We start from the raw sequence: 57,671 nt of genomic DNA, 5'->3' as shown, positions 1-57,671 counted from the left end.
CCTGCTGCAGCCGCCAAACGCCACCGTGCGCAGCGAAGACGAAGCCATCCGTGCTGCCGGTGTCATCGGCTATCCGCTGGTGGTGCGCCCGTCCTACGTACTGGGCGGCCGTGCGATGGAGATCGTCTACGAGCTGGACGAGCTCAAGCGCTACCTGCGTGAAGCTGTACAGGTGTCCAACGACAGCCCGGTGCTGCTGGACCACTTCCTCAACTGCGCCATCGAGATGGACGTGGATGCGGTGTGCGACGGTACCGACGTGGTCATCGGCGCAATCATGCAGCACATCGAACAGGCCGGTGTTCACTCCGGTGACTCGGCGTGCTCGCTGCCGCCGTACTCGCTGCCGGCCCATGTTCAGGATGAAGTCCGTGAGCAGGTCAAGAAGATGGCCCTGGAGCTTGGCGTTGTCGGCCTGATGAACGTGCAACTGGCCCTGCAGGGCGACAAGATCTATGTGATCGAAGTCAATCCGCGCGCCTCGCGTACCGTACCGTTCGTCTCCAAGTGCATCGGTACTTCCCTGGCGATGATTGCGGCTCGTGTAATGGCGGGCAAATCGCTGAAGGAAATCGGCTTCACCAAGGAAATCATTCCGAACTTCTACAGCGTCAAGGAAGCGGTATTCCCGTTTGCCAAGTTCCCGGGCGTTGACCCGATCCTCGGCCCTGAGATGAAATCTACCGGTGAAGTCATGGGTGTGGGCGACAGCTTCGGTGAAGCGTTTGCCAAGGCCCAGATGGGTGCCAGCGAAGTGTTGCCGACCGGCGGTACTGCGTTCATCAGCGTTCGTGACGACGATAAGCCGCAAGTGGCTGGCGTTGCCCGTGACCTGATCGCCCTGGGCTTCGAAGTGGTCGCTACCGTCGGTACCGCCAAGGTCATCGAGGCGGCTGGCCTGAAAGTGCGTCGCGTGAACAAGGTGACTGAAGGTCGTCCGCACGTGGTCGACATGATCAAGAACGACGAAGTGTCGCTGATCATCAACACCACCGAAGGTCGTCAGTCGATCGCCGACTCTTACTCGATTCGTCGCAATGCGTTGCAGCACAAGATCTACTGCACCACGACCATTGCGGCTGGTGAAGCCATCTGCGAAGCGCTGAAGTTCGGTCCGGAAAAGACCGTGCGCCGCTTGCAGGATCTGCATGCAGGACTGAATGTATGAGCATTACCAAGTACCCGATGACTGTCCAGGGCGCTCGCGCCCTGGAGGAAGAACACCTTTTTCTGAGCAAGACCGAGCGTCCGCGCCTGAGTCAGGCCATTGGTGAAGCCCGTGAGCTGGGCGATCTCAAGGAAAACGCCGAGTACCACGCTGCCCGTGAAGAGCAGGGTATGGTCGAGGCGCGTATCCGCGATATCGAGGGCCGCCTGCAGAACTCGGTGGTAATCGACGTCACTACCATTGCCCACACCGGCAAGGTGATCTTCGGTACTACCGTGGACCTGGAGAACACCGAAACCGGCGACCAGGTGACCTACCAGATCGTTGGTGAAGACGAGGCAGACGTCAAACAGGGCAAGCTCTCGGTCGGTGCACCGATCGCCCGTGCCATCATCGGCAAGGAAGAGGGCGATACCGTGGTGATCAAGACACCAAGTGGTACGGTCGAGTACGAGATTGTCGAAGTCAAACACATCTGACCGGCGCCGCGGCTTTGCTGCGGCTACGGTGATCTGGCAGCTGACCCAGGTGTTCTGGGTTGGCGGCCTGTGGATGTTGCATTTCGGTTTATTGCCGGCGCTGGGCAAGGTTGGCCTGGCTCCGCTTCTGATCGAAGACATCGGCAGCCTGATGGCATCTTTGCTGGTAGCCTTTGCGGCATTTTGCGCAGGGGTTCAGGTAATGGTGCTGGTTCAGGCTCAGGGCCTGGCCAGTCTGTGGCGGGACATGCGAGGGCAGTTGCTGTTGATGGCGATATTGGCGTGTGTGGCGTATTTCGCCTTGCACGTGGGATTGCCCCAAGAGTTGCGCTGGCAGTTGTTCTGTTACCTGGTATTGGGTTTGACCGGCTTGCTGCTGGTCATGCAGCCGGTGCCGGGCAGGGCGCGCAGGGCGCGCCACTGACCGCAGCGAACATCACTTGTAGCGATGGATGTTCGAGAGTTGCTTGTTCGGCTGTGGGTTGCGGCGATAGATCAACGCCTTTTTCCCGATGGTCTGTACCAGTTCGGCGCGGCCGGCCTTGCACAGTGCGGCGATGGCGGCAGCGCGTTCCTCACGATCTTCCGAGCGAATCTCGACCTTGATCAGTTCATGATCGACCAGGGCGCGTTCGAGTTCGGCGATAACCCCTTCAGTCAGGCCATTGCCTGCCACAATGAGAACTGGTTTCAGATCGTGGCCAATGGATTTGTACTGTTTCTTCTGCTCGTTATTGAGCGGCATAATCTGACCCTTCGTCTGATTCTGTAAAAATGGCGGCCATTTTACCCGAGGGCCCGTGGATCCGCCCAGTTAATCACGACCCTTATGATTCGAGGTGCCCAATGGCGCGTTCCAAGACAAGCCTTGGCTGGCTGAAAGAACATTTCAATGATCCTTACGTCAAAAAGGCGCAAAAGGATGGTTATCGCTCGCGTGCGAGCTACAAATTGCTGGAAATCCAGGAAAAGTATCGGATCATTCGCCCAGGCATGAGCGTAGTTGACCTGGGTGCGGCGCCGGGTGGTTGGTCGCAGGTGACCAGTCGGCTGATCGGTGGCCAGGGCCGGCTTATTGCTTCGGACATCCTGGAGATGGACAGCATTCCGGATGTCACCTTTATCCAGGGCGACTTCACCCAGGATGAAGTGCTGGCGCAAATTCTGGAGGCGGTAGGTAATTCGCACGTGGACCTTGTGATTTCCGATATGGCCCCCAATATGAGTGGTACGCCCGCCGTGGATATCCCCAAGGCCATGTTCCTGTGTGAACTGGCCCTGGATCTTGCGACCCGTGTGCTCAAGCCGGGCGGCGATTTCCTGATCAAGATTTTCCAGGGTGAAGGGTTTGACGTTTACCTGAAGGACGCTCGTCAGAAATTCGACAAGGTCCAGATGCTCAAACCGGATTCTTCGCGGGATCGCTCCCGCGAACAGTACTTGCTGGCGAGAGGTTATCGCGGCGAGTAGGGCGTCAGGCCGGCAGCTTTCAGGGTGTCCGATAGCTTTTTCCAATCGGCTATCCTGCCTGACCTGGATGAACTTCGTGTAGTCTAGGTTTCACAAAGGGTTACAGACGGCGCCTGCAGTTGTGTAGGTTATGTAGTAAGTTAAGCCGGTGAATATCATGCGAGGCACGGTTGCGCCGTCAGCCGGCCTCAGAGGGTAGCTAATTGAACGATATGGCAAAGAACTTGATCCTGTGGTTGATCATCGCAGCTGTCCTGGTGACGGTGATGAACAACTTCTCCAGCCCGAATGAGCCGCAGACCCTCAACTATTCCGACTTCATTCAGCAGGTCAAGGATGGCAAGGTCGAGCGCGTTGCGGTCGATGGCTATGTCATTACCGGCAAGCGTACCGATGGCGACAGCTTCAAGACCATCCGTCCGGCCATTCAGGACAACGGCCTGATCGGCGATCTGGTCGACAACCATGTCGTGGTCGAAGGCAAGCAGCCTGAGCAACAGTCCATCTGGACTCAGCTGCTGGTCGCCAGTTTCCCGATCCTCGTCATCATTGCCGTGTTCATGTTCTTCATGCGCCAGATGCAAGGCGGTGCAGGGGGCAAGGGCGGGCCAATGAGCTTCGGCAAGAGCAAGGCGCGCCTGCTCTCCGAAGATCAGGTCAAGACTACCCTGGCCGACGTTGCAGGTTGTGACGAAGCCAAGGAAGAAGTAGGCGAACTGGTTGAGTTCCTGCGTGATCCGGGCAAATTCCAGCGCCTGGGCGGTCGCATTCCTCGTGGCGTCCTGATGGTCGGTCCACCAGGTACTGGTAAAACCCTGTTGGCCAAGGCCATTGCCGGTGAAGCCAAGGTGCCGTTTTTCACGATTTCCGGTTCCGACTTCGTCGAAATGTTCGTGGGTGTCGGTGCCAGCCGTGTCCGTGACATGTTCGAGCAAGCCAAGAAGCATGCGCCGTGCATCATCTTCATCGACGAAATCGACGCCGTCGGCCGTCATCGTGGCGCGGGCATGGGCGGTGGTCATGACGAGCGCGAGCAGACCCTCAACCAGTTGCTGGTCGAGATGGATGGTTTTGAAATGAACGATGGCATCATTGTTATCGCCGCGACCAACCGTCCTGACGTACTTGACCCTGCTCTGCTGCGTCCAGGTCGTTTCGACCGTCAGGTCGTGGTCGGTCTGCCGGATATTCGGGGTCGTGAACAAATTCTCAAGGTTCACATGCGCAAGGTGCCGATTGGCGAGAACGTCAATCCTGCGGTCATTGCCCGTGGTACCCCTGGTTTCTCCGGTGCAGACCTGGCCAACCTGGTCAACGAAGCCTCGCTGTTCGCTGCCCGCGGTGGCAAGCGTGTAGTCGAGATGAAGGAGTTTGAGCTGGCCAAAGACAAGATCATGATGGGCGCCGAGCGCAAGACCATGGTCATGTCCGAGAAAGAGAAGCAGAACACTGCCTATCATGAAGCAGGTCATGCCATCGTTGGTCGCGTCGTGCCTGAGCACGATCCGGTCTACAAGGTTTCGATCATTCCTCGCGGTCGTGCGCTGGGTGTCACGATGTTCCTTCCTGAGGAGGATCGTTACAGCCTGTCCAAGCGTGCATTGATCAGCCAGATCTGTTCGTTGTATGGCGGTCGTATTGCCGAGGAAATGACCCTGGGCTTCGACGGCGTCACTACTGGTGCTTCCAACGACATCATGCGTGCCAGTCAGATTGCCCGGAACATGGTGACCAAGTGGGGCCTGTCCGAGAAGCTCGGTCCGCTGATGTACGCCGAAGAAGAAGGCGAGGTTTTCCTGGGACGTAGTGCGGGCTCTCAGCATGCCAGCGTCTCTGGTGAGACAGCCAAGCTGATCGACTCCGAGGTGCGCAGCATCATTGATCAGTGCTACGCCACTGCCAAGCAGATTCTCACCGAGCACCGTGACAAGCTCGATGCCATGGCCGATGCATTGATGAAGTACGAAACCATTGATGCTGAGCAGATTGACGACATCATGGCAGGTCGAACCCCGCGCGAGCCGCGTGACTGGGAAGGTGGATCAGGTACTCCAGGTACCACTGCGCAGCAGGGTGACCGTCCAGAGTCGCCGATCGGCGGTCCAGCGGCTCAAGTCTAAGGGCGTATATGACCTCACAGCAGTACCCAACCCGGTTGCCTTGCGGCAACCGGGTTCTTGATTTGTCCCATACCCATGTCATGGGTATTCTCAATATCACTCCCGACTCCTTCTCCGATGGCGGCCGCTTCAATCAGCGTGATGCTGCCTTGCGCCATGCCGAGGCAATGGTCGTGGCTGGTGCAACCTTGATCGATATAGGTGGTGAGTCCACCCGGCCCGGTGCCAAGGCAGTTTCCGCGCTCGAGGAGCTTGAGCGAGTGGCGCCGATGGTTGAAGCGATCGCTCGCGAGCTGGATGTGATCATTTCTGTCGATACCTCGACGCCTGCCGTCATTCGAGAATCAGCCCGGCTTGGTGCCGGCTTGATCAATGATGTCCGCTCGCTCACGCGCGACGGCGCCCTGGATGCGGCGGCTGCGACCGAGTTGCCGGTTTGTCTGATGCATATGCGCGGTGAGCCGGGTGATATGCAGAATAATCCTCATTACGAGGATGTCAGCGTCGAAGTTGCGAGTTATCTTGAGCAGCGGATGGCTGCTTGTGCGGCTGTTGGCATCGAAGCTGGTCGGATCATCCTTGATCCCGGATTCGGCTTCGCCAAGACCCTGGCGCACAACCTGAGCTTGTTCAAGCATATGGAATCCCTACGCCGCCTTGGGCGGCCCTTGTTGGTGGGCGTTTCGCGCAAGAGCATGATCGGACAGACCCTCGACCGCCCGGTCGAGCAACGGCTCTCTGGTGGCCTTGCGCTGGCTGCCCTGGCAATGACGAAAGGCGCAAGCATTTTGCGCGTTCACGATGTTGCCGAAACCGTTGATGTAGTACGGATGATTGCAGCGGTTCAATCCGCCGAATAAAGAGTGATGGAGCATCTATGAGCAGAAAATATTTTGGTACCGACGGTATTCGTGGCCGTGTCGGCGAATATCCGATCACCCCTGACTTCATGCTCAAGCTCGGCTGGGCTGCAGGCATGGCATTTCGCAAGCAGGGTGCCTGCAGGGTTCTGGTGGGCAAGGACACCCGTATTTCCGGGTACATGTTTGAATCGGCGCTGGAAGCCGGACTGTCTGCGGCGGGAGCCGATGTGTTGCTGCTGGGGCCGATGCCAACTCCGGCCATCGCCTACCTGACACGCACCTTCCATGCCGAGGCTGGTATCGTCATCAGTGCCTCGCACAATCCGCATGATGACAACGGCATCAAGTTCTTCTCGGGTCAGGGGACGAAGCTGCCTGACGAAGTCGAGCTGATGATCGAGGAATTGCTCGACCAGCCGATGACAGTAGTCGAGTCCAGCAAACTGGGCAAAGTGTCACGAATCAATGATGCTGCCGGGCGCTATATCGAATTCTGCAAGAGCAGTGTGCCGAGCAGCACCGATTTTGCCGGTCTCAAGCTGGTGGTCGATTGTGCGCATGGCGCCACTTACAAGGTCGCACCGAGTGTGTTTCGCGAGTTGGGTGCTGAAGTCACCGTCCTGTCGGCTCAGCCGGATGGCCTGAATATCAATGAAAATTGCGGCTCGACCCACATAGAGTCACTTCAGGCCGCAGTTTTGGTGGGGCATGCCGATCTCGGGATTGCGTTCGATGGTGACGGTGACCGTGTTCTGATGGTTGATCACACCGGCGCAGTCGTCGACGGTGACGAGTTGCTGTTTATCATTGCCCGCGACCTGCAGGAGCGTAACAAGCTGCAGGGTGGGGTGGTCGGTACGTTGATGAGCAATCTGGGGCTTGAGCTGGCCCTGAAAGATCTCGACATACCTTTTGTGCGGGCCAAAGTTGGTGACCGTTACGTGATGGCAGAGTTGCTGGAGCGCGGCTGGGTGATCGGGGGGGAGAACTCCGGGCATGTGGTGTGCTGCAACCATACCACCACAGGTGACGCCATCATCGCCGCGCTCCAGGTGTTGATGGCGCTCAAGCGCCGTGGCGAGACGCTGGCGCAGGCTCGCCAGGCACTGCGCAAATGCCCGCAGGTATTGATCAACGTGCGCTTTGGCGCAAGCAAGGTCGATCCGCTCGAGCACCCTGCTGTAAAAGAGGCCAGTGCGCGGGTTACCGAGGAAATGGCGGGTCGCGGGCGTGTGTTGTTGCGCAAGTCCGGAACAGAGCCGCTGGTGCGTGTAATGGTGGAAGGCGATGACGAAGGTCAGGTGCGTAGCCATGCCGAAGCCCTGGCAAAACTGGTAAGTGAAGTTTGCGTCTGAAATACGCTTGCCAGCAGTGATCGGGTTGGGTAACATCTGCGCCCACTTTGACCGACGAGGTACAGCATGCGTCGCCCTATGGTAGCTGGTAACTGGAAGATGCACGGTACCCGCGCCAGCGTCGCTGAGCTGATCGATGGCCTGAGTAATCTGGCCTTGCCGAGCGGTGTTGAGGTCGCGGTGTTTCCTCCCTCGTTGTACATCAGCCAAGTGGTTGATGGGTTGCAGGGCAAGTCGATTACCGTTGGCGCTCAGAATTCTGCGGTAGAGCCTGCGCAAGGCGCGCTGACCGGTGAAATTGCACCGAGTCAGCTGGTTGATGCAGGTTGCGGACTGGTGTTGATTGGGCATTCGGAGCGTCGCCAGATCATTGGTGAAAACGACGAAGTCCTGAATCGCAAGTTCGCTGCAGCACAGGCTTGTGGTTTGAAGCCAGTGCTCTGTGTGGGGGAAACCCTCGAAGAGCGCGAAGCAGGTAAAACGCTTGAGATTGTCGGGCGTCAGCTGGGCAGCATCATCGAAGCTTTCGGTGTTGAAGCCTTCACCAGTGCGGTGATTGCCTATGAGCCTGTATGGGCCATCGGTACAGGGCTGACGGCCTCGCCACAGCAAGCGCAGGATGTGCACGCAGCCATCCGCGCCCAGCTGGCGGCAGAGAATGCCGAAGTTGCACAAAATGTGCAGCTTCTATACGGCGGCAGCGTGAAGGCGGCCAATGCGGCTGAGCTGTTCGGCATGCCGGATATCGATGGGGGCCTGATTGGTGGGGCGTCCCTGAACGCAGACGAATTCGGTGCAATTTGTCGCGCCGCAGGAAACTGAAAAATGCTGGAAACAGTCGTAGTAGTTTTTCATCTGTTGGGCGCACTGGGTTTGGTAGTGCTGGTGTTGCTGCAACAGGGTAAAGGTGCGGAAGCGGGTGCATCTTTCGGCGCAGGTGCTTCAAATACTGTGTTCGGAAGCCAAGGTTCTGCTACCTTTCTAAGTAAGTTTACTGCTATACTAGCTGCCTCTTTCTTCTTAACTGCTCTTGGGTTAGGATACTTTGCTAAAGAGAAAGCTCACGAGCTGACTCAAGTAGGGTTGCCAGATCCAGCAGTGTTGGAAGTGAAGCAGCAAAAACCGGCAACAGATGATGTACCGGTGCTCCAGGAGCAGAAGAGCGAAGCCACTAATGCTGGCGATGTTCCTCCCGCTCAAGAGCAGAAGTAACGGGTTTCAAAGTAGTATTGCCGAGGTGGTGGAATTGGTAGACACGCAACCTTGAGGTGGTTGTGCCCATAGGGTGTAGGGGTTCGAGTCCCCTTCTCGGTACCAATTGAAACAAGACAGCCCGCTACAGCGGGCTTTCTTGTAGGTGGAGGTTAGATTGACCCTGTCGGGGTTCGGTCGTATACTTTCGCCCCAGCTTTGTCGCGGGGTGGAGCAGTCTGGTAGCTCGTCGGGCTCATAACCCGAAGGTCGTTGGTTCAAATCCAGCCCCCGCAACCAGTTTCAGCGGAGCCCCTTTTGCAGGGGCTTTTTCTTGGCTGAACAGTCATAACGTCGGTATTCAACGACGTATCAGGGATGGGCGCTTTGCCCATTTTTTATTTGCACAGCATGCACGAGGGGGTTCAGGTGTCGAGCAAGCTAGAACAGTTGCAGGCCTTGTTGGCCCCGGTGGTCGAGGCTCTTGGCTATCAATGCTGGGGGATCGAATTCATCTCTCAGGGCAAGCATTCGGTACTGCGTATTTATATCGACAAAGCGGACGGCATTCTGGTCGAAGACTGTGAAGTTGTCAGTCGCCAGGTCAGCGGTATCCTGGATGTCGAAGATCCGATCAGTTCCGAATACACCCTTGAAGTGTCCTCTCCTGGCATGGATCGCCCACTGTTCACATTGGAACAGTTTGCTTCGCATGCCGGCGAACAAGTGAAGATCAAGCTGCGTACGCCCTTTGAAGGTCGTCGTAACTTTCAGGGCCTTCTCCGTGGTGTGGAGGAGCAGGATGTTGTTGTCCAGGTAGACAACAATGAGTTCCTGTTGCCGATCGATTCGATCGACAAGGCCAACATTATTCCCAGTTTTGACTGAGACGTGCCGGGTCCGGCGGACCGCGCGGATCCAATGGCTTGCGAAAGGCGAGGCGTACGATGAGCAAAGAAGTACTGCTGGTTGTTGAGTCGGTATCCAACGAAAAAGGCGTACCGGCTGGCGTAATTTTTGAAGCACTGGAAGTGGCACTGGCCACTGCAACCAAAAAACGTTTTGACGACGAAGTGGACCTGCGTGTGGAAATCAACCGCCACACCGGTAGCTACGAGACTTTCCGTCGCTGGACGGTCGTCGAAGAAGCGGATCTGGATGATCCAGCAATCGAAGTCTGGCCGGCCAAGATTCAGGAAACCCATCCTGAAGCCAAGGTTGGCGATGTAATCGAAGAAAAGATCGAGTCGATCGAATTCGGTCGTATCGCTGCCCAGACCGCCAAGCAAGTCATCGTACAGAAGGTCCGTGAAGCCGAGCGCGCCCAAGTGGTAGATGCCTACCGTGAGCGTCTGGGCGAAATCATCTCCGGTACCGTCAAGAAAGTCACCCGTGACAACGTCATCGTTGACTTGGGCAACAACGCCGAAGCGTTGCTGGCCCGTGAAGACATCATCTCCCGCGAGACTTTCCGTGTTGGTGTGCGCCTGCGTGCCCTGCTCAAGGAAATCCGCACCGAGAACCGTGGCCCGCAGCTGATCCTGTCGCGTACCGCGCCACAGATGCTGATCGAATTGTTCCGCATCGAAGTGCCGGAAATCGCCGAGGGCCTGATCGAAGTCATGGCCGCGTCCCGTGATCCGGGCTCGCGCGCCAAAATCGCCGTACGCTCCAAAGACAAGCGCATCGACCCGCAAGGCGCCTGTATCGGCATGCGCGGTTCGCGTGTCCAGGCAGTGTCCGGCGAACTGGGCGGCGAACGTGTTGATATCGTCCTGTGGGACGACAATCCGGCACAGTTCGTCATCAACGCAATGTCGCCGGCTGAAGTCGCGGCGATTATCGTCGATGAAGATGCCCACGCCATGGATATCGCTGTAGGTGCCGACAATCTGGCCCAGGCGATCGGCCGTGGTGGCCAGAACGTGCGTCTTGCCAGCCAGTTGACCGGCTGGACCCTGAACGTGATGACCGAATCGGACATCCAGGCCAAGCAGCAAGCTGAAACCGGTGACATCCTGCGCAACTTCATCGACGAGCTGGAAGTCGACGAAGAGCTGGCACAGGTGCTGGTCGATGAAGGCTTCACCAGCCTGGAAGAGATTGCCTACGTACCGTTGGAAGAAATGCTCAACATCGACGGCTTTGACGAAGACATCGTCAACGAGCTTCGCGCTCGTGCCAAGGATCGTTTGTTGACCAAAGCCATCGCTACTGAGGAAAAGCTGGCAGACGCCCATCCGGCCGAAGACCTGCTCTCGCTTGAGGGTATGGACAAGGATTTGGCGATGGAACTGGCGGTGCGCGGCGTAGTTACCCGCGAAGACCTGGCCGAGCAGTCGATTGACGACCTGCTCGACATCGACGGCATCGACCAAGAGCGTGCCGGCAAGTTGATCATGGCCGCCCGAGCCCATTGGTTCGAGTAATTAGGCGCGGCCTGAGGAGAGAAGTGCATGACGCAAGTCACGGTGAAAGAATTGGCCCAAGAGGTCGCTGCACCGGTAGAGCGCCTGCTGCAGCAGATGCGTGAGGCAGGTCTGCCGCACACCGACGCCGGTCAGGTAGTGACCGACAATGAGAAGCAGGCTTTGCTGGCTCATTTGAAGAGCAGCCACAAGGCGAAGGTGGAAGAGCCGCGCAAGATCACCTTGCAGCGCAAGACCACCAGCACCCTGCGTGTTGCCGGTAGCAAGAGCATCAGCGTAGAAGTACGCAAGAAGAAAGTATTCGTTCAGCGCAGCCCGGAAGAAATCCAGGCCGAGCAGAAACGCGAGCAGGAAGAGCGCCGTGTAGCCGAGAACGCTGCGCGTGAAAAAGCCGATGCCGAGGCACGTCAGCGTGCCGAGGAAGACGCTCGTCGCCAGCCAGCCGCTGCGAATGCCGCACCTGCTGCCGCTGCTCCGGTTACCCCGGCTCCGGCCCCGGTGATCGAGGCTGCAGACGCCGCTCCGGCACCTGTCGCCGACCGCAAGAAAGACGACGTGCGTCGCAACGACAAGTCGCGTGACGACGAACGTCGTGGTGGTGAGCGCCGTAACGAAGCACCGCGTGTTTCGGTCAAGGTCAAGGAAAAGGAAAAGGCGCCAACTCCGCGTGCCGCTCCACGTACCACCGACGAAGAAAGCGATGGTTTCCGTCGTGGTGGCCGTGGCAAGGGCAAGCCGAAGAAGCGCAATGCCCACGGTTTCCAGAACCCGACCGGTCCGGTTATCCGCGACGTGCAGATCGGCGAGACCATCACGGTTTCCGACCTGGCCAACCAGATGTCCGTCAAGGGCGCTGAAGTGGTCAAGTTCATGTTCAAGCTGGGCACTCCGGTGACCATCAACCAGGTGCTCGACCAGGAGACCGCTCAGCTGATCGCTGAAGAGTTGGGTCACAAGGTTACCCTGGTCAGCGACACCGCTCTGGAAGATTCCCTGGCAGAGTCGCTGAAGTTCGAAGGTGAGACCTTCTCCCGTGCTCCGGTTGTGACCGTAATGGGCCACGTTGACCACGGTAAGACCTCGCTGCTCGACTACATCCGTCGTGCCAAGGTAGCTGCCGGCGAAGCCGGTGGTATCACCCAGCACATCGGTGCGTACCACGTAGAAACCGACCGCGGCATGGTCACCTTCCTCGATACCCCGGGCCACGCCGCGTTTACCGCCATGCGTGCCCGTGGTGCCAAGGCGACCGACATCGTGATCCTCGTGGTCGCGGCGGACGATGGCGTCATGCCTCAGACCCGCGAAGCAGTCCAGCATGCCAAGGCTGCCGGTGTTCCGCTGGTCGTGGCGGTGAACAAGATCGACAAGCCAGGTGCTGACCTCGATCGCATTCGCAACGAGCTGGCCGTCGAAGGCGTTACCTCCGAGGACTGGGGTGGTGATACTCCGTTCGTCAAGGTTTCGGCGAAGATGGGTACCGGTGTTGACGAACTGCTCGAAGCCGTTCTGCTGCAAGCCGAGATCCTCGAGCTCAAGGCCACTCCATCGGCCCCAGGTCGTGGTGTAGTTGTCGAGTCGCGTCTGGACAAAGGCCGCGGCCCAGTGGCCACCGTGCTGGTTCAGGACGGTACCCTGCGTCAAGGCGACATGGTCCTGTGTGGTTCGAACTACGGCCGCGTACGTGCCATGCTCGACGAAAACGGCAAGCCTGTTAAGGAAGCCGGTCCGTCGATTCCAGTCGAGATTCTCGGCCTGGACGGCACCCCGGACGCTGGCGACGAGCTGAGCGTTGTGGCTGACGAGAAGAAGGCCCGTGAAGTTGCTCTGTTCCGTCAAGGCAAGTTCCGCGAAGTCAAACTGGCTCGCGCACATGCCGGCAAGCTCGAGAACATCTTCGAGAACATGGGCCAGGAAGAGAAGAAAACCCTCAACATCGTGCTCAAGTCCGATGTTCGTGGTTCTCTCGAGGCCCTGCAGGGTTCCCTGAGCGGTCTGGGTAACGACGAAGTACAGGTTCGCGTGATTGGCGGTGGTGTCGGTGGTATCACCGAGAGCGACGCCAACCTGGCCCTGGCTTCCAATGCAGTACTGTTCGGTTTCAACGTGCGTGCCGATGCCGGTGCGCGCAAGATTGTCGAGCAGGAAGGTCTGGATATGCGTTACTACAACGTGATCTACGACATCATTGAAGACGTCAAGAAAGCCCTGACCGGTATGCTCGGCAGCGATGTTCGCGAGAACATCCTGGGTATCGCCGAAGTGCGTGATGTGTTCCGCTCGCCGAAGTTCGGCGCCATCGCTGGCTGTATGGTCATCGAGGGTGTGGTTTACCGCAACCGTCCGATCCGCGTTCTGCGCGAAGACGTGGTGATCTTCGAAGGCGAGCTGGAATCGCTGCGTCGCTTCAAGGACGATGCGTCCGAAGTGCGTGCCGGCATGGAATGCGGTATCGGCGTGAAGAGCTACAACGACGTCAAAGTCGGTGACAAGATCGAAGTCTTCGAGAAAGTCCAAGTGGCTCGTACGCTCTAAGTATCGAGCATGGGAGGCGCGAAATGCCCGTCGCAAGGCGGTCGTCAGCGGCTCTGAACGCAACGCCCGGTCAGGCTCAAGCCTGGCCGGGCGTTTGCCGCTTTAGTTACAGGTAGCAAAAATGGCAAAAGAATATAGCCGTACCCAACGCATTGGCGATCAGATGCAGCGCGAGCTGGCTCAACTGATTCGTCGCGAAGTCAAAGATCCACGCGTCGGCCTGGTGACCATCACCGCCGTAGACGTCAGCCGCGATGTTGGCCATGCCAAGGTGTATATCACCGTCATGGGCCAGGACAGCGCCGAGGACATCAAGCAAAGCCTGAAAGTGCTCAATTCCGCTGCAGGTTTCCTGCGCATGCAGTTGGGCAAGGAAATGAAACTGCGCAGCGTGCCGCAGTTGCACTTCCACTACGACGAAAGCGTGACCCGCGGTGCCCACCTGTCGGCACTGATCGAGCGCGCTGTCGCCGAAGACAGCCAGCACCAGGCCGCCGATACCTCGGACACCAAGGAGTAAGCGGTGGCCCAGGTCAAACGTATCCGTCGCAATGTCAGCGGCATCATCCTGCTCGACAAGCCGTTGGGGTTCACCTCCAATGCTGCCCTGCAGAAAGTCCGCTGGCTGCTCAACGCTGAAAAGGCTGGTCACACGGGTAGCCTCGACCCACTGGCCAGCGGCGTGTTGCCGCTGTGCTTCGGGGAGGCCACCAAGTTTTCCCAGTACCTGCTCGATTCCGACAAGGGATATGAGACGGTCATGCAATTGGGGCAGACCACCACCACGGGCGATGCTGAAGGCGAAGTGCTGAAAACCCGGGATGTGACCGTTGGTCGCGCCGATATTGAAGCGGTTCTGCCACAATTTCGTGGTGAAATCAGTCAGATACCACCGATGTACTCGGCCCTCAAACGTGATGGCCAGCCGTTGTACAAGCTGGCGCGCGCAGGTGAAGTAGTGGAGCGTGAAGCACGTTCTGTTACTATTAACCGCTTGGAGTTACTCGAGTGTGAAGGCACCCGGGTTCGGCTTTCAGTTGGTTGCAGCAAAGGCACGTACATCCGCACGCTGGTCGAAGATATCGGCGAGATCCTTGGTTGTGGCGCCTATGTTGCTGAACTGCGTCGTACTCATGCCGGTCCCTTCGAGCTTGCCCAGACGGTGACCCTCGAAGCGCTCGAGGCGGTTCACGCCGAAGGCGGCAACGAGGCGGTCGACCGTTTCCTGATGCCGTCCGATAGCGGCTTGCAAGACTGGCCACTGTTGCAGTTTTCCGAGCACAGCGCCTTCTACTGGCTGCATGGCCAGCCAGTCAGGGCTCCCGACGCGCCGAAGTTCGGCATGGTTCGGGTACAAGATCAAAACGGTCGTTTCATCGGTATCGGTGAAGTGAGCGAAGACGGGCGCATCGCGCCGCGTCGATTGATTCGGTCAGAATGATCGAAACCTTCAGTGTCGGGCCCAGGCCCGGCACTGGTGGCAAAGAGGATGGCTGTTAATAGGCACGGTTACGCCTCACTTATGAATACAGGGATTTGTCCCTGGCCTATTGGAAACCGTTTGTTCGGTTTCCCTTGATTTGGAGAAGCCAAATGGCACTCAGCGTTGAAGAAAAAGCAAAGATCGTTGGCGAATTCCAGCAAGCAGCTGGTGACACCGGTAGCCCGGAAGTGCAAGTTGCACTGCTGACCGCCAACATCAACAAGCTGCAAGGCCACTTCAAGGCCAACGGTAAAGATCACCACTCCCGTCGTGGTCTGATCCGCATGGTTAACCAGCGTCGTAAGCTGCTGGACTACCTGAAGGGCAAAGACACCACTCGTTACAGCGCCCTGATCGGTCGCCTGGGTCTGCGTCGCTAATAGCGGCCTGGCCAGTGGTGTGCACGGCGTGTTGCATTCTTCGCTTCCGGTGCCTGGCATCGGGAGTGATGAACACGCCGCGCGTATCTATGAGGTTGGCTGTCTGCCTCGCCTGAGCGGTTTACCGCAAGGGCAGGGCAGGCTCCCAACCTCTAGTTTTATCTGGACGGTCAACGGGGCCGATTCCCTGTTCTGCCCAAGAATTCGCAAGAACCAGTTCCCCCAGAGCCACTGAAGAAGGTAGGAAACCGTGAACCCGGTAATCAAGAAATTCCAGTTCGGTCAATCGACCGTTACCCTCGAGACGGGCCGTATTGCTCGTCAAGCGTCCGGCGCCGTATTGGTCACCGTCGACAACGATGTCACCGTACTGGTGACCGTGGTCGGTGCCAAACAGGCCGATCCAGGCAAAGGCTTCTTCCCCCTGTCCGTTCACTATCAGGAAAAGACCTACGCCGCCGGCAAGATCCCTGGTGGTTTCTTCAAGCGTGAAGGCCGTCCTTCCGAGAAAGAAACCCTGACTTCGCGTCTGATCGACCGTCCGATCCGTCCGCTGTTCCCAGAAGGCTTCATGAACGAAGTGCAGGTTGTCTGCACCGTCGTCTCCACCAGCAAAAAGACCGATCCGGACATCGCTGCGATGATCGGTACCTCGGCTGCCCTGGCTATTTCCGGCATTCCGTTCGAAGGCCCGATCGGTGCCGCGCGCGTTGCTTTCCATGAAAGCACCGGTTACCTGCTGAACCCGACCTACGAGCAACTGGCTGCCTCGAGCCTGGACATGGTCGTTGCCGGTACTTCCGACGCCGTACTGATGGTTGAATCGGAAGCCAAAGAGCTGACCGAAGACCAGATGCTGGGTGCCGTCCTGTTCGCCCACGACGAGTTCCAGGCTGTTATCCAGGCTGTCAAAGAGCTGGCTGCCGAAGCTGCCAAGCCGACCTGGGACTGGAAACCCGCTGTTGCCAACACCGAACTGCTGAACGCCATCCGCGCCGAATTCGGCGAAGCCGTTTCCCAGGGCTACACCATCACCGTCAAGGCCGACCGCTACGCGCGCCTGGGCGAGCTGCGTGATCAGGCGATCGCCAAGTTCTCTGGTGAAGAAGGTCAACCTTCGGCTTCCGAAGTGAAGGAAATCTTCGGCGAAATCGAATACCGCACCGTTCGCGAAAACATCGTCAACGGCAAGCCACGTATCGACGGTCGCGACACCAAGACCGTGCGTCCGCTGAACATCGAAGTCGGCGTGCTGCCGAAAACTCACGGTTCGGCCCTGTTCACCCGTGGCGAAACCCAGGCCCTGGTCGTTGCGACCCTGGGTACTGCCCGTGACGCACAGCTGCTCGACACCCTCGAAGGCGAGAAGAAAGACCCCTTCATGCTGCACTACAACTTCCCTCCGTTCTCGGTGGGCGAGTGTGGTCGCATGGGTGGTGCTGGCCGTCGCGAAATCGGTCATGGCCGTCTGGCCCGTCGTTCGGTTCAGGCCATGCTGCCTGCCGCTGACGTGTTCCCTTACACCATCCGCGTCGTATCGGAAATCACCGAGTCCAACGGTTCCAGCTCCATGGCTTCGGTCTGCGGTGCTTCCCTGGCTCTGATGGACGCTGGTGTACCGATGAAGGCGCCAGTTGCCGGTATCGCCATGGGTCTGGTTAAAGAAGGCGAAAAATTCGCTGTTCTGACCGACATCCTGGGTGACGAAGACCACCTCGGTGACATGGACTTCAAAGTAGCGGGTACCGCCAAAGGTGTTACCGCGCTGCAGATGGACATCAAGATCAACGGCATCACCGAAGAGATCATGGAAATCGCCCTGGGCCAGGCCCTGGAAGCGCGCCTGAACATCCTCGGTCAGATGAACCAGATCATCGGTCAGTCCCGCAGCGAACTGTCGGAAAACGCTCCGACCATGATCGCGATGAAGATCGACACCGACAAGATCCGTGACGTCATCGGTAAAGGCGGCGCGACCATTCGTGCCATCTGCGAAGAAACCAAGGCTTCGATCGATATCGAAGACGACGGTTCGATCAAGATCTTCGGTGAGACCAAAGACGCCGCTGAAGCTGCTCGTCAGCGCGTTCTGAGCATCACTGCAGAAGCCGAGATCGGCAAGATCTACGTCGGCAAGGTCGAGCGCATCGTTGATTTCGGTGCCTTCGTCAACATCTTGCCGGGCAAGGACGGTCTGGTTCACATCTCTATGCTGAGTGATGCTCGCGTCGAGAAAGTGACCGACATCCTCAAGGAAGGCCAGGAAGTGGAAGTACTGGTACTGGACGTGGACAACCGCGGCCGTATCAAGCTGTCGATCAAAGACGTTGCAGCAGCAAAGGCATCGGGCGTCTAAGCTTGGTGTGTTGAAAAAGGACCCTCCGGGGTCCTTTTTTTATGCCGGCAGGAAATACCTTGTGGACATGCATCTTGCAAGCAGGATTTTCACCGGCCTTGCAAAATGCACGATCATGGTTTTGAGTTTGATTTTTAAGTATTTGATTTTAAAGGACTTATATTGTTGCGCAAACTGGCACAAGCCCTGCAATGGTATTCATACCCCTGCTGCCAGGACTTACGGCGCAGACTTTTCGAAAAACAGGAGTGTCTCGTATGAAGAAGTTCGCTATTGCTGCCGCTACTGCCACCGCCCTGACCCTGACCATGGCTAACGCGGCATTTGCCCAACAGGCTACTCAGGCACCGCTGACCGTTGCTGCCGGTGAAATGACCGAGGCAAAAGAAGCGACCTCCGACACCTGGATCACTACCAAGGTCAAAGCTGACCTGATGACTGAAAAAGGTATCCCTGGCACAGACATCAAAGTCGAAACCAACAAAGGCGTGGTTTCCCTGTCTTCCGACGTGACACTGTCCGACTCGCAGAAAGATATGGCAGTGGCCATTACCAAGAAAATCCAAGGCGTGAAAGCCGTCTCGGCTGATGGCCTGAAATCCGAATAAGCAGCAAGTTTGTCCCGACTCGCAGAACTCAACGGTTCATGCGAAAGACCAAAAGGACTTGGTCGCTCAAAGCCCCGGCACAGGTTGCCGGGGCTTCTTTATTGGCCGCGCCTACTCGGCATCCAGATGCATAGGCGTGATGACTCGCCCGTCAGGTTCGGACTGGCCCAGGCTGGCATCGATGAAATACACCCGGTCATCTTCCAGCTTGGCCTTGTCGACCAGGTAGTCCTTGATACTGCTGGCCCGCGCCTGGCCGAGCTGGCGCAGTAGCAGCGCGCTTTCAGCCCATGACTTGAGCACCGCATCACGCAACTGCGTCGTGCGCTGTTCACGGTCCAGTTGCTCCCACTCTGCAGGCGGTTGCTTCTTCAAGCGGGTACGGTAGATGCCTTCGAGCATGGCCGGTTTGTCACCATCCGGCACTTTCAGCTCGGAAGCCTGGGCCGGCACCTTGTCGCCGCGGCGCTGGAGGATCTTGTAATAGGTGCTCTGATACTCGCGCTCCAAGCGCTGCTGGGCAATCAGCGGGCCGTCGCTGCTCTGGGCGCTGGTGCCTTCGATCTCGAGGCGCAGGGCCGGGCGTTCCTTGAGGGCGGCAGCCAGTTTGTCCAGAGCGCTCTGGGCATCCGGTGCCAGGTCGCTGGAGCCGGCGGCAAAGGCCACGCTGCCAAGGTCCTGGGCATCGCCGCCACTGATCAAGCCGCCAATGAACTTGAACGGCGCCTGGGCTGCACGCAGCACCAGGTTGCGCAGGGTCTGCCAGACAATTGGCATGACGCTGAACTGCGGATCGTTCAGGTCGCCTGTGACTGGCAGCTCGATGGAGATCTTGCCATCGGTATCCTTGAGCAGCGCCACTGCCAGGCGTATCGGCAGGTCGACGGCATCCGGGCTGTCCACTTTCTCCCCCAGTTGCAATTGCTCGACCACCACCTTGTTCTCGGCCTTTAGCCGACCCTGAGTGATGATGTAGTGCAGGTCGATATTCAGACGGCCCTTGCGGATGCGGAACCCGGCGAACTTGCCTGAGTAGGGCGTCAGGGTGGTCAGCTCGACACGCTTGAAGCTGGTGGCGATATCCAGGCTGGCCATCGGGTCGAAGGGGTTAAGTGCACCTTTGATGGTGACAGGTGCATAGCGATCGACCTTGCCCTTGATGTCAACCTTCGCTGGCTTGGGCTGGCGGTTGTCGATGGTACCGATCTGGCCGTTGAGTTGCTGGATAGCCGTGGCAAAGTTGGGCGTCAGGCTGAAGTCGGCAAAGTTGGCCGAGCCATCGTTGATGTCGATGGCGCCGATGCGAATGCCCAGTGGCTTGGCGCTGCCTGCTGCAGGCTTGTTCGCAGTCTGGGTCTGAGCCGTGGCCGGCTGCGGAATCAGCAGGTCGTCGATGTTGGTCGTGCGGTCCTCGTTGATCATGAAGCGCGCATACGGTTGCTTCAAGGTTACCTTGCCGATGCTCAGGGCATCACCGTGGCGGTAGGACACCGCATCCAGGTTCAATTGCTGCCATTTGACAAAGTCTCGATCCTTGATGGTGTCGAGGGTGTGCAGTTGGTCGACCTGGGCCTTGCCCTCAATCGTGAAGGCCAAGGGCTCGACGCTCTTGAGGTTTACATCGAGATCACTGCCCAGCATGCCGCTGCGCAGCTCCAGGCGTATGAAAGGGCTGATGTAGGCCTGGGCAACGCGCAGGTCGATGTCCTGGGTGTTGACCTTGACCCGTGCCGTGATCGGCGCCAGGTTGACCTCGCCGGCGGCCTGCAGTTTGCCTTGCTTACCCACGCCGGTATCGAGTTTGAGAGTAAAGGGCGACTGATTGAGGCTGTCGAAGTTCTGCAGGTCCAGATTCAGGGGGCCAAGCTCCAGCGCGACGGGCTCTTTTTGCGAACGGTCGGCCAGATGAACCTGATAATTGCGCAACTGCACGTCCTTGAGCAGGACTTGCCAGGGTTTGCCCGGTGCCGCGGCTGCGGTGTCTTCCTTGGCATCCGGTGCGGCTGCTGCAGGCGCAGCCTTTTCTTGCGAGCTGGCCTTGGCGGGCTCGCTGGCGAACAGCTTTTGCCAATCGAGCTGGCCATCCGATTCCAGGGCAGCCCAGGTTTCCAGCTTCTCGCTGCGAATCTTGCCGACAGTGACCAGTTGTTTGGCCAGGTCCACGGACGTTTCACTCACATCCAGGCGCGCCAGGCGGGCCAGCGGGCGTCCATCCGGGGCCTTGATGGCAAACGGCGCGATACTGATCGCGGTGTTGTCGAGCAGCAGTTCGGTTTCCTTTGAGAGGTTCAGCGAGTAGTGGGTGTCGAGGCTGAGCACGCCTTCTTCCAACACCAGCGGGACGGCATCGCGGACATAGGGCCAGAAGGCCTTCATCTTGCCGTCCGTAATCTTCAGGGTGCCTTCAGAGGCGAGGGGGATCAGGCTGAACGTGCCGCTCCAGTCGATACGACCGCCGTGCGGGCCGATGGCCACCAAGGTCATGTCGGTGCTGTCTTCGGGCAGTGTGCTGAGGTTCTTCAGTTCCAGGTTCATCGAGTCGTAGAGAAACTCGATCGGTTCGCTGGGGCGCAGGTCTTCAAAGTGCAGGTAGCCTTCACTCAGTTTGATGCTGCCGATGCGCACCGGAAAGGGATCGCTCGGTGGCTCCTCGGACTTGGGCTCACTGGGCGGCAACCTGAACAGTTGGGTCAGGTTCAGGCTGCCATCCTTGGCAAACAATACTTCGGTGCGGGCCTTGTCCAGTTCGATGCCCTCCAGGTGCAGGGCACCGGACCACAGGCTGTCGATCTGCAGGTTGGCATAGAGGCGCTCGAAGCCGACCTGTTCCTTGCCGGTCTCGCCAATCTGCAGCCCCCACAGCGTCAACTCCAGGCTGAACGGGTTGAGCTCGATACGCTGCAAGTGGGCGGGCACCGTGGCGTAATTGGCCAACTGCTGGTTGACGATACGCAGGGCCACCCCTGGGAGAATCAGAAAGCCTAGCAGGCTGTACAAGGCCACTGCGGCCAGCATGGCGCCGATGGCGCGTTTCAATCCTTTGGGCATGTGCGACGTCGTCTGTCTCGAACGGGAGTGCTTGGAGTATGGCACGTAAAATCGGTTCCGAAATTACTCCAATAATTAGCGAAATTTCGCTTCAGAGCTGAAGAATCAAGGTCTTGAGCGGTGATTGGCCGTCCTGCGACGGAAAGTCGCCGGCGGGTTTGAGGGCTTGCCAATCACGTACCGGACGACCACTTTTTTCGGCACAGCGCAGGACTTGGTCGCGCCATTCGTCGAAGCTGACTTTGGCCAGGTTGTTACAGCAGATCAGTACGCCGTCTTCGGCAGTGCTCAACAGGGCCGGCTTGAGCAGGCTCTGATAGTCACGCAGCAGGTCGACGGTGCCGAAGGCGCTCTTGGCCCAGGCCGGTGGGTCGAGAAACACCAGGTCGAACTGACGCTGCTCCAGGCGCGGGTAAGGCGGCAGCTTGTGCCCGCGCCGCTGGCTGACGGGCAGACCCGCGAGCTGGCGGATGGCAGGGAAGTAGTCGGACTGGACAAATGCCATCGCTGGCAACTGTGGGTTGAGAGCATTGTTTTCCTTGCCCACTGCCAGGTTGCCATCGGCGAAGTCCAGGTTGCACACCTCGCGAGCACCTCCCGCCGCAGCGCTGAGGCCGACACCGCAGGTGTAGGCGAACAGATTGAGCACACGCTTGCCGGCACTGTGCTGCTTGACCCAGCCGCGGGCATTGCGCAGGTCGAGAAACAGCAGCGGGTCCTGGCCGGCATGGCGGCCTCGTACCCGGTAGTTCAGGCCCCACTCGTGGCCGATGTGATCGCCCAGGGCTGCTTCGCTCGCCTGGTAGACCGGGTCGCGGCGGTCTATCCGGCTGTTGCCCTGGGAGCGGTCGTTGTACACCAGCAGCAAGGCAAGGCGCAGTTCTGCTTCGATGGCTGCGTGCAGGGCAAGAAGGGTGTCGGTGTCCAGGGTATGGTGAAAACTCTGCACCAGCAGCTGTGGGCCATAACGATCGATGGTCAAGCCGCCGGCGCCCTCCTGGCTGCCATGGAACAAACGGTAGCAATCGGTGCCTTGGGCATGCAGTTCGCTGAGAAGGCCCTTGCGGGTATCGAGGGCGGCGCGCAGCGCCTGATTCAAGAGGGACATGCACGTGGCCTTGGTTTGCGGACGTGCAGTTTAGCAGCAGAAGGCGGGGGAGGGGCCGTTGCAGCCCCTCCCGGGGTGATTAGCGCTCGATCGCCAGGGCTACGCCCTGACCGCCACCAATGCACAGGGTAGCCAGGCCTTTTTGGGCATCACGCTTGATCATTTCGTGCAGCAGAGTGACCAGTACGCGACAGCCAGAAGCGCCGATCGGATGGCCCAGGGCAATGGCACCGCCATTGACGTTGACCTTGCTGGCATCCCAACCCAGCTCCTTGCCAACCGACAACGCCTGGGCAGCGAACGCTTCGTTAGCTTCGATCAGATCCAGGTCGGCCAACTGCCAGCCGGCCTTGTCCAGGCAGCGACGCGTAGCGCTTACCGGGCCGATGCCCATGATTGCCGGGTCGACACCAGCGTTGGCATAGGCTTTGATCCGAGCCAGGACCGGCAAGCCCAGCTGCTGTGCCTTGGCTGCGCTCATCAGCATCACTGCCGCAGCACCATCATTCAGTGAAGAGGCGTTACCGGCCGTAACCGTACCGTCTTTCTTGAAGGCAGGCTTGAGTTTGCTCAGGGACTCGGCGGTGGTGCCGGCACGGGGTTGCTCGTCGACGGCAAAGGCAATCGGGTCGCCCTTGCGCTGAGGGATCAGGATCGGCGTGATTTCGTCGACAAACCGTCCCGACTCGATGGCCGCTGCGGCTTTTTGTTGCGAGGCCGCGGCGAAGGCATCCTGGTCCTCGCGACTGATGCCGTACTTCGCCACCAGGTTCTCGGCGGTGATGCCCATGTGGTAGTCGTTGAAGGCGTCCCACAGGCCGTCGCTGATCATGCTGTCGATCAGGCTGCTGTGACCCATGCGCAGGCCAGTTCGGGCACCGGGCATCACATAGTTGGCCAGGCTCATGTTTTCCTGGCCACCTGCGATGATGACGTCGGCGTCACCGCAGCGGATGGCCTGAGTGGCCAGGTGCAGGGCTTTTAGCCCCGAGCCGCACACCTTGTTCAGGGTCATGGCGGGGACGGCGTGGGGCAGTCCAGCCTTGATCGCCGCCTGGCGCGCGGGGTTTTGCCCGGCGCCTGCGGTCAATACCTGGCCGAGGATGACTTCATCGACCAGTTCACCGTCGACGCCGGTCTGGGCCAACAACTGGCGAATCACGGCCGCGCCCAGGTCTACGGCTGGAATGGTGGCCAACGCTCCCTGGTAGCTACCGACAGCGGTACGGGTGGCGGCAACGATAACGACATCTTGCATGGCGCAGGTCCTCACTCTTATTCGATTTGGTGTCAGAACAGCACAGGCCCCTCGGGCCTTGATAGACCGTCATGGTGGCATAGATGCCGGGGGGACCGCCAACGGCGAACCGCTCGCTCGTGTTCAACCGAGCCCCATGCGCCGCCGGGCTCGTTGCAGCGAGCCATCGCGCATGGCCCAGCGCAGCACCGGTGCGGTGCAGCTGATGCCCAGGCGGATCAGTCGGCGTTGCAGGGGATGTTGGTGCAGGTCGAGCATGGCGCTGGCCCATGGCGGTAACAGGTCGATGCCCGCGCGCAGCATCAGACTGCCCATCGGCTTGGCCAGGCGGCTGGGCGCCGGGGCATCGAGCAACACCTGTACCACTTCTTGGCTGCGGGCATCGCAGTGCAAGTGCGGGCGCATGGCCTGCAGGTAGTCACTCACTTGCTGATGGGAGCGGGGTACATTGCGGGCCCCCAGGCGTTCGGCGATCAGGGCGATCTGAGCATAGTAAGCGTCCTGCTCGGCCAGCGGCATGTGCGGGTTGCGGTAACGCAGATGGGCAGCGAGAAAGCTGCTGACTTCAGCCACATGCACCCAGGTCAGCAGGTCAGGGTCGCTGGCGGCGTAAGGACGACCATCTGCGGCGCTTCCCACCACCTGAAGGTGAATGGTGCGTACTTTGTCGATGAGCCAGTCGGCATCTCGGGTGGCGCCAAACGTGGTCCCCGAGATGAACTGGCTGGTGCGTCGCAGGCGCCCGAGCAGGTCCTGACGGAAGTTGGAGTGATCCCACACCCCAGCCAGGGCAAGCGGATGCAGCAGTTGCAAGAGCAAGGCACTGATCCCACCGACCAGCATGCTCGGAAAATCCCCATGGACGCGCCAGCTGACGCTGTCTGGGCCGAACAGGCCAGGGTCGCCCTTGGGGTTTTCCAGATCCAGTTGCCCCAGGGACAAGCCCGTGAGGCTCATCACCTGGGTTTCGATGCGGCGGCGAATCGCTTCCATGGCTACCTTATTGCGCGGTAGCCGTGTACAGGCTGCCGCTTACTGGTTGAGGCGCTTGTCGATAAGCCCCTGGACCACGCTGGGGTCGGCCAGGGTCGACGTGTCGCCGAGGTTGTCGAGTTCGTTGCAGGCGATCTTGCGCAGGATGCGGCGCATGATCTTGCCTGAGCGGGTCTTGGGCAGGGCCGGGGCCCACTGGATCAGTTCCGGCTTGGCGAAGCTGCCGATTTCCTTGCTGACCAGGGCCAGTAGCTCCTGCTTGAGGACGTCATCTGCCGCAACGCCGTTCATCGGTGTCACAAAGGCGTAGACCCCTTGCCCCTTCAGATCGTGAGGGTACCCGACTACGGCCGCCTCGGCGATGGCATCGTGCAGCACCAGTGCGCTTTCGACTTCGGCGGTGCCGATCCGGTGTCCGGACACATTGATCACGTCATCGATGCGGCCGGTTATCCACAGGTCGCCATCGGCATCGCGGCGTGCGCCATCACCGGTGAAGTAGTACCCCGGCAGCGGCTTGAAGTAGGTTTCGATCATTCGTTGATGATCGCCGTACACGCTGCGGATCTGAGCAGGCCAACTGGCCTTTATCGCCAGCATCCCGCTTCCGGCGCCTTCGATCAGTTTGCCCTTGTCGTCGAGCAGCACGGGCTGTACGCCGAACATGGGCTGTGTCGCGCAACCGGGCTTGATGCGCCGCGTACCCACCAGCGGGCTGATCATGATGCCGCCGGTCTCGGTCTGCCACCAGGTGTCGACGATGGGGCAGCGTTTCTCGCCCACGGCCTCGAAATACCATTCCCAGGCTTCAGGGTTGATCGGCTCGCCAACGCTGCCAAGCAGGCGCAGGCTTTTGCGCGAGGTGTTCTTCAACGGGCCATCGCCCTCACGCATCAGGGCGCGCAACGCGGTGGGAGCGGTATAGAAGATGTTCACCTTGTGCTTGTCCACCACCTGCCAGAAGCGCGAGGCGTCTGGATAGTTGGGCACGCCTTCGAACATCAGGGTAATCGCACCGTTGGCCAGCGGCCCATAGACGATGTAGCTATGGCCAGTGACCCAACCCACGTCAGCGGTACACCAGAATACTTCGCCGTCGCGGTAGTCGAACACTGTCTCGAAGGTCATGGTGGCTTGCAGCAGGTAGCCGGCGGTGGTGTGCATCACTCCCTTGGGTTTGCCGGTGCTGCCGGAGGTGTAGAGGATAAACAGCGGATCTTCGGCGGCCATCGGCTCGGGTGGGCAGTCAGGGCTGACCTTGGCAATGGCGTCGTGGTAAGCGATATCGCGTCCTTCGCTCCAGTCGATAGCGCCGCCGGTGCGCTTCACCACCACGACGGTGCTCACGTTCGGGCAACTGGCCAGGGCCTTGTCGACATTCTTTTTCAAGGCAATGGTCTTGGCGCCGCGTACCCCTTCGTCAGCGGTAATGACCGTGCGGCAGTCGGCGTCTAGAATCCGGTCACGCAAGGCATCGGGAGAAAAGCCGCCGAACACCACCGAGTGAATGGCGCCGATCCGGCTGCAGGCCAGCATGGCGTACGCCGCTTCGGGAATCATCGGCATGTAGATGCACACCCGGTCACCTTTTTTCACCCCGCGCTGCTTGAGCACGTTGGCCAGGCGGCTGACCTTGTCATGCAATTCGCGGTAGGTGATCTGGCTGGAATCGTTGGGATCGTCGCCTTCGCGGATGATCACGACTTGATCGGCGCGCGTGGCCAGGTGACGATCGATGCAGTTGTAACTGACATTGAGTTGCGCGCCTTCAAACCAGCGTGCCTGGCCGGTCTTCATGTCGCTGTGCTGAACACTGGCGAAGGGTTTTATCCAGTCCAGGCGTTTGGCCTGTTCTGTCCAGAAGGCATCGGGATCTTCTATCGACTGGCGGTACAGGCGCTCGTAATCGGCCTGGCTCAGTCGTGCCGCTTTGCTGACGGCGTCGGCATGGGGATATGCGCTGATATCGAACATGGCGGGGTCCTGTTCTGCTTGTTTTGGTCAGAAGCCTGCCGGGGGCAGGCGCCTGCAACAGTGTCAGAACAGTGTAGCCGCTACCCCTGGCCGTGTTCGTTCGACCCGGGGTAGCGAAGGCGGTTCAACCGCGGTGGCGGCTGCGGAAGAAGTTGATCAGGCCTTGGGTGGATGCGTCCTCGGCGGGCTCTTCGATGCCGCCGGTCAGGCGCTGGTACACACCCTTGCCAAGCTCCTTGCCCAACTCCACGCCCCATTGGTCGAAGGCGTTGATACCCCAGATCACGCTCTGCACGAACACTTTGTGCTCGTACATCGCAACCAGCGCACCCAGGCGACGGGGGCTGATGCGCTCGACCACCAGGGTGTTGCTCGGACGGTTGCCCGGTATCACCTTGTGTGGCGCAAGTTTCTGGATGTCGTCTTCGGCCAGGCCTTTGTCGCGCAGTTCGGCTTCTGCTTCGGCGCGTGTTCTGCCGAGCATCAGGGCCTGGCTTTGCGACAGGCAATTGGCGTATAGCCACTGATGATGATCGGCGACCGGATTGAAACTGACGACCGGAACGATGAAGTCGGCCGGGATCAGCTGGGTGCCCTGGTGCAGCAACTGATGGTAGGCGTGCTGGCCGTTGCAGCCCACGCCACCCCAGATCACCGGACCGGTGTCGTGGTTGACTGGGGTGCCGTCCTGGCGAACGCTCTTGCCGTTCGACTCCATGTCCAACTGCTGCAGGTGCTTGGTGATGTTTCGCAGGTAGTGGTCATAGGGAAGGATTGCATGGCTCTGCGCCCCCCAGAAGTTACCGTACCAGACACCCAAGAGGGCCAGCAGCACTGGCATGTTCTGCTCGAAAGGCGCGTTCTGGAAGTGCTGGTCCATGGTGTAGGCACCCGACAGCAGCTCCTTGAAGTTGGCAGTGCCGATGGCCAATGCGATCGGCAGGCCGATCGCCGACCACAGCGAATAACGACCGCCCACCCAGTCCCACATCGGGAAGATATTTTCTTCGCGTATACCAAAGGCCACGGCGGCGGCCTTGTTGCTGGAAACAGCGATGAAGTGCTTGTACAGCTCGGCTTCAGAACCACCCTGGGCCAGGTACCAGCTGCGCGCCGCTTGGGCGTTCTTCAGGGTTTCCAGGGTGTTGAAGGATTTCGATGAAACGATGAACAGCGTGGTTTCGGCGCGAAGCTTGGCCGACAGCTCGTGGAACTCGCTGCCGTCGATATTGGCCAGGTAGTGGCAGCGTACGCCGCGCTGGGCGTAGGGCAGCAAGGCTTCCGAGACCAGCTCGGGGCCCAGGAACGAGCCGCCGATACCGATGTTCACCACGTCAGTGATCGGCTTTTCGCTGTAACCGCGCCACAGGCCGTCATGGATGCGCCCGACCAGTTCGGTTACCTGGTTCAGGACCTTGTGCACCTCGGGCATCACATTGACGCCGTTGACGTTCAACTTGTCGCCCACCGGACGGCGCAGGGCCGTGTGCAGCGCCGGGCGGCCTTCGGAGGCGTTGAGGATTTCGCCGGCGAACAGCGATTTGATCGCGTCCTGCAAGCCGACTTCGTTGGCCAGGTTGACCAACAGGTCGCGGGTCTGGCCGTTGATTAAATTCTTCGAGTAGTCGAGGAACAGGCCGCAGCAGCTCAGGGACAGTTGGTCGAAACGTTGCGGATCGGCATTGAATGCTTCGCGCATGCTGAATTCCTGCATGGCTTCGCGGTGTTGCTGGAGCGCCTGCCACGCGGGCAAGGTCGTTACATCATGAGGGGTGCGGTAGTACGCCATCGCTGCAGGTTTCCTTATTGCTTGAACTGCCTTGGACACTGGAAAAAGCGACCCGTTTGCAAGCTGATGGCAATTAATGCCACCAGCCTGCCTGACAGGGGGCTGACCTTAGGCCAGCTGTACAGGAATGGCGTTGCTGGTGTGGCTCAGCTCGTTACCTGGGGCCATGTAAAGCATGCGGGGCTTGAAGTTGACCAGCTCGGCTTCGCTGTAGTGAGCATAGGCACAGATGATCACCCGGTCACCGACCTTGGCCTTGTGTGCGGCAGCGCCGTTGACCGAGATCATCCGCGAGCCTTCTTCGCCGCGAATAGCATAGGTGGTGAAGCGCTCGCCATTGTCGATGTTGTAGATCTGGATCTGTTCGTACTCGCGAATACCGGCCAGGTCGAGCCAGAGGCCGTCGATGGCGCAGGAGCCTTCGTAGTCGAGCACCGCGTGGGTTACTTCGGCGCGGTGCAGCTTGGCCTTGAGCATGATGGCGTGCATGGGGTTCCTCTGCGGGATCTTGTTACTGGTCGTCGAGGTTCAGGTGCAGGTTGTCGATCAGGCGCGTCGCCCCCAGGAACGCAGCCACGAGGATCACCAGGTCGCGGTCATCGGCGGTGGCCGGGCGCAGGCTGAGGGCCTGGCGGACTTCCAGGTAGTCGGGGCGAAAGCCGGCAGCGATTAGTTGTTCCTGGCTGCCGGCGATCAGGGCCGGGTAATCACGCGTGCCTTGCTCGATGGCCGCGGCCATGGCGCTCAGCACGCGATACAACGCTGGCGCGGTGGCGCGTTGTTCTTCGTTCAGGTAGCCGTTGCGCGACGACAACGCCAGGCCATCGTCGGCGCGCACGGTAGGCTCGCCAATGATCTGGATCGGCATGTTCAGGTCGCGTACCAGCGCGCGGATCACCGCGAGCTGCTGGAAGTCCTTCTGGCCGAACACGGCCAAGTCCGGTTGGACCATGTTGAACAGCTTGTTGACCACGGTCGCCACGCCTTCGAAGTGCCCCGGGCGGCTGGCACCGCACAGGCCTTCAGACAATTGTGGGACGCTGACCCGGGTCTGGCCGGCCGTGCCGTCGGGGTACATTTCTTCGACAGTGGGCGCGAACAGCAGGTGGCAACCCGCCTGGAGCAGGGTCTCCTGGTCGGCAGCGAGGGTACGAGGGTATTTGTCGAGGTCTTCGCTGGGGCCAAACTGCAACGGATTGACAAAGATGCTGGCGACCACGAAGTCGGCACGCTGCGCGGCCTTGGTCACCAAGGCGGCATGGCCGCTGTGCAGGTTGCCCATGGTCGGTACGAAGCCGATGCGCTTGCCTTCACTACGCGCGCGCGCCACGGCGGCGCGCAGTTCGCGGACGGTCTTGACTGTATTCATGCACTGAACCCGTGTTCGCTGCCTGGGAAGCTGACGTCCTTGACCGCTGTTACGTAGGCCTGGAGCGCACCCTGGATGTCGCTCTGACCGGCCATGAAGTTTTTCACGAACTTGGGCACTCGACCAGTCAACGACAAGCCCAGCATGTCGTGCAGCACCAGGACCTGACCGTCGGTCGCGCTGCCGGCGCCGATGCCAATCACTGGAATACTCACTGCCTGGGTGATTTCAGCCGCCAGTTCGCTCGGTACGCATTCAAGCAGCAGCATGGCGGCGCCGGCCTGCTCGAGGGCAATGGCGTCGGCACGCATCTGGCGCGCCTGGCTTTCCTGGCGACCCTGGACCTTGTAGCCACCCAGAATATTGACCGCCTGAGGGGTCAGGCCCATGTGGGCACATACCGGTACGCCACGTTCGGCGAGCATGCGAATGGTATCGCCCAGCCAGGCGGCACCCTCGATCTTGACCATATGGGCGCCAGCCTGCATCAGGGCGCCACAGTTGGCGAAGGCCTGGTCGGCAGTGGCGTAGGCCATGAAGGGCAAGTCGGCAAGGATCAGCGCGCCTTCGTTTCCGCGCTTCACACAGGCGGTGTGGTAGGCCATGTCGGCGGTGCTGACGGGCAGGGTGCTGTCATGGCCCTGCAGGACCATGCCCAGGGAGTCACCCACCAGCAGGATTTCCACGCCGGCACGGCTGGCAGCCTGAGCAAAGGTCGCGTCATAGCAGGTCAGCATGGTTATTTTCTCACCCTTGGCCTTGAGGCTCTGCAGGGTGGTCAGGGTTACTTCTGGCATGAAAAGGAATCCTCGTTCAGGCGCTGTGAAAAACGACTGCGTACAACGCGTGTATTCATCTTCTGGAACAGCACATCATCGATTGTGGTGTTTTGGTTACGACCTGTTCCAGGCCTATATACGCCTTTTTGCGGCGCGCAGGCGCCACGGGACGCCTATAGTCGTGAGGGTGGGGGCTGAAGTCAATTACCCTGTTACCGCATTGTTACGAATGCGCTGTTACAGGCGTTACCGTGTGGGGGAGTACCCGTCTACAGGCGCTCCAGGCCGACGAACGGGCAATCTGCCAGCAGTTGGGCGAGCGCGCGCCCATCGGCCAGGAGGAAGTCGTTCGGGACCAGTTCGGCAAGGGGGTAAAGGACGAACGGTCGGGCCTGCATGTGGTAATGCGGGACCTTGAGGCGGGGAATGTCGATAACCTGGTCGCCGTACAGCAGGATGTCCAGGTCGAGGGTGCGCGGGCCCCAGCGCTCCTTGCGCTCGCGACCCTGCGCGGCCTCGATGGTCTGCAAGCTATCAAGCAGCACCAGTGGGGCCAGATCGGTTTCCAGGGCGGCAACGGCATTGGTGTAGCGCGGTTGGCCCGGTGACAGTGATTCGCTGCTGTAGAACGCAGAAACCCCCGTCATCGTTGTTTCAGGCAGCTGGCGCAGCGAATCGATTGCACTGCGCAACTGTTGGTTAGGCTCATCCAGATTGCTGCCCAGGCCGATATACACGCGCTCCATGCTTTATTCGCCTGCGGCGTCGGCACGTTTGCGTTTGCTCGGGCTGCGCTTGCGTTTGCGCGGAGCGGCACCGGTACCTTCGTCACGAGAGCCCAGCTCACGAATCATGTCGCGGCGCTCGGTGTCGTTGCAGTCCTGGTAGTCGGTCCACCATTGGCCCAGGCCGTCGGTTTCCTCGCCAGCACTCTCGCGCAGCAACAGGAAATCGTAACCGGCCCGGAAGCGTGGGTTGTCCAGCAACAGGTCGGCACGCTTGCCGCTGCGCCGCGGCAGACGCTCTTGCATGTCCCAGATCTCGCGGATCGGCAGGGTGAACCGTTTGGGGATTGCAATGCGCTGGCACTGTTCGGCGATCAGCTCATGGGCCGCTTCGTTCATGGCCGGAATCGGCGGCATGCCACGGCTTTGCAGGCGCAACGCTCGACCTGGCAAGGCCGGCCAGAGCATGGCGGCAAACAGGAACGCGGGCGTCACAGGCTTGCCTTGCTTGATGCGCAAGTCGGTGTTGATCAGTGCCTGGCTGATCAGGGTATGCGTATAGGTCGGGTGTTCTTCCAGGGCCTCGGCACTGGCCGGGAACAGTGGATCGAACAGTTGCAGGTCGACCAGCATCTCGAACGTATCGGCGGCGTAGCCGGAGAGGAACAGCTTGAGCGTTTCCTCGAACAGGCGGGCGGCTGGAATTTCACGCAGCATGGGCGCCAGGTCGCGAATCGGCTGCACGGTGTGCTTCTCGATGCCGAAATTCAGCTTGGCGGCAAACCGCACGGCACGCAGCATCCGTACCGGGTCTTCCTGGTACCGCTGGGTCGGATCGCCAATCAGGCGGATCAGGCGATTGCGAATATCGTGTACGCCATTGGCGTAGTCGAGGATGCGCTCGCTGACCGGGTCGTAGTACAGGGCGTTGATGGTGAAGTCGCGGCGTTGCGCGTCTTCTTCCAGGGTGCCATAGACGTTGTCGCGCAGAATTCGCCCACTCTCGTTGCGGGACGAGGTGTGGCTGTCTTCAGCTTCGCTTTCCGGGTGGTTGGCGCGGAAGGTGGCGACTTCGATGATTTCACGTCCGAAATGGATGTGAACCAGTTTGAAACGGCGACCAATGATGCGTGCGTTGCGAAACTCGGCGCGAACCTGTTCTGGCGTGGCACTGGTGGCGACGTCGAAGTCCTTGGGGGTAATCCCCAGGAGTTGGTCACGCACGCAGCCACCAACCAGATAGGCCTGGTAGCCAGCATTTTGCAGGCGCTCGACGATGCTCACCGCATGACGACTGAATTGGCCACGTTGCAGCGAGTGTTGACCGCTATTGATCACTTCAGGCGTGGTGCGCTTGTGGTGCGGACCACGTACGGGAGGACGGAACGACTGGAACAGCTTCTTCAGCATGGGATGCACTGTTTGAAGGAATGTTCGGCCAAAAAAGAAGAATGGCCGCATGATGGCCGGGGATTCTAGCATTTACTGGGCAGATGGTGTAGGCGGTAGCAACGTGGGGGTGACGCGGGGGAGAAACTACAAGGGGAGCCGAAGCTCCCCAAGAAGTAGTTGCGTGCTCTTATTGTTTTTTTGCCGGGCTTTTTGTTTTTGTTGAGCGCCCTATCCACAAAACGCAAAGCTTGTGGACGATCTCCCTAACCGGGATTCAAGAGCAAACGGATTGCTTTGGTCGCTGACGTTGCAATGATCTTGCGATCCAACCAGTTCAGGCCCTGCTTGAGTGCAGTTTTTGTTGTTCTCTGCCTGGTTGTGGGGCAAGCCCCAAAAACAACTCCTCTCCAAAAGAATCAGTTAGCTGCGCCTCCGCCGTCTTGTTCTTATTGTGCGTGAGCCGATTCGTCTTATTTTTATTGTCTTTTGCAGTGCTTGTTATTGTTCTTGTACCAAACATATAGCAGGTGCCGTGCCAACTTTTTCAAAGCCCAGTAAAACAAGGGGTTGGAGCGATTCTGCGGGCCTTGGACGGTAAAAAAAAACCGAGGCTTCGTTACCGTAAGCCCCGGTTTTTGTTACGAGATTGTGGCGAGGTAACAGTTTGTCGCAACGTGACAGTGTTACCGCCGCGCGCCCGCGGTGACAGCTGAAAGGTATCAGCTGTCGCTGGTCGCGCCGCTCTTGCGCCGTGGGATGCCCAGACGCTGACGACGTTCCCACAGGCACTTGCGACTGACCCCCAGCTTGCGTGCAAGCTCGGTCTCGGTCATGTGGTCCTGGTGCTCGAGTACGAAGTGCTGGAAATAGTCCTCAAGGGACAGGTCCTCGGTGGGCTCGTGGCTGGTGTTGCTGGCCGTACTGCCACTGCTGGGCAGGTTGGCGAAGGGTTCATCGTCGTCCAGATCACTCAGCTCGATGTCGATACCCAGGAGGTCGGCGGAGATTTCCGGGCTTTCGCAAAGAATGACCGCACGCTCGACCGCATTCTCCAGTTCCCGGACGTTACCGGGCCAGGAGTAGTGACGGATGGCCTGTTCTGCGTCATGGCCAAAGCGCAGGTCGTTACGACCGATGCGCGCACTCTGGCGGGCGAGGAAGGCGTTGGCGATTTCGTTGACGTCGGCGCCGCGCTCGCGCAAGGCGGGTAGCTTGAGGGCGATGACGTGCAAGCGGTAATAAAGGTCTTCACGGAACTGGCCGACCTTGGCCAGGTTCTTCAGGTCACGGTGGGTTGCCGCGATCAGGCGCACATCGACCTTTTGCGACTGCACCGAGCCGACCCGGCGGATCTCGCCTTCCTGCAACACCCTAAGCAGGCGCGCCTGGGCTTCCAGGGGCAGCTCACCAATCTCGTCGAGGAACAGGGTGCCGCCGTCTGCGGCTTCGACCAGGCCGGCGCGGCCGGCGCTGGCACCGGTAAAGGCGCCTTTTTCGTGGCCGAAGAGTTCCGATTCGATCAGGGTTTCAGGAATCGCTGCGCAGTTCACCGAAATCATCGGTGCCTTGGCCCGGCGCGACAGATTGTGCAAGGCACGGGCGACCAGTTCCTTGCCAGTGCCCGACTCCCCCTGGATCAATACATTGGAGTCAGTAGGCGCCACCTTGCGGATCTTGCCGTACAGGTCCTGCATCGGGGGGCATGAGCCTATGATGCCGATCTCGCCATTGGCCGCATTGCTGGTGCCTTTGTCTGCCGGAGCAGACTTGCCATTGCCACGGGGCTCGGTGGGAACCGTCGGAGCGTTCTGGCGATCGCGCAGGATACGCGCTACCGCCTGGAGCATTTCGTCATGATCGAACGGCTTGGCGATATAGTCCACCGCGCCCATCTTCATCGAGTCGACGGCAGAGCGCAGGCTTGCGTAGCTGGTCATGATCAGCACCGGCGTACCCTGGCCGAGCTTGATCAGCTCGGTGCCCGGGGCGCCGGGCAGGCGCAGGTCGCTGACAATCAGGTCGAAGGTGGCAATGCTGAAGCGTTCCTGGGCTTCCTGCACCGAGCCGGCTTCGCTGACCTGGTACTGGTTCCGCTCGAGCAGTCGACGCAGTGCCGAGCGGATGATGGTTTCGTCTTCGACGATCAGAATGTGCGGCATTGATTCAATTCTCTCGACGGTCTCAGTTCACAGCGGACGTCGCTACGACATGACGCGGCAGGGTCACTCGGATCCGGGTGCCGCGCTGGCTTTGAGTATCGGCCGGGCTGTCGATGGTGATTTGTCCATAATGCTCTTCCACGATGGAATAGACCAGAGCAAGCCCCAGTCCGGTACCTTCGCCCGGGTCCTTGGTAGTGAAGAAGGGTTCGAACAGCCGATCCATGATGTTTTTCGGAATACCGCTGCCTTCGTCCTCGACGATCAGGTCGACGGTATGCTCGCTCGCTTCGCTCTTTACCCGCACGGCGCTGCCGGGAGGGGACGCGTCGCGGGCGTTGGAAAGCAGGTTGATCAGTACCTGGGCCAGGCGTTGCGGATCGCCCTCGACCCAGTGCTCGGGGTCGCACAGGTTGAAGAACTGTACTTCGAAATTGCGCCGGTTCAAGGCCAGGAGACCGATGGCATCCTGCGCCACTTCAGCCAGGCACACCGGCTCGTCGCTTTGCTGGTGGCTACCGGCATGGGCAAAGCTCATGAGCGATTGCACGATGCGCGAGATACGTTTGGTCTGTTCCAGAATCTGGCTGCTGAGCTCGGTGATCTCGCCATCGTCTTCACGTTCTTCGCGCAGGTTCTGGGCCAGGCAGGCGATACCAGTGACCGGGTTGCCGATTTCGTGGGCGACGCCTGCAGCCAGGCGGCCGATGCTGGCCAGGCGCTCGGAGTGCACCAGCTTGTCTTCCAGGGCCTGGGTTTCGGTCAAGTCTTCGACCAGTACCACCAGGCCGCTGTTGCCCGGCGCAAGCGGCTCGTCGATGGCGGCCTTGTGCAGGTTCAGCCAGCGAGTCTGGCCATCGAGCCCCAGGCGCTGCTTGTGCAGGTGTTCATCGGGGACATTGATAAAGCCCAGCAACAGCCCGCGCCAGGGTTCGCCGATGGTGGTCAGGCGAGAGCCTACCACGCGCTTGGCCGGGATGCCGGTGAGCTCTTCCATGGCCTTGTTCCACATCAGGATTTCCTGGTCCTTGGCTAGCGAGCAGACGCCCATGGGCAGTTCTTGCAGGGTCTGGCGGTGGTAGCGACGCAGGGCATCGAGTTCGGCGGCAAGGCCGGTCAGACGTGAGTGGTAGTCTTCCAGGCGGCTTTCGATGAAGTGGATGTCTTCGGTGACGTAGTTCTCATTACCGGATTTGTAGGGGAGGAAGGTTTCCACCATGTCCTGGGCAACACTGGGGCCCATCAGGCCTGACAGGTTGGCCTCGATCCGATCGCGCAGGCGGCGCAGTGCATAGGGGCGGCGTTCATCGAACGGCAGGTAAAGGTCGCGCAGGGCCTGCTCGACTTCCTTTTGTGCCGCCTTGGCACCCAGGGGCTTGGCCAGTTGCGTGGCGAACTCCTGGGGGGACGCGGCATGCAGCTCGCGCCGCTGTGGGCGGCGCACGTTGTCGACGGCACAGGCTTCGGCAGCGCTGACTTCTTCGCTGCTGGCGTTGGTGAACAGCGAGATCAGGGTGAACAACAGCACGTTCGCTGCCAGCGAGGCAATGGCTGCCATGTGCCAGCTGGTGTCGTCGAGCACGTAGATCATGTTCAGCAGCGGGATGTAGAAACCCTGCAGGTTGCCCACCAGCGGCAGCAACATGGTCACCATCCACACCAGGATCCCGGCGAGCAGCCCGGCGATGAACCCACGTCGATTGGCGGTCGGCCAGTACAGGACCGAGAGGACGCCGGGCAAGAACTGCAGGGTGGCAACGAAGGCGACGATGCCCAGGTTGGCAAGATCCTGCTGGCTGCCCAGGGTCAGGTAGAAACCGAAACCTGCGGCAATGATGGCGACGATCAAGGCCCGGCGGGTCCACTTCAGCCAACGATAGATATTGCCCTCGGCTGGCGGTTGGTACAGCGGCAGTACCAGATGGTTGAGGGCCATGCCTGAGAGCGCCAGGGTCGTGACAATGATCAGGCCGCTGGAGGCAGACAGACCACCGACATAGGCAAGCAAGGCAAGCGCCTGGTTGTTGGCGGCAATGCCCAGGCCCAGGGTGAAGTACTCGGGGCTGGTAGTGGCGCCCATCTTGAGGCCCGCCCAGAGGATCAGCGGCACCGCCAGGCTCATCAGCAGCAGGAACAGCGGCAGGCCCCAGCTGGCGCTGACCAGCGAGCGGGGATTGAGGTTTTCGGTAAAGGCCATGTGGTACATGTGCGGCATGACGATGGCCGAGGCAAAGAACACCAGCAGCAAGGTGCGCCATGGACCTTCCTGCAAGGGGGTGTGCAGTGCGGCCAGGGCGGTCTGGTTCTGCAGCAGCCAGACTTCCAGCTGGTGCGGGCCGCCGAACACGCCATAGAGGGCATACAGGCCGATGCCCCCCAGCGCCAGAAGCTTGATGACCGACTCGAAGGCAATCGCGAATACCAGGCCTTCGTGCTTTTCCCGTGTGGCGATATGCCGCGAGCCGAAGAAAATGGTGAATAGGGTAATCAGCGCGCAGAACGCCAGGGCCACTCTGGCCTTTACAGGTTCACCGGTGAGGATGCTGATGGAATCGGCCACCGCCTGGATCTGCAACGCCAGCAACGGCAGCACGCCGATCAGCATGAACACCGTGGTCAGCGCACCAGCCCAGGTGCTGCGGAAGCGGAAGGCGATCAGGTCGGCCAGGGACGACAGCTGATAGGTGCGGGTGATCTTCAGAATGGGGTACAGCAACACCGGCGCCAGCAGGAAGGCGCCGGAAACACCGAGGTAGCAGGCGAGGAATCCATAGCCGTACTGGTAGGCCAGGCCGACCGAGCCATAGAAGGCCCAGGCACTCGCGTAGACCCCGAGTGACAGGGTATAGGTCAGCGGGTGGCGAATGATCGAGCGCGGGATCATGCCGCGTTCGCTGACCCAGGCCACGCCGAACAGCACCAGCAGGTAGGCGGCGCTGATCAGGATCATCTGGGTCAGGCTAAAGCTCATCGGCATCACGTTGGCTCTGCAGGATAAAGGTCACGACGATCAGGATCAGCCAGAGCAGGTATGGGCGGTACCAGGCTCCGGTCGGCTCGATCCACCAGTCCATGATGGCCGGGGAGAACAGGTAGATCCCCACGACCAGAAGCAGGACCAAACGATAGATATACATGCTGGCCTCAAAGGTTAGGGCGCTGCTGCTTGGACTTATTATTGGCGCAAATGGCTGCGGCGATGGTAACGGATGGGCGTGCTTTCGCCAAAGTTTTGAATTTATTGAGCTTTGTGTAGGAGCGCGCTTGCCCCGCGAGCGTGTAATCGCTGGGCAGGCCCATTCCTACCGGATTCAGTGCAGGTCTGCTTCGGGCACGTTCAGGCGCCGGGGGACGGCATTGGCGCTCCAGTGCCGCGCGGCATGGGCCAGTACCTCGGCGGGCCGGGCGTGTTGCATGGCGGGATCAGTGGGTTGGCCCAGCGCGCGCAAGGCGCGCAGGATCAGCGGCGTCGCTTGTTCGGCAGGTAATGGAGCGGAGCGGTAACTCTTGCCCAGTTTATGTCCGTCAGGCTGGGTGATCAGCGGAACATGCAGGTAGCGAGGCTGCGACAGGCCCAGCAGTTCCTGCAGGTAGAGCTGGCGTGGAGTGTTGTCGAGCAAGTCGGCGCCACGCACGATATCGGTCACCCCTTGCCAGGCATCATCCAGCACGACGGCCAGTTGATAGGCGTAGAGGCCATCGCGACGGCGGATCACAAAATCGCCCACTTCGCGCCCCAGGTGTTGTTCAAAAATGCCCTGCACCCGGTCCTCGAAGCGGTAGGTCAATTCCGGTACGCGCAGGCGAATGGCGGCATCCTGCTGGGCATGGCCCAGGTTGCGGCACAGGCCCGGGTAGATGCCGTTGTAGGCCTCAAGCTGTTTGCGCGAACAGGTGCATGCGTAGGCAAGCCCCTGGCGGAACAGGCGTTCGACCACTTCGGCATAGGCGTCGTGACGCTGGCTTTGGTAGACGACTTCGCCGTCCCATGTCAGGCCGTAGCTTTCCAAGGTGTGCAGGATGGCCGCCTGGGCACCGGGAGCTTCACGCGGTGGGTCGATGTCTTCCATGCGCAGCAGCCACTGCCCGTCCACTGCGCGCGCATCGAGCCAGGAGGCCAAGGCTGCGACCAGCGAACCAAAATGCAGGAATCCACTGGGAGTAGGGGCGAAGCGCCCGATATAGCGAGGGTTGTTCATGCTCATGGCGAGGGTACGAGACAATCGGTGCAGCTATAAATGAAGCGGGGCGCCTTGAGCGCCCCGTTCTGGTCAGATCAGGCCTTGCCGACCTGCTTTTCCTTGATTTCCGCCAAGGTCTTGCAGTCGTAGCAGAGGTCGGCGGTCGGACGTGCTTCCAGGCGACGGATACCGATTTCCACGCCGCAGCTTTCGCACCAGCCGTACTCTTCGTCTTCGATCAGTTGCAGGGTCTTGTCGATTTTCTTGATCAGCTTGCGTTCGCGATCGCGATTACGCAGCTCAAGGGCAAACTCTTCTTCCTGGCTGGCGCGATCGGCCGGGTCCGGGAAGTTGGCTGCCTCGTCTTTCATGTGGTCCACAGTCGCGTCCACACCTTCCATCAGCTCTTTCTTCCACTTATGAAGGAGCGTGGTGAAATGCTTGCGCATGGGGGCACCCATGTACTCCTCACCCTTGGTTTCTTTGTAGGGTTCGAAGCCGCGAACGAGTTGACTGCTTTGTTGCTTTTCTTGGGTGGACATGAATAGACCGCCTCTCACTCTTCTAATCCATTGCGCAGGCTGCTCCATCTCCGGCGCCCGCCGGCCCTGCGACTGCGAGCCGCCGAACTTACCAGATCGAATCGGGGCGCGCTACTCCCGGTTGTCTTCGTGGTTGACAGCAGGTTTAGCCACACGTTCGCTTCGGCACATGGGTAGAATCATTATTCTAGACCCATTTGAGAGAAGGTTGATGGCCCAGTCCTACAGTGCGCGCAGTCGCGCCATAGAACCCTTCCACGTCATGGCCCTGCTGGCGCGCGCCAATGAGTTGCAAGCCAGCGGCTGTGATGTGATTCACCTGGAAATCGGCGAGCCGGACTTCACCACCGCCGCGCCCATCATCGAGGCCGGGCAGGCCGCGCTGGCTGCCGGGCACACGCGCTACACCGCTGCACGCGGTCTACCTGCCTTGCGAGAAGCCATTGCAGGCTTCTACCAGCAGCGCTACGGGCTGAACATCGACCCCCGGCGCATTCTCATTACCCCTGGTGGTTCCGGCGCCTTGCTGCTGGCCAGCAGCCTGCTGGTGGATCCGGGCAAGCACTGGTTGCTGGCAGACCCGGGCTACCCCTGCAACCGGCACTTTTTGCGCTTGGTCGAAGGGGGGGCGCAACTGGTACCTGTAGGGCCTGAAGTCAACTATCAACTGACTGCCGATCTGGTCGAGCGCTATTGGGACAACGACACTGTGGGGGCCCTGGTGGCATCCCCGGCCAACCCGACCGGTACGGTGCTGGATCGCTCCGAACTGTCTGACCTGTCTACGGCCACACGCGCCCACGGTGGTCACTTGGTCGTCGACGAGATTTACCACGGGCTTACCTACGGGATGGACGCTGCCAGCGTGTTGGAAGTCGATGACGGCGCCTTCGTCCTGAATAGTTTTTCCAAGTATTTCGGCATGACCGGCTGGCGCCTTGGCTGGCTGGTGGCCCCTCCAGAAGCGGTAGGCGATCTGGAGAAGCTGGCGCAGAATCTCTACATCAGTGCCCCGAGTATGGCTCAACATGCGGCGCTGGCCTGCTTCGAGCCACAAACCCTGGCCATTCTCGAAGAGCGTCGTGCCGAGTTTGCACGTCGCCGCGATTTCCTGCTGCCTGCCTTGCGTGAGCTGGGCTTTGGCATCGCCGTGGAGCCCCAAGGCGCGTTCTACCTGTACGCCGACATCAGCGCCTTTGGTGGTGACGCCTTTGCGTTTTGCCAGCATTTCCTTGAAACCGAACACGTTGCGTTCACGCCTGGACTGGATTTCGGCCGCCACCTGGCTGGGCATCATGTGCGTTTTGCCTATACCCAGAGCTTGCCGCGTCTGCAGGAAGCGGTGGAGCGGATTGCCCGGGGCTTGCGGAGTTGGCAAGGCTGATGCGTTTTAGTCCACCCCTTGAAACCGCTCGTTTACTGCGTCGTTACAAACGCTTCCTGGCCGATATCGAGCTGCCCTGCGGCGAGCAGATCACTATCCATTGCCCCAACACGGGCTCGATGTTCAATTGCATGGTCGAAGGCGGGCAGGTGTGGTTCAGCCGCTCCAACGACCCCAAGCGCAAGCTGCCGGGCACTTGGGAAATCAGCGAAACCCCCCAGGGGCGGCTGGCCTGTGTGAATACCGGGCGGGCCAATGCACTGGTCGAGGAAGCATTGCGTGCCGGTCGCATCCCCGAGCTGGCCGGATTCACTGGGCTCAAGCGCGAGGTTGCCTACGGCGAGGAGCGCAGCCGGGTGGATTTTCGCCTGGACTATGCCCAGGGGCCGGCTTATGTCGAGGTCAAGAGCGTGACCCTTGGGTACACCGAAACGGCCGTTGCGGCCTTTCCGGACGCGGTCACCCAGCGCGGCGCCAAGCACCTGCGAGAACTGGCGGCGCTGGCGCGCCAAGGCGTGCGGGCGGTACAGCTGTACTGTGTGAGCCTCAGCGGCATCGAGGCGGTGCGCCCAGCCGAAGAAATTGATGCCGCCTATGCATCTGCCTTGCGCGCTGCGGTGGCAGATGGGGTCGAGGTGCTGGCGTACGGTACGCACATCGACGGCGAGCAGATCTATATCGATCGGCCCTTGCCGGTACTCCTCAGGTGACGAGCCAGATACCCTGGCTGTCTTCCCGGCACGCCAGGGCGGTCAGGTAATCGCCGGCACAGGGCCCGGCCACACATTCACCCGATTCGATCAGAAACAGCGCGCCATGTCGTCGGCAGGTGATCAGGCTGGCGCTGCTGTCGAGAAATTGATCGGGCTCCCAGTTCAACGGGATGCCGCGATGGGGGCAGCGGTTCTGGTACAGGAAGACCCTGCCTGCGCGGCGAACGGCGAACAGTTGGGTGTCGTCGAGGCTGAAGCCACGGCTGTGGCCTTCAGCCAATTCGTCGGGTAAACAAAGAAAGTGCATGGCGAAGTGAGGTACCTGAAGTCTCGGTGGCCGCTTGACGTTCAAATGCAAATAATTATCAAATTGCTCGAACATGCCGCGTCGGACGCTTTATACCCCGTGGCTCCAGCGTTATCCACCCGGATGCCGCTCCTTTTCCCAGGAAGTCCGTTATGTGCCGAAGTGCCAGCCTGATCACTCTGTGTCTGGGTCTTGTATTCACAAGCCTCGTCCAAGCCGAAGCCTTGCCGCAACGTTGGGTCAGTGCCGGTGGGGCACTGAGTGAATGGGTCACGGCGCTGGGCGGAGAGGAGCGATTGGTGGGGGTTGATACCACCAGTCAACATCCCGAATCGCTCAAGACCTTGCCCAGTATTGGCTATCAGCGTCAATTGTCGGCCGAAGGCGTGCTGAGCCTGCGCCCCGATGTGCTGGTGGGTACCGAAGAAATGGGACCACCACCGGTGCTGGCGCAAATCCGTGGGGCCGGGGTCCAGGTCGAACTGTTTTCCAGCAAGGCCGATCTGCAGGCGGTGGAGTCCAACCTGAAGCATCTGGGGCAACTGCTCGGTAACCCGGCACAGGCCGAGAAGGTCTATGTTCAGTACCGCCAGCAGCTCGAGCACCTGCAAGACAAGCTCAAGCAAATCCAGGCTCGGCACCCGGCCCCAGGGGTAATCCTGCTGGTCGGCCATGCCGGCGCCAAGCCGATGATCGCCGGCAAGGATACCGCCGGTGACTGGCTCCTCCAGCGGGCAGGCGCCCGAAACCTGGCCGACAACGACGGTTACAAGAATTTTTCGGTCGAAGCCTTGGCCGCCTTGAATCCGGACGTGCTGGTGTTTGCCGATCGCAGTCTCACCGGTGAACAGGCCCTGCAGGCACTGCTTAAGGAGAATCCTGCCTTGAAGGCCTCGAAGGCGGCACAAGCGGGGCGACTGGTTGAGCTCGACCCGACCTTGCTGGTGGGGGGGCTAGGTCCACGCCTGCCGAGCACCTTGCAGCGTCTTTCGCAAGCCTTTTACCCCGACGCTCAATGAACCGGCTTATCAAACCCAGGACGCTCTTCGTCGCCCTGGCATTGCTGTGCCTGCTGGCGGTGTGGCTGTCCCTGGCCCTGGGGCCGGTCAGCTTGCCACTGTTTGATACGCTGCGTGCCGGCCTGCGACTGCTGGGCATACCGATTGCCGGGGAGGGGCTGGATCAGGCCGAACTCATCCTTGGCCAGATTCGCCTTCCGCGCACTCTGCTCGGCCTGACTGTCGGGGCAGTGCTGGCTTTGTCCGGAGTGGCCATGCAGGGCCTGTTTCGTAACCCGCTGGCCGACCCGGGCCTAGTCGGAGTGTCCAGTGGCGCGGCGCTTGGCGCGGCGGTGGCGATAGTTGGCGGCAGTTGGCTGGGCGGTATCCCGGAAGCCTTTGCGCCGTACCTGTTGTCGGTCTGTGCGTTTCTCGGAGGCTTGGGCGTGACAGCCCTGGTCTATCGCCTGGGCCGGCGTGACGGACAGACCAGCGTCGCAACCATGCTGCTGGCGGGTATCGCCTTGACCGCCTTGGCCAGTTCCGCCGTTGGCCTGTTCACTTACCTGGCCGATGACGCGACCTTGCGCACGCTGACCTTCTGGAACCTGGGCAGTCTCAACGGTGCCAGCTATCAGCGGCTGTGGCCGCTGGTGATGGTTGCCGTCGGCGTCGCGCTGTGGCTGCCGCGTCGGGCCCAGGCCCTGAATGCCTTGTTGTTGGGTGAGTCGGAAGCAAGGCACCTGGGTATAGAGGTCGAGGCGCTCAAGCGCGAGCTGGTGTTCTGTACCGCATTGGGGGTCGGAGCGGCGGTGGCGGCTGCCGGTCTGATCGGTTTCATCGGGTTGGTGGTACCGCACCTGGTTCGCCTGTTGTCCGGGCCCGATCATCGCGTACTGTTGCCGGCCTCGCTGCTGGCAGGGGCTTCACTGCTGCTGTTTGCCGACCTGATAGCGCGGCTGGCGCTGGCGCCCGCCGAGTTGCCCATCGGTATCGTTACTGCTTTCATCGGCGCACCGTTTTTCCTCTACCTGTTGCTGCGGGGGCGTACCTGATGCTTTGTGTCGAAAACCTGTTCCTGCAGCGGGGCAGCAATCAGGTGCTGAGTAATATCAGCCTGGCGCTGCAGTCCTACCAGGTGCTGGGCGTACTTGGCCCCAATGGTGCAGGGAAAAGCAGCTTGCTCGGTGCGCTGTGCGGTGAGTTGAATGCCAGTCAGGGGCGCGTGACCCTGGATGGCAGAGACCTGTCGTACTGGCCTGGTCAGGAGCGAGCCCAGCGCCTGGCGGTGTTGCCTCAGATCTCCAGTCTCGGATTCGCGTTCAAGGTCGAAGAAGTGGTCGGCATGGGCCGACTGCCGCATCGTACGGGACTGGTCTGTGATCAGCAGATCGTCGACGCGGCGTTGGACGCCGCGGATGCCCGGCACCTGGTCGGGCGCAGCTACCTGGCATTGTCTGGGGGCGAGCGGCAACGGGTTCATCTGGCACGGGTGCTGGCGCAGTTGTGGCCGGGGGAGGAGGGGAGGACGCTGCTGCTCGATGAGCCGACGTCGATGCTCGATCCCTTGCATCAACACACCACATTACAAGCCGTGCGCAATTTCGCCGATCGCGGTGCGGCGGTGCTGGTCATATTGCATGACCTTAACCTGGCCGCGCGTTACTGCGACCGGATACTGTTGCTTGAACAGGGGCACATGCATGCACTGGACAGCCCTGAACAGGCTCTGCGACCTGAATCGCTCAAGGCGGTGTTTGGTATCGATGTGCTGGTACAACCGCATCCGGAGCGTGGACATCCGTTGATCATTGCCCGCTAATGACAAAACGCAGGCAAAAAAAGACCCGGCAAAACTGCCGGGTCAATAACCGTGATTAGCCTGATGAGGAGATAATCTGAGAGTCCGAACCAGGGGCTTTCAGGTTACCCAACCAGTCTCGCGACCAGTTGTGATAATCATAACGATTCTCATTTCGAAGTCAATCGTTGCGATCTCATATTTTCAATTATTTTTCCTCGGCGTCTTGGCATCCAGTTGCTGGTTGAGCGCTTCCTTGCGTTCAGGGGGGATGTCGTTCCAGTGCATATCGAGCAGGGCGCCTTCGATCGCGTACAGCAGCACCTTCGAAGCCCGAAAGCCGCGGGTGCGCACTGCCTGGTAGGCATTCACCGCTCCGAGCCGACGCAGATCCGAAGCGCTGTGAATGCCGACCGCATGCAGCCACTGCGCAGAAGTCTTGCCAAGATTTTTCAGATGCTGGAGTTCATCGTTCATCAAGCCTCCTTGCGACGGCTGAACGGTCTTGAGAGGGAATCGCTGGCAGGTCAATGAGCAGTGTAGCGGCACTTCAAAAATACGCGGCGTTTTGCCATCGGGTGCCGACGGGCAGCCACAAACACCCCGTCAGGCCACGCCTGGCGGGGTGTTCAAGGTTTATCAGCGGGTGCGGTATCGCAGCCGTGTGCCGAAGTTGACCGACATGAGGATCTCGTCGGCGCTCAGTTCGCCGGGAAAGTAGGTGCCGGAAATTTGCGCATGAGCCAGGCTCGCACCTTCCAGGCCGTTATGGCGAAGATCTAGCCCGCGCAGATCTGCGGCGCGGAAATAGGCATCGGTGAAGTCGATGCCGGTGGTGTCCAGATCCCGCAGATCGAGTCCGCGAAAGTCACCACCGCGAAAGTCGATGGCGGCGTCCTTGGGTTTCTCGCGGTTGAAGTGAGCGATCTGTTCGTCATGCACCAGCGCATACAACGCGCTGTCCAATTGCCGTGGCTGATTCATGAAGACGCCTCCCTGTGAAACCTGATGATGGCATTATAGTGTCATCGCCAGGGAGGCGTTCGAGCGCAAGCGTGAAGTGGCGACTGCTTCACGCTCCGAGGGCGATCAGAGCCCGGGAAGGCGCTGACGGATCTGCTTGACCAGCAGATCCAGGCTGCCGCTTTCGTTGGTTTCCACTCGTTTGCTTTGCAGTACTTCCTCGGCACTGAGCGGGTCGCGGCTGCTTTGCTGTGCCTTGATCACGTCCAGCGTGGCATCCGATGGATCGTTCTGGTCGGCCTGGCGCTGTGCCAGCCAGCTGGCAATGACCGCATCGGGGGCATTGCAGTCAAGGATCAGGAACGGCACGCCTGTCTCGCTGGCGACACCAGCGGCGGCCTGACGCTGCGCCTGCTTGAGGTAGGTGGCATCAATGACCACCGGGAACCCCGCGCGCAGAATGATTTCGGCCAGTTGGTGCAGGCGCTGGTAGGTTGCCTGGCTGGCGTCCTCGCTATAGATGCCGGCTTGCAACTGGCCGGCGCTGGCGCTTGCCTGCTCACCGAAAATGCGCTTGCGCTCTACATCCGAACGCAGGCGAATGGCACCCAGGGCGTCGACCAGGCGCATGGCCACGTGGCTCTTGCCTACGGCAGACACACCATGGGTGATCGCCAGGAAACGCGACGGGATGGCGCTGTAGCTCTCCGCCAGGTTGGCATAGTTGCGGTAGGTGCGCAGGGTAGTAGCGCGCTGCACCGCATCGGCGTTGGCCGGCATGCTGAACAGGGCGACCTTGGCGCGTACCAGTGCACGGTAGGCCTTGTAGAAGTTCAGCAGTTCAAGGCCGGCATAGTCGCCGGTCAGTTCCAGGTACTGGCTGATGAAGCGGCGCGACAGCGACTTCAGCCCACGGTCTTCCAGGTCCATGGCCAGGAAGGCGGTGTCGGCATACACGTCGGTCAGGCGGAAAGGTTCGTTGAACTCGATGCAGTCGAAGATCACGACCTTGCCGTCGATCAGGGTGGCATTGCCCAGGTGGATATCACCGTGGCACTCACGGATGAAACCTTTGGCCTTGCGGGCTTCGAGCAGGCCGTGCAGGCGCTTGAAGCTGTCCTGGGCCCAGGCTTGCAGGGCATCGAGCTGTTGCAGGTCGGCCTTGTCGGAAAGGAACGGACGGATCTGCTCGAAGTTCTGCTCCACCGGCGCCATGACGCTGTCCGGGGTTCCCAGTGGATGATCGACAGGCACCCTGGGCGCCTGCAGGTGGAACTCGGCGATCTGGCGGGCCATCTGGTCGATGTGCTCGGCAGTCAGTTCGCCATTGGCTTGCAGGGTGCTGAGCATCTGGTCCTGCGGGAACTGGCGCATCTTCAGCGCGTACTCGACAGGCTCGCCATCGCCTGCCAGTTGTGGCGCTTCGGCGCTGCCGGTAATCGGCAATACCTCCAGATACAAACCTTCGGTCAGGCGCTGGTTCAGGCGCAGTTCTTCGGCGCAGAAGTGCTTGCGCCCGGACAGCTCGGTGAAGTCCAGGAAACCGAAGTTCATCGGCTTCTTGATCTTGTAGGCGTAGTCGCCGGTCAACAGCACCCAGGAAATGTGAGTTTCAATCACCTGGAATTGCTTGACCGGATGGGGAAACAGGGCGGGGTTTTGCAATGCGGTGATCAAGGCTTGGCTCACGGGCGATCCTTCTGGGGCATGGAGATTCGAATCGGCCATTATGGCGGCAAGCGAGGCTGGTGCAAACCGCCGGAGGGCGCCTGTCGACGATCAATAAAGTGCGTATAATCCGCCGCCATGACTCGTACCCGATCCCCCCGTACCCCGAAAAAACGCCCGTCTGGCCGCTCTGGCGCCTGGCTGGGCTGGGCCATCAAGCTCAGCCTGGTTGGCCTTGTGGTGCTGGCCGGCTTTGCCATTTATCTCGACGCTGTGGTCCAGGAGAAGTTCTCCGGCAAGCGCTGGACCATCCCTGCCAAGGTGTATGCCCGGCCGCTGGAGCTGTTCGTCGGACAGAAGCTGAGCAAGAGCGATTTTCTCATTGAGCTCGATGCCCTGGGTTATCGCCGCGAAAGCGTCGCCAATGGTCCGGGTGCCGCTGCCGTCAGCGGCAACACCGTTGACCTGAACACCCGTGGTTTCCAGTTCTATGAAGGCATGGAGCAGGCACAAGCGGTGCGCGTGCGTTTCTCCGGCGACTATGTGGCGGGCCTGAGCGGCGCCAATGGCTCCAAGCTCGACGTGGTGCGGCTTGAGCCGTTGCTGATTGGCGGCCTGTACCCCAAGAACCTCGAAGACCGGATTCTGATCAAGCTCGACCAGGTGCCGCCGTACCTGCTCGAAACCCTGGTTGCCGTGGAAGACCGCGATTTCTACAGCCACTTTGGCGTATCACCCAAGTCCATCGCTCGTGCGGTCTGGGTCAACACTTCGTCGGGTGCGATGCGCCAGGGTGGCAGTACCCTGACGCAACAATTGGTTAAGAACTTCTACCTGACCAACGAACGCAGCCTCAGTCGCAAACTCACCGAAGCGATGATGGCCCTGCTGCTTGAATTGCACTACGACAAGCGCGAGATCCTGGAGGCCTACCTCAACGAGGTGTTCGTCGGTCAGGATGGTCAGCGTGCAGTGCATGGTTTCGGCCTGGCCAGCCAGTTCTTCTTCAGTCAGCCACTGTCGGAATTGAAGTTGCATCAGGTGGCGTTGCTGGTAGGTATGGTCAAGGGGCCGTCCTACTACAACCCGCGTCGTTACCCGGAACGGGCCACCGTGCGGCGTAACCTGGTGCTCGACCTGCTGGCCGAGCAGGGGGTGGCGACACCCGAGGCCGTCGCTGCAGCGAAGAAAATGCCGCTGGGTGTGACCAAGCGTGGCAGTCTGGCCGACAGCTCCTTCCCTGGGTTCCTCGACCTGGTGAAGCGTCAGCTGCGCCAGGACTACCGCGACGAAGACTTGACCGAAGAAGGCCTGCGCATCTTCACCAGTTTCGACCCGATCCTGCAGATGAAGTCTGAGGCGGCGATGTCCGAGACGTTCAAGCGCCTGGCCGGACGCAAGGGGTCCGACGAAGTCGAAGCTGCGATGGTGGTCACCAATCCGGAAACCGGTGAAGTGCAGGCGCTGATCGGCAGTCGTCAGGCGGGCTTTGCCGGGTTCAACCGGGCCATTGATGCCGTTCGCCCGATAGGCTCGCTGGTCAAGCCGGCGGTCTATCTGACCGCCCTGGAAAAGCCGAGCAAATACACCCTGACTACCTGGATGCAGGATGAGCCGTTCGCGGTGAAAGGCGGCGACGGACAGGTCTGGCGTCCACAGAACTATGATCGCCGCTCTCACGGCACCATTTATCTGTACCAAGGCCTGGCCAACTCCTACAACCTGTCGACGGCCAAGCTGGGCCTGGAAGTGGGTGTGCCGAATGTGCTCAAAACCATTGGACGACTGGGCGTGAACGTCGACTGGCCGGCGTTCCCGTCGATGCTGCTGGGTGCCGGCGGCATGTCGCCAATGCAGGTTGCGACCATGTACCAGACGCTGGCCAATGGCGGCTTCAACACACCGATGCGCGGCATCCGCAGTGTGCTGACGGCCGAGGGCGAGCCACTCAAGCGCTATCCGTTTCAGATCCAGCAGACCTTCGACCCGGGGGCAATCTATCTGGTGCAGAACGCCATGCAGCGGGTGATGCGCGAAGGTACCGGGCGTTCGGTCTATAGCGTACTGCCAAGCTCCCTGACCCTGGCAGGCAAGACCGGCACCAGTAACGATTCTCGCGACAGTTGGTTCGCCGGGTTCAGCCAGGACTTGCTGGCCGTGGTCTGGTTGGGTCGTGACGACAACGGCAAGACGCCGTTCACCGGCGCTACTGGTGCCCTGCAGGTGTGGACCAGCTTCATGCGCAAGGCCGACCCGCTACCGCTGGACATGCCATTGCCCGACAACGTGGTTCAGGCCTGGGTAGATCCACACACTGGGCAAGGCTCCGACGCCAGTTGCCCGGGTGCAGTACAGATGCCGTATATTCGCGGCAGTGAGCCCCCTGCCGGCGCCGCTTGTGGTGGCACGCAGGATCCCGCCGAGTCCGTGATGGACTGGGTCAAGGGCTGGATGAATTAAGCACTAGGCAAAGAGGGTGTGAAGTGAACAAGTGGTGGATACCTGCCTTTACGGCACTGGCTTTGCTCAACGGTTGCGCCAGCGTACAACGCGGCTCGATTCCTGTGGTCGACTCGAGTACTCGAGTCTCCAACAGTGATCGGGTTTCAGCTGCACGGGGTGCTCAGGTCAATGCCGGCACCCGCCAGGCACAGGCCGTGCCCCAGGACTCCGGTGTGACCGTGATGGTCCCGCAAGGGGCGGGTGCGGCACCCATCCAGACATTCCCGGCTTCGACGGCAGCTGCGCCGATCTCGACCGGTCCGATGACACCTGGCCCTGTCAGCTCGGCGCCTTACAACAGTGGTTCGGTGAACGCGGGCAGTTACACCATGCCTAGCACCGCGCCCAGCGCTCCGAGCGGTATCCCGCGCAGCGGCGCAGCCAGCGGTGGTTTGTCGGCCGACGAGCAACTCGATGGCCCGGTGCTGGCACTGCTGACCACCGCCCAGCAACAACAGGGTAGTGGTGACTACAACGGCGCCTCATCGAGCCTTGAGCGCGCCCAGCGCATCGCGCCACGCGAGCCGCAGGTGCTCTACCGCCTGGCCCAGGTGCGCCTGGCCCAAGGAGATGCGGCCCAGTCGGAGCAGTTGGCGCGACGTGCGCTGACGTACGCCAATGGTCGTCCAGACCTGCAAGCCGGGCTGTGGAACATCATTGCCCAGGCACGCGAGAAACAGGGCGATTCGGCCGGCGCGGCGCTGGCGCGGCAGAAAGCCCAGGTCAACTTGTAATGGACCCGCGCATTCTGGATATCGCCGATCACCTGCTGCTGATCGAACACGAACTGCATGCCCAGGGTTGGTGGAGCGATGTTGCCCCCTCTTCACAGGCGTTGGCGAGTACCGTGCCGTTTGCGGTCGACAGCATGAGCTTCGATCAGTGGCTGCAGTGGATTTTCCTGCCGAAAATGAAAGAGATTCTCGAAAAGGGGCTGCCGCTGCCAAATGCTTCCGGCATCCTGGTCATGGCTGAAACGGTATACGTAGACCGCCCGGACGAAAGTCGCGAGCTGCGCAGGCTACTAGCAGAATTTGATCAATTGATCAGTCCATCTGCCTGAATTTCCCTCTTTTCACCCTTGGAGCCACAGAATGTGGCTCTTTTTCTTTGTAATGTTTGCTTTTCTGCTGCAGCTATTAGCATTAATGGTGGCTGTTGATCGTCCTTGGGGAAAATTGGCAATAATTTTTCTTGACTTGCGCGCGCCGAATCACAAGAATCCAGATTCCGCTGTAGAGGGACTGCCAGAAGCAGACCCGCTAAGCAGATCATGAGGCGCACACCCGCGCCGACCTGTTACACCCCGCAACGCGTTACCTCGCGCTGGGTGGGAAAACCCCGCAACACTTTGGGGCGCTCCCAATACTTGCTCAGTCAGTGCTGACGTAGTCGGCGATTCCGTCGCTCATGCTCTGCTTGGCAGTAAACCTATTAAGACCCGTCCACCGTGGGCGGTATTCTGGCGTTTTAGAGGTGAACAACGTGGAGCTTTTATCTGGCGCTGAGATGGTCGTCCGCTTTTTGCGTGACGAAGGCGTTAAGCACATCTACGGGTACCCTGGTGGTGCTCTCCTGCATGTTTACGATGCCCTGTTCAAGGAACCGGAAGTCAATCACATCCTGGTTCGTCACGAGCAGGCCGCTACCCATATGGCGGACGGTTATGCCCGTGCCACCGGCAAGGCCGGCGTGGTACTGGTGACCTCGGGTCCTGGTGCGACCAATGCCATTACCGGTATTGCCACCGCCTACATGGACTCTATTCCGATGGTTATCCTCTCTGGCCAGGTGCCTAGCACCATGGTCGGTACCGATGCCTTCCAGGAAACCGACATGATCGGTATCTCCCGGCCGATCGTGAAGCACAGCTTCATGATCAAGCATGCCTCGGAAATCCCGGAAGTCCTGAAAAAAGCTTTCTATCTGGCTCAGTCCGGCCGTCCAGGCCCGGTCGTGGTCGATATCCCGAAAGACATGACCAATCCGGCGGAAAAGTTCGAATACGTCTACCCCAAAAAGGTCAAGATGCGTTCCTACAGCCCGGCTGTCCGTGGTCATTCGGGGCAGATCCGCAAGGCCGCCGAAATGCTGCTGGCTGCCAAACGTCCAGTGGTCTATGCCGGTGGCGGCGTGATCCTCGGTGGCGGCTCCGAAGCCCTGACCGAGATCGCCCAGATGCTCAACCTGCCGGTCACCAACACCCTGATGGGGTTGGGTGGCTATCCGGGTACCGATCGCCAGTTCCTCGGCATGCTCGGCATGCACGGCAGCTACACCGCCAACCTGGCCATGCACCATGCCGACGTGATTTTCGCCGTCGGTGCGCGTTTTGATGATCGCGTGGTCAACGGTCCGGCCAAGTTCTGCCCGAACGCCAAAGTTATCCACATCGATATCGACCCAGCGTCGATCTCCAAGACCATCAAGGCTGACGTACCGATTGTTGGTCCGGTCGACAGCGTGCTGACTGAAATGGTCGCGACCTTGCGCGAAATCGGCGAGCAGCCAGAAAAGGCCGCTATCGACGCGTGGTGGAAGCAGATCGAAGAGTGGCGTGGTGATCGCGACATGTTCCCTTATAACAAGGGCGATGGCAGCGTTATCAAGCCGCAGACGGTGATCGAGACTCTGTGCGAAGTGACCAAGGGTGATGCCTTTGTGACCTCCGACGTGGGTCAGCACCAGATGTTCGCCGCACAGTACTACCGCTTCAACAAGCCTAATCGCTGGATCAACTCTGGCGGCCTGGGCACCATGGGCTTCGGTTTCCCGGCGGCCATGGGCATCAAGCTGAACTTCCCGGACCAGGACGTAGCCTGCGTAACCGGCGAAGGCAGCATCCAGATGAACATCCAGGAACTGTCGACCTGCCTGCAGTACGACCTGCCGGTCAAGATCGTCAACCTGAACAACGGTGTATTGGGTATGGTCCGCCAATGGCAGGACATGGCCTACAACAGCCGACACTCGCACTCCTATATGGAGTCGCTGCCTGACTTCGTCAAATTGGCTGAAGCCTATGGCCACGTGGGCATTCGCATCACCAGTCTGAAGGACCTCAAGCCCAAGCTCGAGGAAGCGTTCGCCATGAAAGACCGCCTGGTGTTCATCGATATCCAGGTCGACAACAGCGAGCACGTCTACCCGATGCAGATCAAAGACGGTTCCATGCGCGACATGTGGCTGAGCAAGACGGAGCGTACCTAATCATGCGGCACATTATTTCCCTGCTGTTGGAAAACGAACCCGGTGCCTTGTCTCGCGTGGTCGGTCTGTTCTCGCAGCGTAACTACAACATCGAAAGCCTGACCGTAGCACCCACCGAAGACCCGACCCTGTCGCGTTTGACGTTGACCACGGTCGGTCATGATGAGGTGATCGAGCAGATCACCAAAAACCTGAACAAGCTGGTTGAAGTCGTGAAGCTTGTCGACCTCTCGGAAAGCGCGCACATCGAACGTGAGCTGATGCTGGTAAAGGTCAAGGCCACGGGCGCACAGCGCGCCGAGATCAAACGCACCACCGATATCTATCGTGGGCAGATCGTCGATGTCAGCAGCAGCGTCTACACCGTCCAGCTGACTGGCGCCAGCGACAAGCTTGACAGCTTCATTCAGGCCATCGGTACCGCGTCCATTCTCGAAACAGTGCGCAGTGGCGTCACCGGCATTGCCCGCGGCGACAAAGTGCTCAGCATCTAACTCAAAAAATTAGCGATGGCCCTATCGGGCCGAGATAACAGGGGTATGTTCATGAAAGTTTTCTACGATAAAGACTGCGACCTTTCGATCATCCAGGGCAAGAAAGTTGCCATCATCGGTTACGGCTCCCAGGGCCACGCTCAGGCGTGCAACCTGAAAGATTCCGGTGTGGATGTCACTGTCGGTCTTCGTAAAGGTTCGGCCACCGTTGCCAAGGCTGAGGCCCATGGCCTGAAAGTTGCCGACGTGGCAACCGCTGTCGCCGGTGCCGACCTGGTCATGATCCTGACCCCGGACGAGTTCCAGTCCCAGCTGTACAAGACCGAAGTCGAGCCGAACATCAAGAAGGGCGCCACCCTGGCCTTCTCCCACGGCTTCGCTATCCACTACAACCAGGTTGTGCCACGTGCTGACCTGGACGTGATCATGATCGCGCCAAAAGCGCCGGGTCACACTGTACGTTCAGAGTTCGTCAAAGGCGGTGGTATCCCTGACCTGATCGCTATCTACCAGGACGCTTCGGGCAACGCCAAGAACGTCGCCCTGTCCTACGCTGCAGGCGTTGGTGGTGGTCGTACCGGTATCATCGAAACCACCTTCAAGGACGAGACTGAAACCGACCTGTTCGGTGAGCAGGCTGTTCTGTGTGGCGGTACTGTCGAACTGGTCAAGGCCGGTTTCGAAACCCTGGTTGAAGCAGGCTACGCGCCAGAAATGGCTTACTTCGAGTGCTTGCACGAATTGAAGCTGATCGTTGACCTCATGTACGAAGGCGGTATCGCCAACATGAACTACTCGATCTCCAACAACGCCGAGTACGGCGAGTACGTGACTGGCCCGGAAGTCATCAACGCCGAGTCCCGTCAGGCCATGCGCAACGCTCTGAAGCGCATCCAGGACGGCGAATACGCGAAGATGTTCATCAGCGAAGGTGCTACCGGCTACCCATCGATGACCGCCAAGCGTCGTAACAACGCCGCTCACGGCATCGAAGTCATCGGCGAGCAACTGCGCTCGATGATGCCTTGGATCGCCGCCAACAAGATTGTTGACAAGGCCAAGAACTGATTCTGGCTTGATGCGATGAAAACGCGGCTTCGGCCGCGTTTTTTCGTTTAGGCGCTCAGCATCTGGTATAAAGCTTCATCGTCTGCCGGTGAACCCTCGTCGCAGACCTCTGTCGAAACTTTCCACACCGTTGCAAGGTAATGTCAATGAGCGAACGTCCCGAAGAGCCGAACAAGGCCTCTGACGCCGAAAGCCTGCTACCGATCGATGAGCATGTTGAAGAAGGGCATGACGCCGAAGGACGCAAGGTTCGGCATCGCGGCATCTATCTGCTGCCCAATCTCTTCACTACTGCGAACCTGTTCGCCGGTTTCTACTCCATCATCAACTCCATGAGCGCCCAGGCTGCCCTGAGTGCCGGTGATCCGCGCGAGGCGAGCAAGTACTTCGCCTTTGCTGCCATCGCCATTTTCGTGGCCATGGTCCTCGACGGTCTCGATGGCCGTGTGGCCCGCATGACCAACACCCAGAGTGCCTTCGGCGCCGAATATGACTCGCTGTCGGACATGGTCGCCTTTGGTGTGGCTCCCGCGCTGCTGGCATTCGGTTGGGCGCTCGGGGACATGGGCAAGGTCGGCTGGATGGTCGCCTTCATCTACGTGGCCGGTGCTGCACTGCGTCTGGCGCGGTTCAACACTCAGGTCGGTACAGCTGACAAGCGTTACTTCATCGGTCTGGCCAGTCCGGCTGCGGCGGGTGTGGTGGCCGGTACAGTCTGGGCCTTCAGCGACTATGGTATCCAGGGCTCGAAACTCTCGTTCCTGGTCGCCTTGCTGGTGGCCGCGGCGGGTATGCTGATGGTCAGCAACATCAAGTACAACAGCTTCAAGGAGCTGGACCTCAAGGGGCGCGTACCGTTCGTAGCGATCCTCGCGGTGGTGCTGGTGTTCGCGGTAGTCTTCAGTGATCCACCGCGCATTCTGCTGTTGGTGTTCCTTGGCTATGCGGCATCCGGCCCGGTGCAGTACCTGCTGCGTATCCGCCGCCGGAAAAACATCGAGTGATGTAATTTCGCTCAGGCTCCGTAGTCTACTGGTGCATCAGTCCTCCAGTTCTACGGAGCCACCATGCTTATCAAGCTGTCCAAAGCCTCCGATTGCAAAGCGTCGGACATTACTCCTGAATCCTTCTATCTCTCGCGCCGGGCATTGCTCGGTGGCTCTGTTGCTGCGTTGGCGGCTTCGGCACTTCCCTGCGAGGTTGGCGCCGCTGATATATCGCGCTATGCAGATGTCGAGGCGGGAGCGGCGCCAGGCTGGTTCAGCGACAAGCTCGCCACCGCTCGCTGGCAGGCGGTAACCGCGCCAGGGGAGGGGATCACGCCCTATAAAGACGCGACGCACTACAACAATTTCTATGAGTTCGGTGCCGACAAGGGCGATCCGGCAGAAAATGCCGGCAGTCTCAAGGTGCAGCCCTGGACCGTGGTGGTTGACGGAGAAGTCGGTAAGCCGGGGCGCTATGTGCTGGAAGACTTCGTGAGTCCCTACCAGTTGGAAGAGCGGATCTATCGGTTGCGTTGTGTTGAAGCCTGGTCGATGGTCATTCCCTGGCTGGGCTTTCCCTTGTCTGCAGTGCTCAAGCAGGTGGAGCCAACCTCCAAGGCAAAATTCATTCGCTTTGAAACCCTGCAAGACCCTTCGAGCATGCCTGGGCAGCGCTCCAATTTTGCCTTGATCGATTGGCCATATGTAGAGGGACTGCGCCTGGATGAGGCGATGAACCCGTTGGCGATTTTGGCGGTGGGAATGTATGGGCGCGAGCTGCCCAATCAGAATGGTGCGCCGCTACGCTTGGTGGTGCCGTGGAAGTACGGGTTCAAGAGCATCAAGTCCATTGTGCGTATCAGCCTGGTAGCAGAGCAACCGCGGACCACCTGGCAAGCCATAGCGCCTGAAGAGTATGGCTTCTATGCCAACGTCAATCCCGAGGTGGATCATCCTCGCTGGACGCAGGCCCGCGAGCGACGACTGCCCAGTGGGTTGTTCAGCCCCAACGTGCGTACTACCCAGATGTTCAACGGGTACGCCGAGGAAGTGGCGGAGCTGTATGGCGGTCTTGATCTGCGGAAGAACTACTGATGCGCTATCCACTGTTGCGCCTGGGTATTTTCATCCTGGCCAGCATTTGGCCGCTCTGGTGGCTGTATGAGGCCGCCATGAATGCCCTGGGGCCTGACCCCGGGAAAATCCTGGTCGATCGACTGGGGTTGGGTGCGCTGATCTTCCTACTTATCACATTGTCCATGACGCCGCTGCAGCGACTGACAGGTTGGGCGGGATGGATCGTGTCACGCCGGCAACTGGGGTTGTGGTGCTTTGCTTATATAGTGCTGCACATGAGTGCCTACATGGTGTTCGTCCTCGGCTTGGACTGGGGGCAATTGGGTGTGGAGTTGAGCAAGCGCCCCTACATTATTGTGGGGGCGTTGGGATTCCTGGGGTTGCTGGCATTGGCGGTGACGTCCAATCGCTACAGCCAGCGGCGTCTGGGCGCGCGTTGGAAGAAGTTGCACAAGCTGGTCTATGTGATTCTTGCCTTGGGGTTGCTGCACTTCCTGTGGGTCGTGCGTGCCGATCTTAAAGAGTGGGCGGTGTATGCGGGGATCGGGGTGATTCTATTGGCGCTGCGTATTCCCGTGTTTGCGCGGCATATCCCAAGATTCTCTGCAACAAAAGCCTGAATGCACCGTTGCTTCTATTTGCCGCCTGAACCTTGCTGCTTATAGCCAAATTGCTTCTTCTGAAACAAAGTTGAAATAAGTCCTTGACGCCCCTGTGGATCTGTCTATAATTCGCCCCACTTCCGG

General features: G+C 60.0%; 52 protein-coding genes and 2 tRNA genes (1 of these 54 running past the window's edge). 33 read left to right on the top strand and 21 right to left on the bottom strand.

Annotation, left to right across the window (positions count from 1 at the left end; translation table 11 throughout):
* The 3 genes in view from carB to H621_RS0116875 are tightly spaced (at most 28 nt apart) and all read left to right on the top strand, a layout consistent with a single transcriptional unit that may run on beyond the window.
* Window positions 1-1,168 carry the 3' end of a carbamoyl-phosphate synthase large subunit gene (carB, locus tag H621_RS0116885; RefSeq protein WP_028944534.1) on the top strand. Its footprint begins 2,054 nt before the window's first position, so the window shows 1,168 of its 3,222 coding nt (coding positions 2,055-3,222); its start codon lies off the left edge, out of view; its stop codon occupies window positions 1,166-1,168.
* Window positions 1,165-1,647, top strand: coding sequence for a transcription elongation factor GreA (greA, locus tag H621_RS0116880; RefSeq protein ID WP_084167971.1), 483 nt, complete (start codon window positions 1,165-1,167; stop codon window positions 1,645-1,647). Before carB ends, greA begins: the two co-directional genes overlap by 4 nt.
* 28 nt (window positions 1,648-1,675) lie before the next feature.
* Window positions 1,676-2,071, top strand: a complete 396-nt coding sequence (locus tag H621_RS0116875; RefSeq protein ID WP_028944532.1) for a hypothetical protein — start codon at window positions 1,676-1,678, stop codon at window positions 2,069-2,071.
* Between the two features lie 12 nt (window positions 2,072-2,083).
* Here the strand turns inward: H621_RS0116875 and yhbY are convergent, their stop codons facing one another.
* Complete coding sequence (gene yhbY / locus H621_RS0116870; protein WP_010222973.1) at window positions 2,084-2,392, bottom strand: ribosome assembly RNA-binding protein YhbY; 309 nt, start codon at window positions 2,390-2,392, stop codon at window positions 2,084-2,086.
* A gap of 101 nt (window positions 2,393-2,493) precedes the next feature.
* Between yhbY and rlmE the strand changes: the two genes are divergently transcribed.
* The 16 genes from rlmE to H621_RS0116790 all read left to right on the top strand — a co-directional run bounded on the left by rlmE (window position 2,494) and on the right by H621_RS0116790 (window position 18,437).
* The gene (gene rlmE, locus H621_RS0116865) at window positions 2,494-3,117 is read left to right on the top strand and encodes a 23S rRNA (uridine(2552)-2'-O)-methyltransferase RlmE (protein ID WP_010222974.1); all 624 of its coding nucleotides are present in this window, start codon (window positions 2,494-2,496) and stop codon (window positions 3,115-3,117) included.
* 212 nt (window positions 3,118-3,329) lie between these two features.
* Window positions 3,330-5,237, top strand: a complete 1,908-nt coding sequence (ftsH, locus tag H621_RS0116860; RefSeq protein WP_028944531.1) for an ATP-dependent zinc metalloprotease FtsH — start codon at window positions 3,330-3,332, stop codon at window positions 5,235-5,237.
* An 8-nt stretch (window positions 5,238-5,245) separates the two neighbouring features.
* A complete protein-coding gene (gene folP, locus H621_RS0116855) occupies window positions 5,246-6,097 on the top strand; it encodes a dihydropteroate synthase (protein WP_028944530.1) in 852 nt (283 codons plus the stop codon).
* A gap of 17 nt (window positions 6,098-6,114) precedes the next feature.
* Complete coding sequence (glmM, locus tag H621_RS0116850) at window positions 6,115-7,455, top strand: phosphoglucosamine mutase (protein ID WP_028944529.1); 1,341 nt, start codon at window positions 6,115-6,117, stop codon at window positions 7,453-7,455.
* A gap of 66 nt (window positions 7,456-7,521) precedes the next feature.
* The gene (tpiA, locus tag H621_RS0116845; RefSeq protein WP_028944528.1) at window positions 7,522-8,277 is read left to right on the top strand and encodes a triose-phosphate isomerase; all 756 of its coding nucleotides are present in this window, start codon (window positions 7,522-7,524) and stop codon (window positions 8,275-8,277) included.
* 3 nt (window positions 8,278-8,280) lie between these two features.
* Window positions 8,281-8,667 carry a preprotein translocase subunit SecG gene (secG, locus tag H621_RS0116840; protein WP_028944527.1) on the top strand — a complete coding sequence of 129 codons (387 nt, stop codon included), beginning with the start codon at window positions 8,281-8,283 and terminating at the stop codon, window positions 8,665-8,667.
* A 19-nt stretch (window positions 8,668-8,686) separates the two neighbouring features.
* Window positions 8,687-8,772 (top strand) — tRNA-Leu (locus H621_RS0116835).
* 97 nt (window positions 8,773-8,869) lie between these two features.
* A tRNA-Met gene (locus H621_RS0116830) sits at window positions 8,870-8,946 on the top strand.
* A gap of 129 nt (window positions 8,947-9,075) precedes the next feature.
* A complete protein-coding gene (rimP, locus tag H621_RS0116825; RefSeq protein WP_036989972.1) occupies window positions 9,076-9,534 on the top strand; it encodes a ribosome maturation factor RimP in 459 nt (152 codons plus the stop codon).
* Window positions 9,535-9,593: 59 nt separating this feature from the next.
* Window positions 9,594-11,075, top strand: a complete 1,482-nt coding sequence (gene nusA / locus H621_RS0116820; protein ID WP_028944525.1) for a transcription termination factor NusA — start codon at window positions 9,594-9,596, stop codon at window positions 11,073-11,075.
* A gap of 27 nt (window positions 11,076-11,102) precedes the next feature.
* A complete protein-coding gene (gene infB, locus H621_RS0116815; RefSeq protein ID WP_028944524.1) occupies window positions 11,103-13,610 on the top strand; it encodes a translation initiation factor IF-2 in 2,508 nt (835 codons plus the stop codon).
* 121 nt (window positions 13,611-13,731) lie between these two features.
* Complete coding sequence (gene rbfA, locus H621_RS0116810; RefSeq protein WP_028944523.1) at window positions 13,732-14,130, top strand: 30S ribosome-binding factor RbfA; 399 nt, start codon at window positions 13,732-13,734, stop codon at window positions 14,128-14,130.
* 3 nt (window positions 14,131-14,133) lie between these two features.
* Window positions 14,134-15,051, top strand: a complete 918-nt coding sequence (gene truB, locus H621_RS0116805; protein ID WP_028944522.1) for a tRNA pseudouridine(55) synthase TruB — start codon at window positions 14,134-14,136, stop codon at window positions 15,049-15,051.
* A gap of 152 nt (window positions 15,052-15,203) precedes the next feature.
* Window positions 15,204-15,473, top strand: coding sequence for a 30S ribosomal protein S15 (rpsO, locus tag H621_RS0116800; protein WP_028944521.1), 270 nt, complete (start codon window positions 15,204-15,206; stop codon window positions 15,471-15,473).
* A gap of 250 nt (window positions 15,474-15,723) precedes the next feature.
* Window positions 15,724-17,829 (top strand): polyribonucleotide nucleotidyltransferase, encoded by a 2,106-nt coding sequence (pnp, locus tag H621_RS0116795; protein ID WP_028944520.1) that lies wholly within the window; start codon window positions 15,724-15,726, stop codon window positions 17,827-17,829.
* Window positions 17,830-18,086: 257 nt separating this feature from the next.
* Window positions 18,087-18,437, top strand: coding sequence for a BON domain-containing protein (locus tag H621_RS0116790; protein WP_028944519.1), 351 nt, complete (start codon window positions 18,087-18,089; stop codon window positions 18,435-18,437).
* Between the two features lie 111 nt (window positions 18,438-18,548).
* Here the strand turns inward: H621_RS0116790 and H621_RS0116785 are convergent, their stop codons facing one another.
* The 16 genes from H621_RS0116785 to dksA form a co-directional block, all read right to left on the bottom strand.
* Entirely contained in the window at window positions 18,549-21,485 is a 2,937-nt protein-coding gene (locus H621_RS0116785; RefSeq protein WP_028944518.1) for a DUF748 domain-containing protein, read from the bottom strand.
* Between the two features lie 91 nt (window positions 21,486-21,576).
* The gene (locus tag H621_RS0116780) at window positions 21,577-22,593 is read right to left on the bottom strand and encodes a class I SAM-dependent rRNA methyltransferase (RefSeq protein ID WP_028944517.1); all 1,017 of its coding nucleotides are present in this window, start codon (window positions 22,591-22,593) and stop codon (window positions 21,577-21,579) included.
* 79 nt (window positions 22,594-22,672) lie between these two features.
* Entirely contained in the window at window positions 22,673-23,851 is a 1,179-nt protein-coding gene (locus H621_RS0116775) for an acetyl-CoA C-acetyltransferase (protein WP_028944516.1), read from the bottom strand.
* Window positions 23,852-23,974: 123 nt separating this feature from the next.
* Complete coding sequence (locus tag H621_RS0116770) at window positions 23,975-24,844, bottom strand: oxygenase MpaB family protein (protein ID WP_028944515.1); 870 nt, start codon at window positions 24,842-24,844, stop codon at window positions 23,975-23,977.
* A 39-nt stretch (window positions 24,845-24,883) separates the two neighbouring features.
* The gene (acs, locus tag H621_RS0116765; RefSeq protein ID WP_028944514.1) at window positions 24,884-26,818 is read right to left on the bottom strand and encodes an acetate--CoA ligase; all 1,935 of its coding nucleotides are present in this window, start codon (window positions 26,816-26,818) and stop codon (window positions 24,884-24,886) included.
* Between the two features lie 124 nt (window positions 26,819-26,942).
* Window positions 26,943-28,607 (bottom strand): glucose-6-phosphate isomerase, encoded by a 1,665-nt coding sequence (gene pgi, locus H621_RS0116760; RefSeq protein WP_028944513.1) that lies wholly within the window; start codon window positions 28,605-28,607, stop codon window positions 26,943-26,945.
* Between the two features lie 108 nt (window positions 28,608-28,715).
* On the bottom strand, window positions 28,716-29,096 hold the full coding sequence (gene panD, locus H621_RS0116755; RefSeq protein ID WP_028944512.1) for an aspartate 1-decarboxylase: 381 nt from the start codon (window positions 29,094-29,096) through the stop codon (window positions 28,716-28,718).
* 22 nt (window positions 29,097-29,118) lie between these two features.
* Complete coding sequence (gene panC / locus H621_RS0116750; protein WP_028944511.1) at window positions 29,119-29,976, bottom strand: pantoate--beta-alanine ligase; 858 nt, start codon at window positions 29,974-29,976, stop codon at window positions 29,119-29,121.
* Window positions 29,973-30,773 carry a 3-methyl-2-oxobutanoate hydroxymethyltransferase gene (gene panB / locus H621_RS0116745; RefSeq protein WP_028944510.1) on the bottom strand — a complete coding sequence of 267 codons (801 nt, stop codon included), beginning with the start codon at window positions 30,771-30,773 and terminating at the stop codon, window positions 29,973-29,975. The genes panC and panB overlap by 4 nt, the downstream gene beginning before the upstream one ends.
* Before the next feature lie 251 nt (window positions 30,774-31,024).
* Window positions 31,025-31,501 carry a 2-amino-4-hydroxy-6-hydroxymethyldihydropteridine diphosphokinase gene (gene folK / locus H621_RS0116740; RefSeq protein WP_028944509.1) on the bottom strand — a complete coding sequence of 159 codons (477 nt, stop codon included), beginning with the start codon at window positions 31,499-31,501 and terminating at the stop codon, window positions 31,025-31,027.
* 3 nt (window positions 31,502-31,504) lie between these two features.
* Entirely contained in the window at window positions 31,505-32,890 is a 1,386-nt protein-coding gene (locus tag H621_RS0116735; protein WP_028944508.1) for a polynucleotide adenylyltransferase PcnB, read from the bottom strand.
* A gap of 701 nt (window positions 32,891-33,591) precedes the next feature.
* Window positions 33,592-35,031 carry a sigma-54-dependent transcriptional regulator gene (locus H621_RS0116730; RefSeq protein ID WP_028944507.1) on the bottom strand — a complete coding sequence of 480 codons (1,440 nt, stop codon included), beginning with the start codon at window positions 35,029-35,031 and terminating at the stop codon, window positions 33,592-33,594.
* A gap of 22 nt (window positions 35,032-35,053) precedes the next feature.
* Window positions 35,054-38,008, bottom strand: a complete 2,955-nt coding sequence (locus H621_RS0116725; RefSeq protein ID WP_028944506.1) for a sensor histidine kinase — start codon at window positions 38,006-38,008, stop codon at window positions 35,054-35,056.
* Window positions 37,992-38,168: a hypothetical protein gene (locus H621_RS28480; protein ID WP_003250005.1), complete on the bottom strand. Its 177-nt coding sequence runs from the start codon at window positions 38,166-38,168 to the stop codon at window positions 37,992-37,994. The genes H621_RS0116725 and H621_RS28480 overlap by 17 nt, the downstream gene beginning before the upstream one ends.
* 174 nt (window positions 38,169-38,342) lie before the next feature.
* The gene (gene gluQRS, locus H621_RS0116715; protein ID WP_028944505.1) at window positions 38,343-39,230 is read right to left on the bottom strand and encodes a tRNA glutamyl-Q(34) synthetase GluQRS; all 888 of its coding nucleotides are present in this window, start codon (window positions 39,228-39,230) and stop codon (window positions 38,343-38,345) included.
* A gap of 77 nt (window positions 39,231-39,307) precedes the next feature.
* Entirely contained in the window at window positions 39,308-39,754 is a 447-nt protein-coding gene (dksA, locus tag H621_RS0116710) for an RNA polymerase-binding protein DksA (protein ID WP_028944504.1), read from the bottom strand.
* Window positions 39,755-39,965: 211 nt separating this feature from the next.
* Between dksA and H621_RS0116705 the strand changes: the two genes are divergently transcribed.
* Window positions 39,966-41,138, top strand: coding sequence for a pyridoxal phosphate-dependent aminotransferase (locus H621_RS0116705; protein ID WP_028944503.1), 1,173 nt, complete (start codon window positions 39,966-39,968; stop codon window positions 41,136-41,138).
* Entirely contained in the window at window positions 41,138-41,848 is a 711-nt protein-coding gene (gene sfsA / locus H621_RS0116700) for a DNA/RNA nuclease SfsA (protein ID WP_028944502.1), read from the top strand. Before H621_RS0116705 ends, sfsA begins: the two co-directional genes overlap by 1 nt.
* Here the strand turns inward: sfsA and H621_RS0116695 are convergent.
* Window positions 41,841-42,158 (bottom strand): Rieske (2Fe-2S) protein, encoded by a 318-nt coding sequence (locus H621_RS0116695; RefSeq protein WP_028944501.1) that lies wholly within the window; start codon window positions 42,156-42,158, stop codon window positions 41,841-41,843. The genes sfsA and H621_RS0116695 overlap by 8 nt on opposite strands.
* A 152-nt stretch (window positions 42,159-42,310) precedes the next feature.
* On the opposite strand from H621_RS0116695, the gene H621_RS0116690 reads away from it, so the two are divergent.
* From H621_RS0116690 to H621_RS0116680, 3 genes are read left to right on the top strand one after another with little or no spacing between them, the layout of a single operon-like run.
* The gene (locus tag H621_RS0116690) at window positions 42,311-43,177 is read left to right on the top strand and encodes a heme/hemin ABC transporter substrate-binding protein (RefSeq protein ID WP_028944500.1); all 867 of its coding nucleotides are present in this window, start codon (window positions 42,311-42,313) and stop codon (window positions 43,175-43,177) included.
* Between the two features lie 50 nt (window positions 43,178-43,227).
* Window positions 43,228-44,211: a FecCD family ABC transporter permease gene (locus H621_RS0116685; RefSeq protein ID WP_167332122.1), complete on the top strand. Its 984-nt coding sequence runs from the start codon at window positions 43,228-43,230 to the stop codon at window positions 44,209-44,211.
* On the top strand, window positions 44,211-44,978 hold the full coding sequence (locus H621_RS0116680) for a heme ABC transporter ATP-binding protein (RefSeq protein WP_028944498.1): 768 nt from the start codon (window positions 44,211-44,213) through the stop codon (window positions 44,976-44,978). The genes H621_RS0116685 and H621_RS0116680 overlap by 1 nt, the downstream gene beginning before the upstream one ends.
* A gap of 183 nt (window positions 44,979-45,161) precedes the next feature.
* On the opposite strand, the gene H621_RS0116675 is transcribed toward H621_RS0116680, so the two are convergent.
* The 3 genes from H621_RS0116675 to H621_RS0116665 all read right to left on the bottom strand — a co-directional run bounded on the left by H621_RS0116675 (window position 45,162) and on the right by H621_RS0116665 (window position 47,609).
* A complete protein-coding gene (locus H621_RS0116675) occupies window positions 45,162-45,434 on the bottom strand; it encodes a TfoX/Sxy family protein (protein ID WP_028944497.1) in 273 nt (90 codons plus the stop codon).
* 162 nt (window positions 45,435-45,596) lie between these two features.
* Window positions 45,597-45,941, bottom strand: coding sequence for a pentapeptide repeat-containing protein (locus tag H621_RS0116670; RefSeq protein ID WP_028944496.1), 345 nt, complete (start codon window positions 45,939-45,941; stop codon window positions 45,597-45,599).
* Window positions 45,942-46,046: 105 nt separating this feature from the next.
* Entirely contained in the window at window positions 46,047-47,609 is a 1,563-nt protein-coding gene (locus tag H621_RS0116665; protein WP_028944495.1) for a bifunctional aminoglycoside phosphotransferase/ATP-binding protein, read from the bottom strand.
* A 117-nt stretch (window positions 47,610-47,726) separates the two neighbouring features.
* On the opposite strand from H621_RS0116665, the gene mrcB reads away from it, so the two are divergent.
* The 9 genes from mrcB (at window position 47,727) to msrQ (ending at window position 57,545) form a co-directional block, all read left to right on the top strand.
* Window positions 47,727-50,048: a penicillin-binding protein 1B gene (mrcB, locus tag H621_RS0116660; protein ID WP_028944494.1), complete on the top strand. Its 2,322-nt coding sequence runs from the start codon at window positions 47,727-47,729 to the stop codon at window positions 50,046-50,048.
* 23 nt (window positions 50,049-50,071) lie between these two features.
* Window positions 50,072-50,824 (top strand): tetratricopeptide repeat protein, encoded by a 753-nt coding sequence (locus tag H621_RS0116655; RefSeq protein WP_028944493.1) that lies wholly within the window; start codon window positions 50,072-50,074, stop codon window positions 50,822-50,824.
* Window positions 50,824-51,153, top strand: coding sequence for a YqcC family protein (locus tag H621_RS0116650; RefSeq protein ID WP_028944492.1), 330 nt, complete (start codon window positions 50,824-50,826; stop codon window positions 51,151-51,153). The genes H621_RS0116655 and H621_RS0116650 overlap by 1 nt, the downstream gene beginning before the upstream one ends.
* A gap of 422 nt (window positions 51,154-51,575) precedes the next feature.
* On the top strand, window positions 51,576-53,300 hold the full coding sequence (locus H621_RS0116645) for an acetolactate synthase 3 large subunit (RefSeq protein WP_028944491.1): 1,725 nt from the start codon (window positions 51,576-51,578) through the stop codon (window positions 53,298-53,300).
* Between the two features lie 2 nt (window positions 53,301-53,302).
* Window positions 53,303-53,794 carry an acetolactate synthase small subunit gene (gene ilvN, locus H621_RS0116640; RefSeq protein WP_028944490.1) on the top strand — a complete coding sequence of 164 codons (492 nt, stop codon included), beginning with the start codon at window positions 53,303-53,305 and terminating at the stop codon, window positions 53,792-53,794.
* A gap of 51 nt (window positions 53,795-53,845) precedes the next feature.
* A complete protein-coding gene (ilvC, locus tag H621_RS0116635; protein WP_028944489.1) occupies window positions 53,846-54,862 on the top strand; it encodes a ketol-acid reductoisomerase in 1,017 nt (338 codons plus the stop codon).
* 146 nt (window positions 54,863-55,008) lie between these two features.
* Entirely contained in the window at window positions 55,009-55,866 is an 858-nt protein-coding gene (gene pssA / locus H621_RS0116630; RefSeq protein ID WP_028944488.1) for a CDP-diacylglycerol--serine O-phosphatidyltransferase, read from the top strand.
* A 63-nt stretch (window positions 55,867-55,929) separates the two neighbouring features.
* Window positions 55,930-56,943 (top strand): protein-methionine-sulfoxide reductase catalytic subunit MsrP, encoded by a 1,014-nt coding sequence (msrP, locus tag H621_RS0116625; RefSeq protein WP_028944487.1) that lies wholly within the window; start codon window positions 55,930-55,932, stop codon window positions 56,941-56,943.
* Window positions 56,943-57,545 carry a protein-methionine-sulfoxide reductase heme-binding subunit MsrQ gene (gene msrQ, locus H621_RS0116620; RefSeq protein ID WP_028944486.1) on the top strand — a complete coding sequence of 201 codons (603 nt, stop codon included), beginning with the start codon at window positions 56,943-56,945 and terminating at the stop codon, window positions 57,543-57,545. Before msrP ends, msrQ begins: the two co-directional genes overlap by 1 nt.
* Window positions 57,546-57,671: the final 126 nt, after the last annotated feature.

It is taken from the genome of Pseudomonas vranovensis DSM 16006 (assembly GCF_000425805.1).
GTDB lineage: Bacteria > Pseudomonadota > Gammaproteobacteria > Pseudomonadales > Pseudomonadaceae > Aquipseudomonas > Aquipseudomonas vranovensis.
This window is presented reverse-complemented; position numbering and strand designations above follow the sequence as displayed.

Coding starts and splice junctions, on each gene's coding strand:
- greA (WP_084167971.1), top strand. CDS start 1,165: ATGAGCATTACCAAGTACCCGATGACTGTCCAGGGCGCTCGCGCCCTG.
- yhbY (WP_010222973.1), bottom strand. CDS start 2,392: ATGCCGCTCAATAACGAGCAGAAGAAACAGTACAAATCCATTGGCCAC.
- rlmE (WP_010222974.1), top strand. CDS start 2,494: ATGGCGCGTTCCAAGACAAGCCTTGGCTGGCTGAAAGAACATTTCAAT.
- ftsH (WP_028944531.1), top strand. CDS start 3,330: ATGGCAAAGAACTTGATCCTGTGGTTGATCATCGCAGCTGTCCTGGTG.
- folP (WP_028944530.1), top strand. CDS start 5,246: ATGACCTCACAGCAGTACCCAACCCGGTTGCCTTGCGGCAACCGGGTT.
- glmM (WP_028944529.1), top strand. CDS start 6,115: ATGAGCAGAAAATATTTTGGTACCGACGGTATTCGTGGCCGTGTCGGC.
- tpiA (WP_028944528.1), top strand. CDS start 7,522: ATGCGTCGCCCTATGGTAGCTGGTAACTGGAAGATGCACGGTACCCGC.
- secG (WP_028944527.1), top strand. CDS start 8,281: ATGCTGGAAACAGTCGTAGTAGTTTTTCATCTGTTGGGCGCACTGGGT.
- nusA (WP_028944525.1), top strand. CDS start 9,594: ATGAGCAAAGAAGTACTGCTGGTTGTTGAGTCGGTATCCAACGAAAAA.
- infB (WP_028944524.1), top strand. CDS start 11,103: ATGACGCAAGTCACGGTGAAAGAATTGGCCCAAGAGGTCGCTGCACCG.
- rbfA (WP_028944523.1), top strand. CDS start 13,732: ATGGCAAAAGAATATAGCCGTACCCAACGCATTGGCGATCAGATGCAG.
- rpsO (WP_028944521.1), top strand. CDS start 15,204: ATGGCACTCAGCGTTGAAGAAAAAGCAAAGATCGTTGGCGAATTCCAG.
- H621_RS0116790 (WP_028944519.1), top strand. CDS start 18,087: ATGAAGAAGTTCGCTATTGCTGCCGCTACTGCCACCGCCCTGACCCTG.
- H621_RS0116785 (WP_028944518.1), bottom strand. CDS start 21,485: ATGCCCAAAGGATTGAAACGCGCCATCGGCGCCATGCTGGCCGCAGTG.
- H621_RS0116780 (WP_028944517.1), bottom strand. CDS start 22,593: ATGTCCCTCTTGAATCAGGCGCTGCGCGCCGCCCTCGATACCCGCAAG.
- H621_RS0116775 (WP_028944516.1), bottom strand. CDS start 23,851: ATGCAAGATGTCGTTATCGTTGCCGCCACCCGTACCGCTGTCGGTAGC.
- H621_RS0116770 (WP_028944515.1), bottom strand. CDS start 24,844: ATGGAAGCGATTCGCCGCCGCATCGAAACCCAGGTGATGAGCCTCACG.
- acs (WP_028944514.1), bottom strand. CDS start 26,818: ATGTTCGATATCAGCGCATATCCCCATGCCGACGCCGTCAGCAAAGCG.
- pgi (WP_028944513.1), bottom strand. CDS start 28,607: ATGGCGTACTACCGCACCCCTCATGATGTAACGACCTTGCCCGCGTGG.
- panD (WP_028944512.1), bottom strand. CDS start 29,096: ATGCACGCCATCATGCTCAAGGCCAAGCTGCACCGCGCCGAAGTAACC.
- panC (WP_028944511.1), bottom strand. CDS start 29,976: ATGAATACAGTCAAGACCGTCCGCGAACTGCGCGCCGCCGTGGCGCGC.
- panB (WP_028944510.1), bottom strand. CDS start 30,773: ATGCCAGAAGTAACCCTGACCACCCTGCAGAGCCTCAAGGCCAAGGGT.
- folK (WP_028944509.1), bottom strand. CDS start 31,501: ATGGAGCGCGTGTATATCGGCCTGGGCAGCAATCTGGATGAGCCTAAC.
- H621_RS0116735 (WP_028944508.1), bottom strand. CDS start 32,890: ATGCTGAAGAAGCTGTTCCAGTCGTTCCGTCCTCCCGTACGTGGTCCG.
- H621_RS0116730 (WP_028944507.1), bottom strand. CDS start 35,031: ATGCCGCACATTCTGATCGTCGAAGACGAAACCATCATCCGCTCGGCA.
- H621_RS0116725 (WP_028944506.1), bottom strand. CDS start 38,008: ATGCCGATGAGCTTTAGCCTGACCCAGATGATCCTGATCAGCGCCGCC.
- H621_RS28480 (WP_003250005.1), bottom strand. CDS start 38,168: ATGTATATCTATCGTTTGGTCCTGCTTCTGGTCGTGGGGATCTACCTG.
- gluQRS (WP_028944505.1), bottom strand. CDS start 39,230: ATGAACAACCCTCGCTATATCGGGCGCTTCGCCCCTACTCCCAGTGGA.
- dksA (WP_028944504.1), bottom strand. CDS start 39,754: ATGTCCACCCAAGAAAAGCAACAAAGCAGTCAACTCGTTCGCGGCTTC.
- H621_RS0116705 (WP_028944503.1), top strand. CDS start 39,966: ATGGCCCAGTCCTACAGTGCGCGCAGTCGCGCCATAGAACCCTTCCAC.
- sfsA (WP_028944502.1), top strand. CDS start 41,138: ATGCGTTTTAGTCCACCCCTTGAAACCGCTCGTTTACTGCGTCGTTAC.
- H621_RS0116695 (WP_028944501.1), bottom strand. CDS start 42,158: ATGCACTTTCTTTGTTTACCCGACGAATTGGCTGAAGGCCACAGCCGT.
- H621_RS0116690 (WP_028944500.1), top strand. CDS start 42,311: ATGTGCCGAAGTGCCAGCCTGATCACTCTGTGTCTGGGTCTTGTATTC.
- H621_RS0116680 (WP_028944498.1), top strand. CDS start 44,211: ATGCTTTGTGTCGAAAACCTGTTCCTGCAGCGGGGCAGCAATCAGGTG.
- H621_RS0116675 (WP_028944497.1), bottom strand. CDS start 45,434: ATGAACGATGAACTCCAGCATCTGAAAAATCTTGGCAAGACTTCTGCG.
- H621_RS0116670 (WP_028944496.1), bottom strand. CDS start 45,941: ATGAATCAGCCACGGCAATTGGACAGCGCGTTGTATGCGCTGGTGCAT.
- mrcB (WP_028944494.1), top strand. CDS start 47,727: ATGACTCGTACCCGATCCCCCCGTACCCCGAAAAAACGCCCGTCTGGC.
- H621_RS0116650 (WP_028944492.1), top strand. CDS start 50,824: ATGGACCCGCGCATTCTGGATATCGCCGATCACCTGCTGCTGATCGAA.
- ilvN (WP_028944490.1), top strand. CDS start 53,303: ATGCGGCACATTATTTCCCTGCTGTTGGAAAACGAACCCGGTGCCTTG.
- ilvC (WP_028944489.1), top strand. CDS start 53,846: ATGAAAGTTTTCTACGATAAAGACTGCGACCTTTCGATCATCCAGGGC.
- pssA (WP_028944488.1), top strand. CDS start 55,009: ATGAGCGAACGTCCCGAAGAGCCGAACAAGGCCTCTGACGCCGAAAGC.
- msrP (WP_028944487.1), top strand. CDS start 55,930: ATGCTTATCAAGCTGTCCAAAGCCTCCGATTGCAAAGCGTCGGACATT.
- msrQ (WP_028944486.1), top strand. CDS start 56,943: ATGCGCTATCCACTGTTGCGCCTGGGTATTTTCATCCTGGCCAGCATT.